Source organism: Streptomyces sp. NPDC001514 (assembly GCF_053597075.1).
The window spans coordinates 55,901-112,508 of the sequence record NZ_JBSFHO010000020.1 but is presented as its reverse complement, the minus strand read 5'-3'; the positions used below and the strand labels follow the sequence as shown (position 1 = coordinate 112,508).

The 56,608-nt window shown below is 70.8% G+C and carries 46 protein-coding genes and 2 pseudogenes (2 of these 48 cut by a window edge); 26 read left to right on the top strand and 22 right to left on the bottom strand.

Annotated features, from left to right (window positions below; genetic code table 11):
• Together ACWCXB_RS21905 and ACWCXB_RS21900 are read right to left on the bottom strand one after the other, a co-directional pair.
• Window positions 1–1,353, bottom strand: partial view of a PepSY-associated TM helix domain-containing protein gene (locus ACWCXB_RS21905; RefSeq protein WP_450725125.1) — the 5' portion only. Its footprint begins 72 nt before the window's first position; only the first 1,353 of its 1,425 coding nucleotides appear in the window; its start codon is at window positions 1,351–1,353; its stop codon lies beyond the left edge, outside the window.
• Window positions 1,354–1,401: 48 nt separating this feature from the next.
• A complete protein-coding gene (locus ACWCXB_RS21900) occupies window positions 1,402–2,058 on the bottom strand; it encodes a hypothetical protein (protein WP_450725124.1) in 657 nt (218 codons plus the stop codon).
• 210 nt (window positions 2,059–2,268) lie between these two features.
• Here ACWCXB_RS21900 and ACWCXB_RS21895 point away from each other — a divergent pair, with 210 nt between their 5' ends.
• A complete protein-coding gene (locus ACWCXB_RS21895) occupies window positions 2,269–3,267 on the top strand; it encodes an NAD-dependent epimerase/dehydratase family protein (RefSeq protein WP_450725123.1) in 999 nt (332 codons plus the stop codon).
• Window positions 3,268–3,457: 190 nt separating this feature from the next.
• The gene (locus ACWCXB_RS21890) at window positions 3,458–4,972 is read left to right on the top strand and encodes a DUF1996 domain-containing protein (protein WP_450725167.1); all 1,515 of its coding nucleotides are present in this window, start codon (window positions 3,458–3,460) and stop codon (window positions 4,970–4,972) included.
• Between the two features lie 135 nt (window positions 4,973–5,107).
• Here ACWCXB_RS21890 and ACWCXB_RS21885 read toward each other — a convergent pair whose 3' ends face one another.
• Window positions 5,108–5,578 carry a hypothetical protein gene (locus ACWCXB_RS21885; protein ID WP_450725122.1) on the bottom strand — a complete coding sequence of 157 codons (471 nt, stop codon included), beginning with the start codon at window positions 5,576–5,578 and terminating at the stop codon, window positions 5,108–5,110.
• A gap of 103 nt (window positions 5,579–5,681) precedes the next feature.
• Between ACWCXB_RS21885 and ACWCXB_RS21880 the strand changes: the two genes are divergently transcribed.
• The 3 genes from ACWCXB_RS21880 to ACWCXB_RS21870 all read left to right on the top strand — a co-directional run bounded on the left by ACWCXB_RS21880 (window position 5,682) and on the right by ACWCXB_RS21870 (window position 11,782).
• Window positions 5,682–8,858, top strand: coding sequence for an alpha-N-acetylglucosaminidase (locus ACWCXB_RS21880; RefSeq protein ID WP_450725121.1), 3,177 nt, complete (start codon window positions 5,682–5,684; stop codon window positions 8,856–8,858).
• Window positions 8,859–8,952: 94 nt separating this feature from the next.
• Complete coding sequence (locus tag ACWCXB_RS21875) at window positions 8,953–9,753, top strand: tyrosine-protein phosphatase (protein WP_450725120.1); 801 nt, start codon at window positions 8,953–8,955, stop codon at window positions 9,751–9,753.
• A 31-nt stretch (window positions 9,754–9,784) separates the two neighbouring features.
• Complete coding sequence (locus ACWCXB_RS21870; RefSeq protein WP_450725166.1) at window positions 9,785–11,782, top strand: hypothetical protein; 1,998 nt, start codon at window positions 9,785–9,787, stop codon at window positions 11,780–11,782.
• Between the two features lie 45 nt (window positions 11,783–11,827).
• Here ACWCXB_RS21870 and ACWCXB_RS21865 read toward each other — a convergent pair whose 3' ends face one another.
• Complete coding sequence (locus ACWCXB_RS21865) at window positions 11,828–12,523, bottom strand: class I SAM-dependent DNA methyltransferase (RefSeq protein ID WP_450725119.1); 696 nt, start codon at window positions 12,521–12,523, stop codon at window positions 11,828–11,830.
• A gap of 135 nt (window positions 12,524–12,658) precedes the next feature.
• Between ACWCXB_RS21865 and ACWCXB_RS21860 the strand changes: the two genes are divergently transcribed.
• Window positions 12,659–13,543 (top strand): metal-dependent hydrolase, encoded by an 885-nt coding sequence (locus tag ACWCXB_RS21860; RefSeq protein ID WP_450725118.1) that lies wholly within the window; start codon window positions 12,659–12,661, stop codon window positions 13,541–13,543.
• Between the two features lies 1 nt (window position 13,544).
• Window positions 13,545–14,579, top strand: a complete 1,035-nt coding sequence (locus ACWCXB_RS21855) for a PDR/VanB family oxidoreductase (RefSeq protein WP_450725117.1) — start codon at window positions 13,545–13,547, stop codon at window positions 14,577–14,579.
• 7 nt (window positions 14,580–14,586) lie between these two features.
• Here ACWCXB_RS21855 and ACWCXB_RS21850 read toward each other — a convergent pair whose 3' ends face one another.
• Window positions 14,587–14,889, bottom strand: coding sequence for a hypothetical protein (locus tag ACWCXB_RS21850; RefSeq protein WP_450725116.1), 303 nt, complete (start codon window positions 14,887–14,889; stop codon window positions 14,587–14,589).
• Window positions 14,890–14,941: 52 nt separating this feature from the next.
• Between ACWCXB_RS21850 and ACWCXB_RS21845 the strand changes: the two genes are divergently transcribed.
• Complete coding sequence (locus ACWCXB_RS21845) at window positions 14,942–15,661, top strand: TetR/AcrR family transcriptional regulator (protein ID WP_450725115.1); 720 nt, start codon at window positions 14,942–14,944, stop codon at window positions 15,659–15,661.
• Between the two features lie 30 nt (window positions 15,662–15,691).
• On the opposite strand, the gene pulA is transcribed toward ACWCXB_RS21845, so the two are convergent.
• Together pulA and ACWCXB_RS21835 are read right to left on the bottom strand one after the other, a co-directional pair.
• Window positions 15,692–21,097: a pullulanase-type alpha-1,6-glucosidase gene (gene pulA / locus ACWCXB_RS21840; RefSeq protein WP_450725114.1), complete on the bottom strand. Its 5,406-nt coding sequence runs from the start codon at window positions 21,095–21,097 to the stop codon at window positions 15,692–15,694.
• Between the two features lie 122 nt (window positions 21,098–21,219).
• Window positions 21,220–22,599, bottom strand: a pseudogene (locus tag ACWCXB_RS21835) (alpha-amylase); the annotation flags it as partial.
• A 243-nt stretch (window positions 22,600–22,842) separates the two neighbouring features.
• Here ACWCXB_RS21835 and ACWCXB_RS21830 point away from each other — a divergent pair.
• Window positions 22,843–23,208, top strand: coding sequence for a hypothetical protein (locus tag ACWCXB_RS21830; RefSeq protein ID WP_450725113.1), 366 nt, complete (start codon window positions 22,843–22,845; stop codon window positions 23,206–23,208).
• A gap of 334 nt (window positions 23,209–23,542) precedes the next feature.
• Here ACWCXB_RS21830 and ACWCXB_RS21825 read toward each other — a convergent pair whose 3' ends face one another.
• Genes ACWCXB_RS21825 through ACWCXB_RS21805 form a run of 5 tightly spaced genes read right to left on the bottom strand, consistent with a single transcriptional unit; the run spans window position 23,543 to window position 29,442 of the window.
• The gene (locus ACWCXB_RS21825; RefSeq protein WP_450725112.1) at window positions 23,543–24,583 is read right to left on the bottom strand and encodes a LacI family DNA-binding transcriptional regulator; all 1,041 of its coding nucleotides are present in this window, start codon (window positions 24,581–24,583) and stop codon (window positions 23,543–23,545) included.
• On the bottom strand, window positions 24,568–26,220 hold the full coding sequence (locus tag ACWCXB_RS21820; RefSeq protein WP_450725111.1) for a glycoside hydrolase family 13 protein: 1,653 nt from the start codon (window positions 26,218–26,220) through the stop codon (window positions 24,568–24,570). Before ACWCXB_RS21820 ends, ACWCXB_RS21825 begins: the two co-directional genes overlap by 16 nt.
• Window positions 26,221–26,280: 60 nt before the next feature.
• Window positions 26,281–27,141 (bottom strand): sugar ABC transporter permease, encoded by an 861-nt coding sequence (locus ACWCXB_RS21815; protein ID WP_450725110.1) that lies wholly within the window; start codon window positions 27,139–27,141, stop codon window positions 26,281–26,283.
• On the bottom strand, window positions 27,138–28,151 hold the full coding sequence (locus ACWCXB_RS21810) for a carbohydrate ABC transporter permease (protein ID WP_450725109.1): 1,014 nt from the start codon (window positions 28,149–28,151) through the stop codon (window positions 27,138–27,140). Before ACWCXB_RS21810 ends, ACWCXB_RS21815 begins: the two co-directional genes overlap by 4 nt.
• A 16-nt stretch (window positions 28,152–28,167) precedes the next feature.
• Complete coding sequence (locus ACWCXB_RS21805) at window positions 28,168–29,442, bottom strand: extracellular solute-binding protein (protein ID WP_450725108.1); 1,275 nt, start codon at window positions 29,440–29,442, stop codon at window positions 28,168–28,170.
• Window positions 29,443–29,852: 410 nt separating this feature from the next.
• Here ACWCXB_RS21805 and ACWCXB_RS21800 point away from each other — a divergent pair, with 410 nt between their 5' ends.
• The 3 genes from ACWCXB_RS21800 (at window position 29,853) to ACWCXB_RS21790 (ending at window position 33,506) form a co-directional block, all read left to right on the top strand.
• Window positions 29,853–31,469 (top strand): glycoside hydrolase family 13 protein, encoded by a 1,617-nt coding sequence (locus ACWCXB_RS21800; protein WP_450725107.1) that lies wholly within the window; start codon window positions 29,853–29,855, stop codon window positions 31,467–31,469.
• Window positions 31,470–31,494: 25 nt separating this feature from the next.
• Window positions 31,495–32,529, top strand: coding sequence for a LacI family DNA-binding transcriptional regulator (locus ACWCXB_RS21795; protein ID WP_450725106.1), 1,035 nt, complete (start codon window positions 31,495–31,497; stop codon window positions 32,527–32,529).
• 86 nt (window positions 32,530–32,615) lie between these two features.
• Complete coding sequence (locus ACWCXB_RS21790) at window positions 32,616–33,506, top strand: phosphatase PAP2 family protein (RefSeq protein WP_450725105.1); 891 nt, start codon at window positions 32,616–32,618, stop codon at window positions 33,504–33,506.
• A 59-nt stretch (window positions 33,507–33,565) separates the two neighbouring features.
• Here the strand turns inward: ACWCXB_RS21790 and ACWCXB_RS21785 are convergent, their stop codons facing one another.
• Window positions 33,566–34,033 carry a MarR family transcriptional regulator gene (locus tag ACWCXB_RS21785; RefSeq protein WP_450725104.1) on the bottom strand — a complete coding sequence of 156 codons (468 nt, stop codon included), beginning with the start codon at window positions 34,031–34,033 and terminating at the stop codon, window positions 33,566–33,568.
• Window positions 34,034–34,162: 129 nt separating this feature from the next.
• On the opposite strand from ACWCXB_RS21785, the gene ACWCXB_RS21780 reads away from it, so the two are divergent.
• On the top strand, window positions 34,163–34,540 hold the full coding sequence (locus tag ACWCXB_RS21780; protein ID WP_450725103.1) for an HGxxPAAW family protein: 378 nt from the start codon (window positions 34,163–34,165) through the stop codon (window positions 34,538–34,540).
• A gap of 106 nt (window positions 34,541–34,646) precedes the next feature.
• A complete protein-coding gene (locus ACWCXB_RS21775; RefSeq protein ID WP_450725102.1) occupies window positions 34,647–35,549 on the top strand; it encodes a DUF2199 domain-containing protein in 903 nt (300 codons plus the stop codon).
• Window positions 35,550–35,638: 89 nt separating this feature from the next.
• Here the strand turns inward: ACWCXB_RS21775 and ACWCXB_RS21770 are convergent, their stop codons facing one another.
• Window positions 35,639–38,653: a bifunctional [glutamine synthetase] adenylyltransferase/[glutamine synthetase]-adenylyl-L-tyrosine phosphorylase gene (locus tag ACWCXB_RS21770; protein WP_450725101.1), complete on the bottom strand. Its 3,015-nt coding sequence runs from the start codon at window positions 38,651–38,653 to the stop codon at window positions 35,639–35,641.
• 143 nt (window positions 38,654–38,796) lie between these two features.
• On the opposite strand from ACWCXB_RS21770, the gene ACWCXB_RS21765 reads away from it, so the two are divergent.
• From ACWCXB_RS21765 to ACWCXB_RS21750, 4 genes are read left to right on the top strand one after another with little or no spacing between them, the layout of a single operon-like run.
• Window positions 38,797–39,354, top strand: a complete 558-nt coding sequence (locus ACWCXB_RS21765; RefSeq protein ID WP_450725165.1) for a pyridoxamine 5'-phosphate oxidase family protein — start codon at window positions 38,797–38,799, stop codon at window positions 39,352–39,354.
• A gap of 35 nt (window positions 39,355–39,389) precedes the next feature.
• Window positions 39,390–39,824, top strand: coding sequence for a VOC family protein (locus ACWCXB_RS21760; RefSeq protein ID WP_450725100.1), 435 nt, complete (start codon window positions 39,390–39,392; stop codon window positions 39,822–39,824).
• Window positions 39,825–39,855: 31 nt separating this feature from the next.
• Window positions 39,856–39,996 carry a hypothetical protein gene (locus tag ACWCXB_RS21755; protein ID WP_450725099.1) on the top strand — a complete coding sequence of 47 codons (141 nt, stop codon included), beginning with the start codon at window positions 39,856–39,858 and terminating at the stop codon, window positions 39,994–39,996.
• Between the two features lie 38 nt (window positions 39,997–40,034).
• On the top strand, window positions 40,035–40,478 hold the full coding sequence (locus tag ACWCXB_RS21750; RefSeq protein WP_450725098.1) for a VOC family protein: 444 nt from the start codon (window positions 40,035–40,037) through the stop codon (window positions 40,476–40,478).
• A gap of 21 nt (window positions 40,479–40,499) precedes the next feature.
• On the opposite strand, the gene ACWCXB_RS21745 is transcribed toward ACWCXB_RS21750, so the two are convergent.
• Window positions 40,500–40,682, bottom strand: a complete 183-nt coding sequence (locus ACWCXB_RS21745; protein ID WP_450725097.1) for a hypothetical protein — start codon at window positions 40,680–40,682, stop codon at window positions 40,500–40,502.
• Window positions 40,683–40,953: 271 nt separating this feature from the next.
• On the opposite strand from ACWCXB_RS21745, the gene ACWCXB_RS21740 reads away from it, so the two are divergent.
• Window positions 40,954–41,712, top strand: a complete 759-nt coding sequence (locus ACWCXB_RS21740; protein WP_450725096.1) for a hypothetical protein — start codon at window positions 40,954–40,956, stop codon at window positions 41,710–41,712.
• A 62-nt stretch (window positions 41,713–41,774) separates the two neighbouring features.
• Here the strand turns inward: ACWCXB_RS21740 and ACWCXB_RS21735 are convergent, their stop codons facing one another.
• On the bottom strand, window positions 41,775–42,179 hold the full coding sequence (locus tag ACWCXB_RS21735; RefSeq protein ID WP_450725095.1) for a hypothetical protein: 405 nt from the start codon (window positions 42,177–42,179) through the stop codon (window positions 41,775–41,777).
• 169 nt (window positions 42,180–42,348) lie between these two features.
• Between ACWCXB_RS21735 and sigJ the strand changes: the two genes are divergently transcribed.
• A complete protein-coding gene (gene sigJ, locus ACWCXB_RS21730; protein WP_450725094.1) occupies window positions 42,349–43,302 on the top strand; it encodes an RNA polymerase sigma factor SigJ in 954 nt (317 codons plus the stop codon).
• Between the two features lie 215 nt (window positions 43,303–43,517).
• Here the strand turns inward: sigJ and glnA are convergent, their stop codons facing one another.
• Window positions 43,518–44,879 (bottom strand): type I glutamate--ammonia ligase, encoded by a 1,362-nt coding sequence (glnA, locus tag ACWCXB_RS21725; RefSeq protein ID WP_450725093.1) that lies wholly within the window; start codon window positions 44,877–44,879, stop codon window positions 43,518–43,520.
• 142 nt (window positions 44,880–45,021) lie between these two features.
• Here glnA and ACWCXB_RS21720 point away from each other — a divergent pair, with 142 nt between their 5' ends.
• The 4 genes from ACWCXB_RS21720 to ACWCXB_RS21705 all read left to right on the top strand — a co-directional run bounded on the left by ACWCXB_RS21720 (window position 45,022) and on the right by ACWCXB_RS21705 (window position 47,639).
• Complete coding sequence (locus ACWCXB_RS21720; protein WP_450725092.1) at window positions 45,022–45,423, top strand: hypothetical protein; 402 nt, start codon at window positions 45,022–45,024, stop codon at window positions 45,421–45,423.
• A 152-nt stretch (window positions 45,424–45,575) separates the two neighbouring features.
• Window positions 45,576–46,217 (top strand): DUF3105 domain-containing protein, encoded by a 642-nt coding sequence (locus ACWCXB_RS21715; RefSeq protein ID WP_450725091.1) that lies wholly within the window; start codon window positions 45,576–45,578, stop codon window positions 46,215–46,217.
• The gene (locus ACWCXB_RS21710; protein WP_450725090.1) at window positions 46,214–46,912 is read left to right on the top strand and encodes a DUF305 domain-containing protein; all 699 of its coding nucleotides are present in this window, start codon (window positions 46,214–46,216) and stop codon (window positions 46,910–46,912) included. The genes ACWCXB_RS21715 and ACWCXB_RS21710 overlap by 4 nt, the downstream gene beginning before the upstream one ends.
• Window positions 46,913–47,219: 307 nt before the next feature.
• Window positions 47,220–47,639, top strand: coding sequence for a CBS domain-containing protein (locus ACWCXB_RS21705; protein ID WP_450725089.1), 420 nt, complete (start codon window positions 47,220–47,222; stop codon window positions 47,637–47,639).
• An 88-nt stretch (window positions 47,640–47,727) separates the two neighbouring features.
• Here the strand turns inward: ACWCXB_RS21705 and ACWCXB_RS21700 are convergent.
• Window positions 47,728–48,561: pseudogene (locus ACWCXB_RS21700) on the bottom strand (alpha/beta fold hydrolase); the annotation flags it as partial.
• Between the two features lie 640 nt (window positions 48,562–49,201).
• Between ACWCXB_RS21700 and ACWCXB_RS21695 the strand changes: the two are divergent.
• Window positions 49,202–50,917 carry a multicopper oxidase family protein gene (locus tag ACWCXB_RS21695; protein ID WP_450725088.1) on the top strand — a complete coding sequence of 572 codons (1,716 nt, stop codon included), beginning with the start codon at window positions 49,202–49,204 and terminating at the stop codon, window positions 50,915–50,917.
• 140 nt (window positions 50,918–51,057) lie between these two features.
• Window positions 51,058–52,818: an NAD+ synthase gene (locus ACWCXB_RS21690; protein WP_450725087.1), complete on the top strand. Its 1,761-nt coding sequence runs from the start codon at window positions 51,058–51,060 to the stop codon at window positions 52,816–52,818.
• Here ACWCXB_RS21690 and ACWCXB_RS21685 read toward each other — a convergent pair.
• The 4 genes from ACWCXB_RS21685 to ACWCXB_RS21670 all read right to left on the bottom strand — a co-directional run.
• Window positions 52,784–54,034, bottom strand: coding sequence for an MFS transporter (locus ACWCXB_RS21685; protein WP_450725086.1), 1,251 nt, complete (start codon window positions 54,032–54,034; stop codon window positions 52,784–52,786). The genes ACWCXB_RS21690 and ACWCXB_RS21685 overlap by 35 nt on opposite strands.
• A 173-nt stretch (window positions 54,035–54,207) precedes the next feature.
• Window positions 54,208–55,155, bottom strand: coding sequence for an endonuclease/exonuclease/phosphatase family protein (locus tag ACWCXB_RS21680; RefSeq protein ID WP_450725164.1), 948 nt, complete (start codon window positions 55,153–55,155; stop codon window positions 54,208–54,210).
• Window positions 55,156–55,462: 307 nt separating this feature from the next.
• On the bottom strand, window positions 55,463–56,068 hold the full coding sequence (locus ACWCXB_RS21675) for a TetR/AcrR family transcriptional regulator C-terminal ligand-binding domain-containing protein (RefSeq protein WP_450725085.1): 606 nt from the start codon (window positions 56,066–56,068) through the stop codon (window positions 55,463–55,465).
• An 11-nt stretch (window positions 56,069–56,079) separates the two neighbouring features.
• A protein-coding gene (locus tag ACWCXB_RS21670) for a DHA2 family efflux MFS transporter permease subunit (protein ID WP_450725084.1) crosses the window boundary here: on the bottom strand, window positions 56,080–56,608 show its final stretch. 1,103 nt of this gene lie beyond the right edge of the window; 529 of the gene's 1,632 nt are visible here — the last part of the coding sequence; the start codon falls outside the window, past its right edge; its stop codon occupies window positions 56,080–56,082.

Below are 56,608 nucleotides of genomic sequence, written 5' to 3'. Positions count from 1 at the left end.
GATGCCCAGCATCGGTACGAACCAGCCCACGACCGCCGTCGCCGCGGCAAGCGGCAGCAGCGCCGGGAGCGGCACCTTGCGCCAGGCGCCGCGCGGCATCGGCCGGCCCACGCTCAGCGTCCGCTCTTTGGTGGGCCTGCGCAGCCACCACATGCGGTAGCCCCAGACGATGAGCAGGATCAGCGCGACGGCGAGGGCCGCGAGGACGAGCTGGTTGGCCAGTCCGAAGAGATAGCCCATGTGGACGTCGATGCCGAAGCGGGTCAGCTTCGCGAGCAGCGGGTAGTCCGCGAAGCGCAGGGTGTCCATGACCCGTCCGTCGGCCGGGTCGACGGCGACGGAGTCGAGGTGTACCGGGAACTGGCGGTCGCGCTCCTTGACCACGTACCCCTGGCCCTCGCTGGGCAGCGTGATCTGGATCTGGTCGTCGACGCCTTCGGCCCTGGCCGCCTCGACGACCTTGTCGAGACCGACGTCCTGGCCGGTGGCGGGCTTGGGGGTGCCGTGTCCGGCCCCGTGGCCCTCGTGGCTGCCGCCGGAGTCTCCGCCCTCGAGGGCGGCGGAGACGGACGGGGTGGCACCGCCGAGCCCGGTCTGGATCTGGTCGATGTTCGCTCCGGCGTACGTCGACCAGGTCAGGCCGGTGGCGGAGAGGACGACGAGACCGATGACGGCCCACATGCCGACGGAGCCGTGCCAGGAGAGGGTCCTGCGGCGGCCGGTGGCGGAGCCGTCGGGCACCAGGAGCGCCTTGCGGCTGTTCCGCTTGCGCCCGATCCAGAGCAGCAGACCGCCCAGGGCGACGACCCACATCCAGCTGGCGGCCGCCTCGCTGTAGATCCGGCCGGTCTCACCGAGCTGCAGGTTCGAATGGAGCCCCGACAGCCAGGTGCGTATCGGCAGTGCGTCGCCGGAGGTCTCCAGCTGTCCGCGCACCTTGCCGGTGTAGGGGTCGACGAAGACGGTGAGGTTCTTGTCCTCGGCGACCTCGGGACTCTCCATCAGGACCCGGGTGGTCGCGCCCTCCTCGGAGGAGGGCCACACGGCGGTCACCGTGCCCTGTGGATGAGCCTCGCGGGCCGCGGCGACCTGGGTGTCGAGCGGGATGGTGCTCTTGCCGGCGTCGGTCGTCAGTTCATGGCTGTAGAGCGCCTTTTCCGCCGGCAAGGACAGCGCGTACAGCAGTCCGGTGGCGGCTGCGACGAACAGCAGCGGGGCGATGAGGACGCCCGCATAGAAGTGGATACGCAGCACGAGCGGGCGCAGTGCGCTCCACGTGGAGGTGGGGCCGGTCGGGCTGGTCGGGGAGCCGGCCGTCGGCTCGTCCGGCTTTACGGGGTCGTCAATGGCCATGATGGTCCTTGGAGTTGGCGTTGACATGGGGGAATCGGCCCCCGGCTGTCAGACGAGTGCTCCAGGGGCCGTGGCGCGGTTGAACGGGCGGCCGGGCGGGCCGCGCCGCGAAAGGGCATGCGCGAGGACGACGCCGTGAAGACGGCGGGTACGGGGGCGCGGGCGTACTGCGTGCGGGAGTTCCGGTACGCGTACGGTCGCGAGCAGGAGCCGGAGGGGCGCGAAGGCGAGCGTGCCGATCGTGCGGGCCAGCCGGAACAACGCGACTTCGCCGTGCGCGAGCCAGAGTGTGCACACGGCCGCAGCGACGAGGTGGGCGGCGAGCATGCCGGCGGAGTCGGCGCCGTACGCGGCGGTGGCACTCGCCATCGCCTCGGCCGCCATGGGGTCCGCGCCGATGGTGTGCGCGGCTCCGCCGGCGTGGGCGGAGTGCGGAAGCGGGGTGGTGTGCGCATCGGAGCCGGCGAACAGCAGATGCACCGCGCCCTGGACGGTCAGCAACCCCGTACCGATGGAGAAGGCTCCCCGGCGCCGTGTACCCGCGAGCCAGGCCACACCCCCGCTCACCGCGAACGCGAGCATCAGCACGGAGGCCGGCAACTCATGCCCGGACAGGGAGGAATGCCCCACCGCGGCCAATACCGTGCACACCGCCGCAAAGAGTGCGGCTCGCAGGGCGCGCATGGGCGACCGGGCATTCGTCATGGCCCGGACATGGTGCCATCCGGTCCGCCGGTAACGGCAGAGGGGTGCACCGGCCGAGGTCCCTGGAGCGGATTCCCGGGGGGCCGGCTCCCCCCGGGGGCCGACTCCCCCCGGGGGCCGACTCCCGTGGCAGACGATTCCCCTGTGAGCGGATTTTCCTCGGAGCGGAATGTGACGACGCGGGAGCCGCGGCACGGCAGAGTCCGGAGCATGAGGCTTCTGATGCTGGGCGGGACGGAGTTCGTGGGGCGGGCGGTCGTGGACGCGGCGCTCGCCCGCGGCTGGCAGGTGACCGTGTTCCACCGGGGGCAGCACGAGGCGCCGGAGGGCGTGTCCGTGCTGCGCGGCGACCGCACCGCGCCCGATGGGCTGAGGGCGCTGGCGGAGGCGAAGGGCGACTGGGACGTCGTCGTCGACACCTGGTCGTCCGCGCCCTCCGCCGTGCTGGAGGCGGCGCGGCTGCTCGCGAACCGCGCGGGGCGGTATACGTACGTGTCCAGCCGCTCGGTCCACGCCTGGCCGATGGCCCCCGGCCTGGACGAGGACGGCCCCCTGGTCGAAGGCTCCGCGGCCGATGCCGGGTCCACCGACTACGCCCACGACAAGCGGGGCGGTGAGCTGGCCGCGGTGTCGGCCTTCGGCGAGGACCGCTCGTTGCTGGCACGGGCGGGTCTGATCCTCGGCCCCTGGGAGAACGTGGGCCGGCTGCCCTGGTGGCTGAAGCGGGTGGCCAGGGGCGGCCCGGTGCCGGCTCCCGGGCCGCGTGACCTGCCGCTGCAGTACATCGACGTACGCGACCTCGCGGAGTGGCTCCTCGACGCGTCGGAGAAGGGACTGTCCGGCGCGTACAACCTCGTCAGCCCGCCCGGGCACACGACGATGGGCGAACTGCTGGCGGAGTGCGTCCGCGTGACCGGCTCGGACGCGGAACTGCGCTGGCTCGACGAGGAGACGATCGCCGCGGCCGGAGTGGAGCCGTGGACGGACCTGCCCATCTGGATCCCCCGGGGCGAGTCGCACGACGCGATGCACCGCGCGGACGTGTCGAAGGCGCTGGCCGCGGGCCTGCACTGCCGGCCGGTCGCGGAGACGGTCGCGGACACCTGGGCCTGGCTCGGGTCGCTCAGCGGCGAGCCCCCGCTACGCGCGGTCCGCAGCGCCGCCGGCCTCTCCCCCGAGCAGGAGTCGGCACTGCTTCCCGAATCCTGACCGTCGCCACGGGCGGGCGACAACAGGGCCGACCGGACCGGTGATCGAGCGGTCCCGCGCGGCCTTGCGCCTTGTCGCTCATTCCGTCCGGTTTGCGAATGGAGATTTCTACGAATTCCAACTCCGGTTGAACGGGCCGCCGACGGGGTCCGTATGGAACGGCGCTACGCCCCCCCGGGATTGGAGTTCCATGGGACGCACATCACGCAAACGCTCTACGCTGGCACACCGGGCGATCGCCGCCTCGGCTGCCCTGATTCTGGGCGGGGGTGGGCTGGTGGCGGTCAATTACTACGCATCCGCGGGTGAGGGCTGGAGCTGGACCGGTCAGCGTCCGACCCAGACCACGAATGCCGGCCAGTCCGTTTCGACCATCGACTGTCCGGACGTCGGCAATGAACTTCCGGAAGTACCCCAAGGAGTACGCGGGTCGGTCGACCGTGAACTGGCCACGCTCGACACCCAGATCACCACCGCCTATCAGCGGTTCGCCCAGAACAAGGAACGGATCGAGAGCGATCCCTCCTTCGGCGAGCAGCAGATTCTGGCACCGCTGAGAAACGAGCGACTGGTCATCATCCAGCGGATCGTCGCCCTCATCGACCAGGAGGCCGACAAACCGCAGAACCTCGAAAAACTGGCTCCCTGCACCCTGCGCGCCGACGACAACGGCGGCGCCGGGAACGACGGCGGTCAGGACCAGGGCCAGGGTCAGGACGCCGGCCAGGACGGCGGCCAGGACCAGGGCGGCGACCAGGGCCAGGGTGACGGCGACCAGGACAACGGCGGTCAGGCCGGCAACGGCCCCGAGGAGGCCGACTTCGTCGACATCCAGGACGTCCAGCCGAATGTCCAGAACCCCCGCAAGCTCCGGGGCGCCTCCCGAGGCACCTTCACCACCGACTGCGGGCGGAACCAGAACGGCAAGTTCAATCCGGACAATGTCATCGTCGCTCCCGGTGTGAGCAATGGTGCACACCATATGCACGACTACGTCGGCAACCAGGCGAACGACGCCTTCGCGAGCGACGACGATCTGGCCAACGGTGCCACCACCTGCCGCAATCAGGGCGACAAGTCGACTTATTACTGGCCGGTGCTGCGCGTGCAGAACGGCCAGGACGAGAACGACGCGAACGCCGACGGTGGCGGCAAGGACCGGAACGTCGGAGAGATCCAGACCCCGGCCCAGGTCACACTGAATTTCGTGGGAAGTCCGGTCGGCAAGGTCACGGCCATGCCGCGTTTGCTCCGGATCATCACCGGTGACGCCAAGGCCTTCGTGAACGGGGACGCCAATGCGAATGCGTCCTGGAGCTGCACGGGATTCGAGGACCGGCAGCTGAAGGACAAGTACCCGATCTGCCCCGAGGGCAGTCAGGTGGTGCGCACATTCAAGTTCCAGAGCTGCTGGGACGGACAGAACACCGACAGTGCCAACCACCGCACCCATGTCGCATTCGCGGATGCCAACGGTCGCTGCCAGAACGGTTTCAAGGCCATTCCGCAGCTGGTCCAGCGGATCGTCTACGACGTTCCGCCGCCCGCCTTCGGCGGGGACAACCCCAGCGTGTTCGCTGTCGACTCCTTCCCGGAGCAGCTGCACAAGCCGATCACGGACCACGGCGACTTCATCAACGTCTTCGACGAGAGCCTGATGAACAAGGTCGTGAAGTGCATCAACGAAGGCCGTAGGTGCCGCTGACCGAGCCGGCGCCGAACCTCCCGCTCCCGGGCTGAGCCCGGAGGTTCGGCGCCTTCCCTCCCCCACGTCCTCCCCCCACGTCCTCCTCCTGCCCGTCCCCCCTCCCCCCACATCCCTCAGACCTGCGCGGCCTGCTCAGTGATGGCCGGAGTGCCCCTCCTCGCTACCCCCATGACCACCGCTACTCCCCTGGTGCTGGTCATGCGAGGAGCCGGTCTCCACGGTCCCGCCGAGCCGGCCGCGCAGCGCTGCGACCACCTTCGCGTCACCGACCGCGACCCACTTCCTGCCGACGAGATACGAGCCGCCGTAGTCATTGGCCTCGTTGATCCACTCGCGCTGGCCGCGGTCGGTGGCGAAGGTGGCCAGCACATACTTGCCGTCGCCCGTCGTGCAGTTGGCCTGCCGCAGCTCCTTGGCGTCCGTCTGGATGTTCGGCTCGCACTTGGCCTGCGCGGCCAGCTGTTCCAGGGTCCCCGTCGCCGTCTTCGGCGCGTCGGGGGCCTTTTCGTCATCCGCGCCGCAGGCGGTGAGGGCCGTGGCGGCCGTCAGGACCAGTGCGGCCAGGGCTATCGGGGTGGTGGTTCGCCGTCGTTCCGTACGCATCTCGCCATCGTGCCCGCTCGGCGCCCTGGTGCGCTGGCGAACGCCGGGTAACGTGCGCTCCCGCACGCACCTGTTGTCTCCTGAGCAACACGGAGGAGCGCCGATGACCGCGCTGTCGAGACGTTCGCTGCTGGGCACCGTGGGAGCCGTCGGAGCGGGTGCGGCGTACGCATCCCCCGCTTCGGGAGCCTCGATGAGCGCGCGTAAGAGTCCGGGTTCAGAACCAGGTACGGGCACAGGTACGGGACCAGGACCAGGACCAGGTACGGGTATGAGTACGGCTCCGGCCCACAGCGCGCTCCGGCGCCTGCTCCCCTGGCACGCGGACCAGTTCCGCCTCACCCTCCTCCCCGCCCTCCCGGGCGCCACCGGTTCCGAGCGCTTCCGCGTGTCCGGCGCCACCGGACGCATCGAGGTCGAGGGCACCAGCCCGGCCGTCCTGCTCACCGGCGTCCACTGGTACCTCAAGTACGTGTGCGGAGCCCATGTCTCCTGGTCCGGCAGCCAACTGGACCTCCCGCACCGGCTCCCGGCCCCCGACCGCACCCTGGAGCGTGAAGCCACCGTCCCGCACCGCTTCGCCTTCAACGACACCCACGACGGCTACACCGCCCCGTACGCCGACTGGCCGCGCTGGGAGCGGCTGATCGACGTCCTCGCCCTCCACGGCTGCAACGAAGTGCTCGTGACGGCGGGCCAGGAGGCCGTCTACCACCGGCTGCTGCTCGACTTCGGCTACTCCGACACCGAGGCGCGCACCTGGCTGCCCGCCCCCTCCCACCAGCCGTGGTGGCTGCTGCAGAACATGAGCGCGTACGGCGGTCCGCCGAGCCCCGAGCTGATCGCCAAGCGCGCCGAGCTCGGCCGGAGGATCGCCCACAGGCTGCGCGAGCTCGGCATGTCGCCCGTCGTGCCCGGCTATTTCGGCACCGTCCCCGACGGCTTCGCCGCCCGCAATCCCGGCGCCCGCACCGTCCCCCAGGGCACCTGGAACGGTCTGCGGCGCCCCGACTGGCTCGACCCTCGCACCGACACCTACCAGCACGTCGCGGCCGCCTTCTACCGTCACCAGCAGGAACTCTTCGGAGAGGTCCGGCACTTCAAGATGGACCTGCTCCACGAGGGTGGCTCGGCGGGCGACGTGCCCGTACCGGAGGCCGCCCGTGCCGTGGAGCGCGCCCTGCGGACCGCCCGCCCCGGCGCGCTGTGGATGATCCTCGGCTGGCAGACCAACCCCCGCCGCGATCTGCTCGAGGCCCTCGACAAGCGCCACCTTCTCGTCGTCGACGGTCTCTCCGACCTCGATGCCGTCACCGACCGCGAGAAGGACTGGGGAGGAGCGCCGTACGCCTTCGGCACCATCCCCAACTTCGGCGGCCGGACCACACTCGGCGCCAGGGCCCACATCTGGACCGAACGGTTCCCGGCATGGCGCGACAAGCCGGGCTCCTCCCTCGCCGGCACCGCCTACATGCCCGAGGCCGCCGAACGGGACCCGGCGGCGCTGGAGCTGTTCTCCGAGCTGGCGTGGCGGACGGAGACGGTCGACCGCGACGAGTGGTTCGCGTCGTACGCCGATCTGCGCTACGGCGGCCGGGACGACGCGGCCCGCCGGGCGTTCGCCGCGCTGCGGGACTCGGTCTACCGGATCAGCAGCCGCGACGGCCGCCCGCACGACTCGATCTTCACGGACCGGCCGTCGCTGACCGCCGCGTCCGGCACCAACTACGCGACCGGGACCCCCGCCTACAACCCCGGCGTCCTCGACCGGGCCTTCGCGGCGCTCCTCGGCGTGCGGCCGGCCCTGCGCGGCTCCGACGCGTACCGCTACGACCTCACCGACCTCGGCCGTCAGGTTCTCGCCAACCGCTCCTGGCAGCTGCTGCCGCATCTCCGGTCCGCCCACGGACGCGGGGACCTGGCGGCCTTCCGGACCCTGGCCCGGCTGTGGCTGAAGCTGATGCGGCTGAGCGAGGAGATGGCCGGCTCGCACCGTGCCTTCCTGCTCGGGCCGTGGCTGGAGGACGCCAGGCGCATGGCCGGTTCGGACGGCGAGCGCGCGCAGTTGGAGAGGACCGCCCGCGTCCTCGTCACGACCTGGGCGGACCGTGCCACGGCGGACGGCGGGAGGCTCGCGAACTACGCCAACCGTGACTGGCAGGGGCTGATCGGGGACTTCCATCTGCCGCAGTGGCAGGCGTTCCTCGACGAGCTCGAGGACGCGCTGGCCCAGGGCCGCCCGCCGAAGGCCTTCGACTGGTACGCGGTCGAGGAGCCGTGGACACGGGAGCGGAAGAGGTATCCGCTGCGCCCGCAGCACGATCCGTACCGGACGGCGCGCCGTGTGTACGAGATGCTGGCCCGCGCGCCGTACCAGGGCAGGGTCACCGTCACAACCGCGCCCGAGGTGCTGGCGCCCGGCGGTACGTCCGAGCTCACGGCCTCCTTCCGCAATGTGAACGGTCTGCGCGCGACCGGCCCCGTCGGCTTCACCGTCACCGTCACCGGGCTCGGCGAGCTGCCGCCCCGCTCCCTGCCGTCCGTCCCGGCGGCCGGCTCCGCGAAGGTGGCCTGGACGGTCCAGGGCCCGCCCGGTCCGCTCACCTCCCCGCTGGAGCCGCTCCCGTACGAGCTGAGCGCCTCCTACGGCCCGGAGGGCGAGGATCCGGTCACCGCCGTGCAGCGGGGGGATCTGTTCCTCGCCGGGCCGCTGTCCGCGGGGTGGCGTACGCATTCGAGCAACTCGGCCGTGTTCGGGCAGCTGGGCGGGCGCTTCGCGATCAACGGCAGCGGCGGGGACCTGTGGCGGACGACCGAACAGTTCGGTGCGGTGTACCGGGAGGGTGTGCTGCGGGACGGCGGCAGCCTCACGGCCCGCGTGGACGCGCAGACGGCGACCGGCCCGTGGGCGCGGGCGGGCATCGCCGTACGCAACCGCCTGGCGGCGTCCGGCTCACCCGGCTTCCTCGACCTCGCGGTCACGCCGGCGAACGGTGTGGTGCTCTCGTACGACACGGACGGCGACGGCAGGCTCGACCGTTATCAGCGCGTCGCGGGCGTGGCGGCGCCTGTGCTGCTGCGTCTGAGCCGCTCGGGCGCCTCCTTCACCGGCGCGTTCTCCGCCGACGCCGGTACCTCGTGGCGCCCGGTCGCCACGGTCACGGTGCCGGGCGCCGCGGCGGCACAGGACGCGGGCCTCTTCATGACGGCCGCGCACGGCGGCAGCGGGGCGCGGGGCACGGTCGAGTTCAGCGGGGTGGAGGGGTGGCCCACGGCCTGACCACCGCAGGCCCCCTCGTCCCGCGAGGCTTCGCATAACCGTCGATTAACGTTTCGGGGGAAACCGGTAGAGAACGACCGCTGGAGTCACCCCCATGACCGCGATCCCCGCCGCCACCGTCGCCAACCTCCGCGATCTCGGCTCCACCCCGCTGTCCGGCGGGCGGGTCGTGCGGTCGGGGCTGCTGCTGAGGTCCGGGCCGCTGGACCGGCTCGATCCGCCGGCGGATCCGGTGGTGGCGGAGCTGGGGATCCGGACCGTCGTCGACTTCCGGACGCAGGGGGAGCGCCGGGCGCGGCCCGATCATGTCCCGCCGGGCGGGCGGCTGCTGGTCGCCGATGTCCTCGCGGACTTCCTCGCATCGGGCGCACTGCCCGCGGCCGCCCGGCTGCGGGAGGTGCTGACCGATCCGGAGGTCGCCGAGCAGGAGCTGAGCGGGGGCCGGGCGCACGCGATGTTCGCGGAGACGTACCGGGCGCTGGTGTCGACGGAGTCGGCCCGCCTCGGGTACGGGGCGTTCCTGAGGGAGCTGGCCGATCCCGAGTCGGGCACCGTCCTGTTCCACTGCACGGCCGGCAAGGACAGGACCGGCTGGGCCACGACGGTCGTGCTGAGCCTGCTCGGGGCGGACGCGGCGACGATCGAGGCTGAGTATCTCTCGGTGAATCCCGCTGTGCGCCACGCCTTCGCGCCGCTCGTCGAGGGCTTCACGGCGCAGGGCGGCGACCCGGAGATCGCGCTGGCGGTCGTCGGGGTGAGGCCGGACTATCTGGCGGCGGCCTTCGACGAGGTGACCCGGCGGCATGGGTCGATGGAGCGGTACGTACGGGAAGGTCTCGGTGTGCCGGACGAGACGGCGGAGCGCATCCGGGAGCGGCTGACGGCGACCGGGTAGCGGCTGGTGACTATCGGACGATTCCCTCGTTCTGCTGAACGTGAGCACCCAGGAACTCGTCCCCGCCACCATCGATGTCGAGCAGGCCGAGGCCGCGCTCGTCGAGCACTATCCGCGTCTGGTACGGATCGCGTATCTCGTGCTGCCGCCGTCGCTCGGCCGCAACCGGCGAGTGCTCACCGCGCACTCCGTCGTCCAGCGCTCGCTGCCGCGGGGACGGGCACGCACGGCTGACGGGGCCGCAGGAGCCGAGGGCGCGCGCGGACACGTGCCCGTGCCCCGCGAGGGCGCCGCGCCTCGCGGCATAGGCGCCGCACCCGGGTATGTGTTCGTGCGCCGGCGCGTGCTGCGGCAGGCCCTGGAGGCGGGCCTTCCGCTCAGGCGCCGGGCCTGGCCGAAGCGGGCGCAGTTCCCGCCGCTGCTGCCCCAGGTGTGGGGGCTGCGGCTGTTCCCGCGCTCCGGCGGTGCGGACGAACTCGCCCTGGACCAGCGGCTGTCCGCGCTCTCAGGACCGGCACGGGCCGCGTTCGTGCTGCGGGGTCTCGAGCGGCTGCCGGACGCGGACGTACGGCACGTCCTCTCCGAGGCCGGTGTCGGTGACCCGCACGCGGCGCTCGCCGAGGCGGACGGTGTCGAGGCGCCGGGAGGGAGGAGCGCCGCCGCCCTGCTGGACTCCCCCGAGTTCGACCCCTGTTCGCTGCAGGCCCGGCCCACGGATCTCATGCGCCGCCGCCAGCACGCCAAGGCGGCGCTCGCTGCGGCCGCGGCGATGCTGGTGTGCGGCACGCTGCTCGGTCTGCCCGGCGAGGGCTGGGGCCCCGACGGCGCTGCCGCCCCTCTGTACGCCCGCAACCCGGCGTCCGAGGAGGCCCTCGACCCGGACCGGTTGGGCCGTGTCGCGCCCGTGGCCTGGCAGAGCTCCGCCCGGACCGACTTCTCGGTGTGGCCGACGCGCGGAACGCTGACCGGCGACCGCGCGCTGCTGCGGCGGGCGCTCGCCGTCTGGGCGCGGCCGGGCACTCGGGTGCAGACGTCGGCCACGCACGGCACCCCGCCGGGGCCGCCGATGGGCGCCCCGCAGCTGCTGTTCGCGGGGGTGGTCGACCAGGCGCGCGTGGTGCTGTTCCACGACGGGCTGAGGGTCGTACGGTACGCCGAGCCGGGCGACGGGACGACGGGCAGCACGGCCCTCGACTTCGCCCGGGTCGACGGGGCGGACGCGGCGTCCTCCGGGGCGCTGGTGGTGGGCCGGTGGCAGGGCAACGTCCGCTATCTGACCGCCCCTTGGGTGACCGGGGTCGCGGTGCGCGATCTGCTGGACCCGGCGCGGGCGGCGCGACCGCTCGGCCGGGACGCACAAGGGGTGACCGATCCGCTGCCGAGCCCCGTCCAGGGCGGGGACTGCCACTCCTGGGAGGCGCTGGAGCTGCAGGACGGCGCCGGGGCCCGGCCCGCCACACGCCTGGTGACCGATCTCGGCGAGCTCGCCCCGGCCCGGCTGACCTGGGGTCCGCCGGCGGCGGCCGCCGATGTGTCGACCGACGCGGCCCGGAAGGCATGGGCGCGCACGGCCTGTCTGCTGCCCGCCGTGCGCTCCCACGGGGTGCGCGCGGTCAACTCCTGGGAGTACGCCCGTCAGCCCCTGCCCGAGGAGAACGGCACCGCCGCCTGGCTGTGCACCCGCGCGGAGACCTGGCGCGGCACGGGCAGCCGCTCCTTTGCCCAGTTCCAGGCCCCGACGTCGCGCAGAGCGGCCGACGCCCCGGCCGCTGTCGCGGCCCGCTCCGAGGGCTCCCCTGCATGCGGACCGCGCGACCCGCGGGTGCTGGCCGGCGTCCTGTGGAAGTCGCGGGCGGGCAGGTGGTACGTCCTCGCCGCGGGCAGCGAGCAGTTCACCTCACTCGCCACCTCCGGCGGCGTGCGGAGCAGCGCCCAGGGCAACCTCCTCGCCGTACGGGCCACGCAGGGCGCCGGCGCGGAGCTGCACGGCACCCTCGCGGACGGCACGAGGGTGGGCGCGCTGCGCTGACCGCGGGGGCGCTTTCCGTTACGGCCTTTCCTCACGGCCTTTCCGTCACGGCCTTTCCATCACGGGCTTTCCATCACGGGCTTTCGTCACGGCCCTTTCCGGCTTGCGGGCCAGGAGGAAGCCCTGCGGGGTCCTCTCGTTCTCGCCCGGCTCGCGCACGAGCCGGGCGACCTCGGTCAGTCCGGCCCGGCCCAGCATCTCGGCGACCCGGTCGACCGGCAGCCGGTAGACGTCGAGATCGACCGCGTGGCCGTACGCGTGCTCCAGTCGCACGGCTCCGTCGCCGGCCTTGAAGGCGATCAGCAGGTGGCTGCCCGGGGCGAGGACCCGGTGGAACTCGGCGAACACCACCGGCAGTTCCTCCAGCGGGGTGTGGACGGTGGAGTACCAGGCGACGACGCCGCCGAGCAGGTCGTCCTTGAGGTCCAGGGCCGTCATCGAACCCACGTCGAACCGTAGCTCCGGGTACCTCCGCCGGGCCACCGCGATCATCCCCGGCGACAGGTCGATGCCGAAGGCGTCCAGCCCGAGCGAGGCCAGGTGGGCCGTCACCCGCCCGGGCCCGCAGCCGATATCGGCGACCGGCCCGGCCCCGTCGGCCCGTACGACCTCGACGAACGCGGCGAGCATCGCGCGGTCCAGCGGTCTCTTCCCCAGTTCGGCGTCGAGCAGTCGGGCGTAGTCGACGGCGACGGTGTCGTAGGACGTCCGTGTGGCCTGCAGGTACGAGGGCTCGGTCATGGTCGAGGACAGTAGGCCGGGGGCGGTGGACCGGCAACGGGGTCCGGCGAACTCGCGCGGAATCCTCGTGCACACCGGCCAACTCCTCGCTGCACGGCTCTGTTCCGACGGCGTACCCGTCAGTACATTGACGCCATGTCTAATACGAAGCCGGCCGCGTCGGCGTCGGAACACACCCCGCTCAAGGCCCGGAAGGTCTCCTTCGCCTGGGATGAGACCCCGCTCCACTGGGTCCCGGGAGACCCGTTCGCCACCCACACCATCAATGTGCTGCACCTGCTGCTCCCCGCCGGCGAGCGCTGGTTCGTCCACGTCTACAAACAGGTCCTGCCACTCATCCGCGACGACCGTCTGCGCGAGGACGTCATCGGCTTCATCGGCCAGGAAGCCGTGCACTCGCAGGCCCACGACGAGGTGCTGCCGCACCTCAGGGAACTGGGGCTCGACCCGACGCCCTACACCGCGCAGGTCGACTGGTTCTTCGAGAAGCTGCTCGGCGACCGGACCCTCCCGCCCGGCAAGCCGCGCGCGTGGTGGCTGAAGGAGCGCGTCGCGCTGATCGCCGCGATCGAGCACTACACGGCGTTCCTCGGCGACTGGGTCCTGGGCGCCGATGAGCTCGACCGGCGCGGCGCGGATCCGATGATGCTGGACCTGCTGCGCTGGCACGGTGCAGAGGAGGTCGAGCACCGGTCGGTCGCCTTCGACCTGTTCATGCATGTCGACGGCAGCTACGGGCGCCGGGTGCGGACCTGGGCGACGGCGTTCTCGGCCCTCGTCTTCCTCTGGCAGCGCGGCGCACGGTTCTTCATGGAGAACGATCCGACCCTCGTCGACGGCAGGGCAAACTTCCGGGACTTCTACCGTGCGGGAAACCGGGGCGTGCTCCCGTCCACTCCCGCCATGCTGCGCTCGATCCCGCGCTATCTGAGCCGTACGTACCACCCCAGCCAGGAGGGCAGCACGGCCCGGGCCGTCGCCTATCTCGCCGGCTCACCGGGCGCGAACGGAGGCCGCTGACATGCCCCGGCTCCGTACCGTCGTCCTCGTCGCCGGGGCCGCGCTGCTCGCCAGGCGGGCGATGCGCCGCCGTATCGAGGCGTCCCCGCTCTGGCCCATGCCCGCCCTGGAGGAGCCGATTTCGGGCCAGGGGCGCCGCCGGGCCTCCTCGCACCGCGCCCTGGTCACCGAACGCACCTCCCCCGCCGATGGCGTCGTCCAGCTGCGTCTCGAAGGCCAGGACCTGCCGTCCTGGGAGCCCGGCGCGCACATCGACCTCGTCCTGCCTTCCGGTCTCGTACGCCAGTACTCGCTCTGCGGCGACCCGGCGGACTCCGGTACCTACACGATCGCGACCCGTCTCGTCGAGGACGGCCGCGGCGGTTCGCGCGAGGTGCACGAACAGCTGCACGAGGGCACGGAAGTCGAGATCCGCGGCCCGCGCAACCGATTCCCGCTGGTCGAGTCCGCCTCGTACCTCTTCGTCGCGGGCGGCATCGGCATCACGCCCGTCCTGCCCATGATCCGCGCGCTGCACGCGGGAGGTGCCGCCGACTGGCGGCTGCTGTACTGCGGGCGCGACCGGGCCACCATGCCGTACGTCGACGAGGCCGAGAAGCTGGGCGCGGAGACCACGTTCGGCCCTTTGGACCTCGCGTTCCTGGCCGGCCTTCCCGCGGAGACGGTGGTCTACTGCTGCGGCCCACAGAGCCTGATGGACGCGGTCGCCGCGGTCCTCCCCGAGGGCCGGGAGCTTCACCTGGAACGGTTCACGGCGTCGGCCACCGCGCCCGGCGGTGCCTTCGAGGTCGAACTGCGCCGCTCCGGCCGGTCGCTCACGATCCCCGCGGACCGGTCGGTCCTCGCCGCCGTACGCGACGAGCTGCCGGACGTCCCGTACTCCTGTGAGCAGGGCTTCTGCGGCACCTGCCAACAGCGGGTCCTGGAGGGCGAGATCGACCACCGGGACGAGCTGCTCACGGACGCGGAACGGGACGACTCGATGCTGATCTGCGTCTCACGGTGCACGAGCGGACGCCTCGTCCTGGATCTCTAGCGTGGCTTCAGGGAAGCAGCAGCCAGTCCGCCGCCAGCGCCGCCACCAGTCCCGCGCCCAGCAGCCAGGTGCCGAGCCGGGTGCGGCCGTGGCGGCTCAGCTCGATGACAACTCCGCACAGGATCATGGCCAGTCCGTACACCCCGACCACGAGCACGGACGTGCGGCTGGCCAAGCGCACCGCCAGGACAGCCGCCAGCCCCACGAGCAGAACGGACGCGGCGGTGATCCGAAGTACCCGGGCCTGGCGCGGGGTCATGCCCACGGGCTCCGACGCCGGTGCGGGGGTCTCCTGGTCAGATGCGGTCATATCCCTGGAGCGTAACGGACGGCCTCCGACGGCCGCCCGTTAGGCTGTCCGCATGACGACCGGGGTTCGCCGCAGGATGGGCGTCGAGGAACGCAGGCAGCAGCTGATCGGAGTGGCGCTGGAGCTGTTCGGCCACCGCTCCCCCGACGAGGTGTCGATCGACGAGATCGCCGCCGCCGCAGGGATCTCGCGCCCGCTCGTCTACCACTACTTCCCGGGTAAGCAGAGCCTGTACGAGGCAGCGCTGCGCCGCGCGGCCGACGAGCTGGCGGGCCGGTTCGTCGAGGAGCCGGAGGGGCCGCTCGGCGGGCGGCTGCTGCGCGTCATGGGGCGGTTCTTCGACTTCGTGGACGAGCACGGACCGGGCTTCTCGGCGCTGATGCGCGGCGGCCCGGCTGTTGGCTCCACGACCACCAATGCCATGATCGACGAGGTCCGGCAGGCGGCGTACGACCAGATCATGGCCCATCTCGGCATCACGGACCCCCCGGCGCGGCTGCGGCTGGTCGTGCGCTCCTGGGTTTCGCTCGCCGAGTCGACGGCGCTGCTCTGGCTGGACGGGCGGGAGATTCCGCGTGCCGAGCTGGAGCGGCAGCTGGTGCACGACTTCGCGGCGCTGGTGGCGGTGCCCGCCGCTTACGACGACGACATGGCCGAGGTGCTGGTGCGGATCCTCGCGGACGAGCCGGCCGACGGTCCTTTCGGTGAACTCGTCGGCCGGCTCGTGGCGCTGGCGCCTCGGTCGGTACGGGTGCCGGAGCAGCGCGCCTGAGCCGCGAGGGCCCGCGCGCGCCGCCGGCGGTCAGCCGCGGGTGAAGACGGCCACCGTGCGGCCCGGCACGCTGAAGGTGCCGGAACCGTCTTCGTACGAAGCGGACTTCACGGCCTCATCGGCGCCCGCCGCCTGCACCGGATGCAGGGCGTAGGGCGTGCCCGCGAGCGCGTCGACCCGCTGCGACTGGCGCTCCGGTGTGGCGTTGAAGACCACGACCAGGTCCCCGAGGCGCATCGTGATCACGCCCGGTGTCTCGTCCTTCCCGGACAGGGGGAAGGAGAGCGCGGACTGGACCTCGTCCGCCGTGCCGAGCCCGAACGCCTTCTCCGTCGTACGGATCCTCAGCAGGTCGCGGTACGCGGCGGAGGCTCCGGAGATGTCCGCGCAGCCCGGCTTCAGCGTGGGAGCGGTCAGCAGGGGCTTGGCGTAGGGCCACTTGGCCTTGTTGTCGGCCGCGGGCGGCAGGCCCCGGCCGAAGCCGTTGCTCTCCGGGCCGCAGGACCAGTGGATCGCGTTGAACCAGTCGCCGCTGTCGTACGAGTTGCGGTCCAGCGACTTCGACCGGAGCAGGTCCGAGCCGGCCTGGGACAGCGCGGGGCCCTGTGAGAGGGCGGCCGTCGCCATCGCGAGCACCTGCATACGGGCGCGGTCGGCCGCCGGTGTGCCGGCGGGCAGCTTGAAGGCGAGCGCGTCGTACAGGCTCTCGTTGTCGTGGGCGTCGGCGTAGGCGAGGGCGTCACCGGGGGCGGCCGCATAGCCGGCCGGGGAGCCGTTGTAGTCCACGTCCGAGCCCTTGACCTTGCGGCCCGAGGTGTCGGTGAAGGTGAAGCCGGCGAGGTTGCCGGACAGCCCGACCTTGATCAGGTCCTGGTAGTGGAGCAGCCTGGCCTTCTGCTCGGCCGGGGTGCCGTTCGCCTTCGACGTGTTGGGCTCGGTGAAGAGGCCGGAGGCGAAGCCCTGGATGCCCGGGTCCTCGTCGAAGGGACCGCCGCCGCGGACCGCGTCCCGTGCCCGGTCGGAGAAGGTCGCGATGCCCGTCCCTGCCATGTTCTTCTGCGTGGCCTGGACGAAGCGGGCGTCGTCGGCGATCTCGCCGAAGTTCCAGCCCTCGCCGTAGAGGACGATGCTCTTCCCGTCGACGCCGTCCTTCTCGACGGTGAGCGCGTCGAGGGCCTTGCGGACGGCGAGCATGTTGGCCTTCGGGTGGTGGCCCATGAGGTCGAAGCGGAAGCCGTCGACCTTGTACTCCCTGGCCCAGGTGACGACCGAGTCGACGACGAGCTTGCCCATCATGGCGTTCTCGGGTGCCGTATTGGCGCAGCAGGTGGAGGTGGCTACGGTGCCGTCGGCGAGGAGCCGCTGGTAGTAGCCGGGCACGATCCGGTCCAGGACCGACTTGTCCGCCTGCCCGCTCGCGACAGTGTGGTTGTAGACGACGTCCATGACCGTGCGCAGCCCGGCGCCGTTCAGGCCCTGGACCATCTGCCGGAACTCGACGGTCCGGCGCGTGCCGTCCGGGTCGGAGGCGTACGAGCCCTCCGGGACGGTGTAGTGCAGCGGGTCGTAGCCCCAGTTGTAGGCGTCCTTCGCGGCGGCCGCGGTGACGCACGCCTGCTGTTCCTCGGAATCCGGGGCGTACGCCTTCAGGTCGCAGGCCGGGGCGGCCTGGTCGGACTTCTTCTCGGGGATGGTGCCGATGTCGAAGGCGGGCAGCAGATGGACGTACGAGGTGCCGGCCGCGGCGAGCTCACGCAGGTGCTGCATACCGGCCGACTCGCGGTCGGTGAAGGCCAGATAGCCGCCGGGGTGCTCGGCCGTGCGGTCCGCGATCGAGAAGTCGCGGATGTGCAGCTCCTGGATCTGGGCGCCCCGCAGCGGCACGGCGGCCGGCTTCTTCAGTCCGGCCCAGCCCTTGGGAGCGAGCTTGGGATCGGCGAGGTCGACGACGAGGCTGCGGGCCGAGTCGGTCGTCAGGGCGATGGAGTACGGGTCGGTGACCTTGTTGGTGACGAGTTTGCCGACGCTGGGCGCCCAGACGGTCACGGCGTACCGGTACGGCTTGCCGCGCCAGCTCGACGGGCCGGTGACCGACCAGACGCCGGAGGCGTCGTCGCGGCGCATCGGGACGTTCTTCCCGTCGAGTTCGAGGGCGACACGCTGTGCGGTCGGGGCCCAGACGGACAGGGTCGGGCGGCCCTTGTGGAAGACCGGGCCGAGAGCCGCGCGCGTGGCCTTCGCGCCGTACAGGTCGTCGAGGACTCCGGCGATCTGCACTCCGGTGGCCGTGAGCACCGCCCCGTTGGCGGCGCGCTGGGTGGCCACCAGCTGGCCTCTGAGCGCCTCGCGTACGCGGTCGCGGTCGCGCGGGTCGACCGTGTAGGCGGTGTAGCTCTTCAGGTGCGGGAACTTCGCCTTCTGCGCGTCGCTCAGCTCCGACCTGGTCAGACGCAGCCAGCTCGCGTTGCCGGTCAGGGCTCCGTCCTTGACGGCGACGGAGCCGTCGCGGGAGGCGAGGAGCTGGCTGGACGCCGCGGCGTCGCTGCCCTTCCAGGCGACGGTGTCCGCGTCGATCCAGACGGCGTGGGACTTGGCGAGGTCGAGGGCCGCGCCGCCGCCCTTGGGCTGTGGGAGCAGGTACTTCTCCTGGCCGCCGAGCAGCCACACCTCGTTGCCGTTGGCCTTGAGGTCGAGGGACTGGTCGGCGGGGAGGTCCTTCTCGTCGCCCTTGTGCACGATGTAGCTGAGCGAGGTGGCTCCGGGGGCGAGCGGTACCTCGAAGACCGCGCCGTACGCGTCGGTGCGTACGGGCTCCAGCGGCCTGCCCCAGTCGGTGGGGTTCGCGGCGCCGGTCCAGGTGTGCAGGCCCCAGCCGGTGTAGACCCCGTCGGCGCGCTTGTAGTGGAGGATCGCCTTGGTGGTGTCCTGGGGCGGGTAGGCGCCCTCGGGTGCGGTGTTCCTGACCTCCGGCTTGCCCTGTTCGATCCACACCTCGCCGGTCTTGGTGAGGTCGACGGAGCGGTCGGCGTCGACGTCCTTCACTCCGTCCTTGTTGACGGCGATGAAGCCGACGGACGAGGCGCCGGGCTTGAGCTTGACCCAGGCGAAGGCGCCGTAGGCGTCGCGGCCGGTGAACGGCTTGCCCGCGGGCCAGGTGGTCCCTTCGCCGTCGGCGATGTCGCCCCAGGTGTACAGGCCCCAGTCGGCGTAGTCGCCGTCGGTGCGCTTGTAGTGGACGACGGCGTAGTCCCGCTGAACGGCGGTCGGGGGCTGCTCCACGGGGTGCGCGCCGCTGGTCGTGGCGGCCATGGCACCGGCTGTGCGTCCCGCACTGTCGATGACGACGGCCTTGTAGCGCAGGGCGGTTCCGGCCGGGATCTTCTCGCTCAGGTGCTGGGTGACCTGGTAGGGGGCGTGGTCGGCCGAGCCGAGGACCTGCCACCTGCCGTCGCCGGTCTGGGCGGCGAAGACGACCCGGTTCAGCTGTCCGCCGTCCACGTCGGCGGTGATCTCGACGGTGCCGGTGGCGCCGGCCGCCGGGGCCTTGAGCGTGATCGTGGGCGCGGCCGCGGAAGCCGGGAGCGGGCCGGCCGCCTTCAGCACCAGGGAGGAGAGGGCGGGGACGGTGACGGTGATCTTCTTGTCGGAGCCGCTGGTGACCGTGCCCGAGCCGCCGTGGAGCGTACGGAAGTCCATGGCGGCGGAGCCGGTCGGGATCTCCACCGTCCTGGGCGCGGTCGCGTTGTTCACCGCAACGACGTACTCCGCCTTGGACTTGGCGTCCGTGCGGGAGTACGCGTACACGCCCTGGCCTTCGGCGGTGTAGCGCTCGGTCTGGATGCCGTCGCGCAGTGCCGGGTGGGCCTTGGTGAGCGCGGAGAGCTCGGCGATGTTCCGGTACAGCGGGTGCTGCGGGTCGTACGCGTCGTCGGCGTGCGTACGGTCCGTGCCGAGCTGGTCGTCGTCCAGGTAGTCGGCGGTCTTCGAGGCGAAGAGGGTCTGGCGGGCGTCCTTGTCGCCGCCGGCGCCCGTGAAGCCCTGCTCGTCGCCGTAGTAGACGACCGGGTTGCCCCGGGAGAGGAACATGAGCTCGTTGGCGAGCCGGTAGCGCTTGATCAGCTCGGCGTCGTCGGCCTTGGGGTTGTCCTGCTTGAGGAAAGTGCCGAAGCGCCCCATGTCGTGGTTGCCGAGGAAGGACACCGACTCGTAGGCGTTGGCCTTGTCGGTGGTGTAGCGGTAGTCCTGGGCGAAGAGCTGCGCGAGCCTGGCCGCGGAGCCGCCCTGCGAGACGAAGCCGCGGGCCGCGTCCTGGAAGGGGAAGTCGAGGGTGGCGTCGAGCCTGCCCCGGGTGACGTACGGCGCGGTGACGGCCGGGTCGGCGGAGTAGACCTCGCCGAACATGAAGAAGTCGTCACGGCCTTGCTCGGCGGCGTACTTGTCCAGGGCGGTGGCCCACTGGGTCCAGAACTCGGTGTTGACGTGCTTGACGGTGTCGATGCGGAAGCCGTCGATGTCGAAGTCGCGCACCCAGCGCTGGTAGATCTTCTCCATGCCCGCGACGACCTCGGGGCGCTCGGTCCACAGGTCGTCGAGGCCGACGAAGTCGCCGTGCCCCGACGACTCACCGGCGAAGGTCGAATCCCCCCGGTTGTGGTACATCGTCGGGTCGTTGAGCCAGGACGGGACCTTGAGGTTCTTCTTGGCCTCGGGCACGACGGGTGTGCGCGGGAAGGAGTCCCGGTCGGTCCGTGGGAAGGGTTTCGAGCCGACGGTGCCGTCCGCGTAGTCGCTGTCGTCGAAGGGCACGCCGTCCTTGGTCAGGTAGGGGAAGGCCCCCTTGGACAGATAGCCGTACGACTTCTCCTTGTAGTCGACGACGTCGGCGGTGTGGTTGGTGATGACGTCGAAGAAGACCTTCATGCCCTTGGCGTGGGCCTTCTCGATGAGGCTCTCCAGGTCGGCGTTGGTGCCGAAGTGCGGGTCGACCTGGGTGAAGTCGGTGATCCAGTAGCCGTGGTAGCCGGCCGAGGCGTCCTTGCCCTCGCCCTGCACCGGCTGGTTCTTGAAGATCGGCGCCAGCCAGATGGCGGTGGTGCCGAGGCCCTTGATGTAGTCGAGGCGCCGGGTGAGGCCCTTGAGGTCGCCGCCCTGGTAGAAGCCCTTGTCGGTCGGGTCGTACCCGGTCTCCAGGCGCGAGCCGGTCAGTCCGCCCCGGTCGTTGCCGCGGTCGCCGTTGGCGAACCGGTCCGGCAGCACGAAGTAGAACTGCTCGCGGGTCAGATCGTGCCGTGCGGGCGCGGCGGCGAGCTTCGCGTCGGAGGGCGGTGCGGGTGGCTTGGCCGCAGCCGCGGGTACGGCGGGCGCGAGCGCCGCGCACAGGGCCGCGGCCAGGGTGGCCGCGACGGCTCTGCGCCGGCCGCGCAGGGGGCGTATCACAAGGGTCTCCTTCACTGGTGCGGATGGTCGGACGGGGTGTGAAGGTGCCGCCGCACCTTCACAGCCCGTCCGGCGTTTGACGACGGACACACCGGTTCACACGGCGTATGGGATCAGGCTGTGCAGTTCCTCGCGCCCACGTGCAGGGCGACCGCCGTGTTCGGGCCGAGCGTCCGCGTGAACTGGCCCGCGCTGTTGACCGTGACGCCCGTGCCCGACTGGACGTCGCAGTAGGTCCCGGCCGGGAGCGACGTCTGGAACGTACGCGTCAGCGAGGACGACTCGTGGTTGATGGCCACGTACGCCTTGTCGCCGCGCCCGAAGGCGATCGCGTCCGCGCCGTTGTCCCACCAGTTGGTGACCGACTGGCCGCGGGCCTGGTTGCGGAAGGCGACCATGGAGGAGATCTCGCGCCAGGCGTGCTGGCACTTCCAGCCGTCGCTGTAGCAGGCGTTCACCGTGCCGCCGTTCGGCGGGCCGGCGTCCTTGTCGGACCACTCGTAGCCGGAGTGGACGTCCGGTGCGCCGTACGGCCAGGCCAGCATGAAGACGTTCGCCAGGGTGTAGTTGGCGCCGTCCTTGTAGTTGAGGGTGTCGCCGCCGCGCTCGGTGTCGTGGTTGTCGACGAAGACGGCGGACTTGCCGCTCTCCATGTAGCCCCAGCCCTCGCCGTAGTTCTTCAGGTAGGCGAGGTTCTCGTTGTTGAAGACGCGCTTGAGGTCGCGGGCGTACCGGAACTCCTGCACGTCGCCGTTGCCGAGGTACTCCGTGGGCTGGACGGCCTCACCGGCTCCGTAGATGGCCTCCTGCTTCCAGTACACGCCGGGGTTGCTGAGCTTCGCCTTGATGGCGGCGAGGTCGGCGGCGGGCATGTGCTTGGCGGCGTCGATCCGGAAGCCGTCGACGCCCAGCGACAGCAGGTCGTTCATATAGCCCGCGATCCTGTTCCGGACGTACTCCTCGCCGGTGTCGAGGTCGGCGAGCCCGACCAGCTCGCAGTACTGAACGTTCACGCGGTCCTGGTAGTTGGTGATGTGCGCGGTGCAGTCGTCCATGTCCCAGGAGGCGTAGGTGCCGGGGTAGTCGTACTTGGTGTACGAGGAGCCGCCGGTGCCCGTACCGGAGCCCGCGGCCATATGGTTGATGACGGTGTCGACGACGACCTTGACGCCGGCCGCGTGGCAGGCACTGACCATGTTCGCGAACGCGGTGCGGTCGCCCAGCCGCCCCGCGATCTTGTAGCTGACGGGCTGGTACGAGGTCCACCACTGTCCGCCCTGGATGTGCTCCTGGGGCGGGGAGACCTGGACGTAGCCGTATCCGGCGGGGCCCAGGGTGTTGGTGCACGCTGTGGCGACGGAGGCGAAGCGCCACTCGAAGAGGACGGCGGTGACGTCCTTGGTGCCGGGCGGGGCCGCCTGCGCGGCTCCCGTCGGCGCGATCACCGCGGCCGCTGCTCCCGCCACGAGGGCGAGCGCGGCGGCCAGAGATCTGCTGGCCATGTGGTTCCTCCTGCGGCTCAGGAAGGGGGACAGAGGGCCGGGTGGGGGATTGAATGTTCTTGCTGCAAAACTGCAAGACCCTCTGCGCAGGTGACCGTAGGGGCAGACCGTCAATCGGTCAACAGTTTCGACATCTGCATGACTCACGGAAGACATCGTTCCGCAAGAAGTTGCAGCCCTTCCGGATCTCTGCCCGGGGAAACTGGAGGAGGCGGGGGCCCCGACCGATCACGTGGAGGAGCCATGACGGCAGCGACACGGCGCGACACCCCGGTCGCGATCGAAGGCGGTGGCGTGGAACTGCGCATGGAGGAAGTGGGTGGAGACCTTACTGTCTCGTTCGTACGGCTGCCCAAGGGCGCGGACATGGCACCTGCCCTGAAGGGCCAGCCCGACGATCTGTGCCAATGCCCCCACTGGGGCTATCTGCTCGCGGGCCGGCTGAAGATGAAGACGAAGGACGGGGACGAGATCTACGAGGCGGGCCAGGCCTTCTACTGGCCGCCGGGCCACGCTCCCGAGGCACTCGAGGACTGTGACTACGTGGACTTCTCCCCGACGCGCGAATTCAACGAGGTGATCCAGCACATCAAGGCGCAGATGAGCTGACCTCCCAGCCGTGTCCCGCCTCACTCCGGCGGCGCGGCCAGTGAAGTTTGCGTCAGGAGTCCGTTGACAGGGCGCCGTCTTCTCCCTGCCGAGGTGCTCGTACACCGTCGAGCGGGGCACCTTGAAAATGCCGTCAGCGACAGCAGGTCGTTCAATACAGGGGGCTCCTATAGGGCCTGGGGGTGGGCGAGGACAGTCACCGTCGGTCAGGGAACGCCTGTTCCAGCTGCGCTCCGCACTTCCCTGCGGTCCCTGATGTGCTCGAGGTCCTGGACGCGGCCGGCGGCGCAACGGCGAGGTGTGTGAAGCGGGGCGAACGGACCACGCGGACGGCTCAGTCCCGCACCCGCGCCGTCGACCCCCGCACCACCAGCTCCGGCTGGAAGACGTACTCCGTGCTCGGCACGGGATTGCCGCGGATCTCCTCCAGCAGCGCGCCCACCGCCGCCGACGCCATGGCCTGTACGGGCTGGCGCACCGTCGTCAGCGGCGGATCGGTGAAGGCGATCAGCGGCGAGTCGTCGTACCCGACCACCGACACGTCGCCCGGCACGTCGAGCCCGCGCTCCCGGGCCGCCCGGATGACGCCGAGCGCCATCATGTCGCTGCCGCAGACGATGCCGGTGCAGCCCGCGTCGATGAGCTCGGCGGCTGCCGCGTGCCCGCCCTCGACGCTGAACAGGGTGTGTCTGACGTACGGCTCGGCGCCCGGCCCCGCCGACTCCAGGAAGCCCTCCGTCTTCCGCCGCGACGGCACGTACCGCACGGGCCCGACCGCGAGCCCGATCCGCTCGTGTCCGAGGTCGGCGAGATGGCGTACGGCCATGCCCGCCGCCATGTGGTCGTCGGGCGAGACGAAGGGCGCGGACACCCGCTCGTTGTAGCCGTTGATGAGGACGAACGGGACATTGCGGGCGGTGAGTTCGGCATAGCGCGCCGGGTCGGCGGAGGTGTCGGCGTGCAGCCCGGAGAGGAAGACGATGCCGTCGACGCCGCTCTCCTCCAGCTGCTCGACGAGCTCGTCCTCCGTCGCCCCGCCCGGCTGCTTGGCGCACAGCAGGGGCGTGTAGCCGTGCCCGGCCAGCGTCTGCTCGACGACCTGCGCGAACGCCGGGAAGATCGGGTTGGTGAGCTCCGGCACCACCAGCCCGATCAGCCCGGCGCTGCGCCGCCGCAGCCGTACGGGACGCTCGTAGCCGAGGACGTCGAGGGCGGCGAGCACCCGGGTGCGGGTCGCCGCGGAGACGCCGGGCTTGGCGTTGAGGACGCGGCTCACCGTGGCTTCGCTGACGCCCGACTGGGCTGCGATGTCGGCGAGCCGAGGGGCGGTGCCGGCGCCGCCCCTCGGCCTCGGGATCGTCACACCGTCCACCACACCGTGGTGTCGGCGGGCAGGACAACGGTGTCGTCGTCCGTGACCGCGACGGGCGTGCTGGCCAGCAGGAGCGTGCCGGGGACGGGGAGGCGTACCGGCGCGCCCGTGGTGTTGGTGGTGCAGACGAACCCGTCGCGGGCGAGGGCGAGTACGCCCTCGGGTGCGTCCAGCCAGGTCACCGTGTCCCCAGCGCCCAGGCCCGGGTGCTCACGGCGTACGGCGAGAGCGGCCCGGTACAGCTCCAGCGTCGAGCCCGGAGCCCCGGTCTGAGCCTCCACGCTCAGCTCGGCCCACGCCTCGGGCTGAGGAAGCCAGCTCCCGCCGGATCCGAACCCGTACGAGGAACCCTCCCGCGTCCACGGGATCGGCACCCGGCACCCGTCCCGGAACCCGTCCTGCCCCTCCGCACGGAAGAACGACGGATCCTGACGCACCTCGTCCGGAAGATCCGTCACATCCGGCAGACCCAGCTCCTCGCCCTGATACACATACGCCGAACCCGGCAACGCCAGCATCAGCAACGACGCCGCACGCGCCCGCCGCAGACCGAGCTCACGGTCGCCCTGCTCGCGCAGCTGCGTGCCGAGCCCGGCGGGGTTGGCGAAGCGCGTGGCGTGCCGGGTGACGTCGTGGTTGGACAGCACCCAGGTGGTGGGGGCGCCGACGGGGCGCATCGCGGCCAGCGAGCCGTCGATGACCTCGCGCAGCTCCTTCGCCTCCCAGTTGGTCGTCAGGTACTGGAAGTTGAAGGCCTGGTGCATCTCGTCGGGGCGTACGTACATGGCGGTGCGCTCGACGGTCGGGGTCCATGCCTCGGCGACGAGGACGCGCTCGCCCTCGTACTCGTCGAGGATCCGCCGCCAGGAGCGGTAGATGTCGTGCACACCGTCCTGGTCGAAGAACGGCATGACGTCGTTCCCGAGCAGCTTGAGCTGGTCGCCGGAGCCGATGTCGGGCAGGCCCGCCGCCTTGACCAGGCCGTGCGCGACGTCGACGCGGAAGCCGTCGGCGCCGAGGTCCAGCCAGAAGCGCAGGATCGAGCGGAACTCGTCCTGGACGGCGGGGTGCTCCCAGTTGAAGTCGGGCTGCTCGGGCGCGAAGAGGTGCAGGTACCACTCGCCGTCCTCGACGCGGGTCCAGGCGGGGCCGCCGAAGATGGACTCCCAGTCGTTGGGCGGCAGTTCGCCGTGCTCGCCCTTGCCGGGGCGGAAGTGGAAGCGCTCGCGCAGCCGGGAGCCGGGGCCCTCGCGCAGTGCCTGCCGGAACCAGTCGTGGCGGTCGGAGCAGTGGTTGGGCACGAGGTCGACGATGACCCGCAGGCCGAGGCCGTGCGCGCTGCGGATCAGCGCGTCGGCGTCGTGGAGGGTGCCGAACATCGGGTCGATGGCCCGGTAGTCGGCGACGTCGTAGCCGCCGTCGGCCTGCGGGGACGCGTAGAACGGGCTGAGCCAGACCGCGTCGACGCCGAGCTCCTTGAGGTACGGGAGCCGGCTGCGTATGCCCGCGAGATCGCCCATGCCGTCGCCGTTGCCGTCGGCGAAGCTGCGCGGATAGACCTGGTAGATCACCGCGTCCCGCCACCAGCCGGTGTGCGTGCCACTGGTCGGGTGGGTGGGGGCGGCGAGGTGCTGGGTCATTTCATCCCTGGGTGTCGTCGGATGCGGAAGGAACGTACGCATGTGAGCCGTGGGGGAGGCTCAGCCCTTGACGGCGCCGGCCGATACGCCGGTCACCAGATGCCGCTGCGCGAAGAGGAAGACGATCGCGGCCGGGATCGCGATGAGCACGGAGGCCGCGGTCATCGGGCCCCACTGGGCGCCGTACTGGTTGACGAACTTCTGCAGTCCGCCCGCCAGCGTGAGGTTCTCGTCGCCGACCATGAAGGCGGACGCGTAGGCGACCTCGCCCCAGGCGGTGATGAAGGAGTAGAACGCGGTCACCGCGATGCCCGGCTTGGCGAGCGGCAGGATGAGCCGCCAGAAGGTGCCGAACGGGGTGAGGCCGTCGACCTGCCCGGACTCGTCGATCTCCCGGGGGATGGTGTCGAAGAAGCCCTTCATCATCCAGGCGCAGAACGGCACGGCGATGGTGAGGTACGTGATGACCAGACCGGCCGGCTCGTTGAGCAGGCCCATGCCCGCCATGATGTTGTAGATCGGCACGATCAGGACCGCGACCGGGAACATCTGGGTGATGAGCAGGGTCCACATCAGCCCGCGCTTTCCGGGGAAGCGGAAGCGGCTGACGGCGTAGCCGGTGGTGGCGGCGACGAAGACTCCGAGGACCGTGGTGAGGCCCGCGACGAGCAGCGAGTTGCCGAACCAGGTGAGGAACGGGGTGTCGCCCAGCAGGTTGGTGTAGTTCTCGAACGTCGTCTCTTTGAAGAAGTCGGTCGTGGTCGCGTACGACGCCGGCTTGATCGAGGTCAGGAAGACCCACAGCACCGGGAAGACGGCGATCACGGACGCGACGAGCAGCGTGAGATGCAGTGCGGCCGAGGCGAGCGGCGAGCGGCGGCCGCGCAGCGGGGCGTTCGCCGGGACGTTGGTCGTGGTCACCAGGTTTCTCCCTGCTTGCGGAGGACGCGCTGGTAGACAGCGGCGAAGACCATCAGGAGGACGAGGATCAGCACGCCCCAGGTGGAGGACTGCGCGAAGTCGCGCGGGCTGATCTCGAACGAGAACTTGTACGCCTGGGTCACCAGGATCTGGGTGGCCTCGCCGGGACCGCCCCGGGTGAGCAGGAAGATCACCGGGAACATGTTGAAGGTCCAGATGGTGCTCAGCAGGATGACGGTGGTGGACACCGACCGCAGCCCGGGCATGGTGATGTGGCGGAACCGCTGCCAGGCGCTCGCGCCGTCCATCTCGGCGGCCTCGTACAGCTCGCCGGGGATGGACTGCAGACCGCCGAGCAGGGCGACCATCATGAACGGGACGCCGAGCCAGACGTTGACGGCGATCACCGAGAACTTGGCCCAGGTGGGGTCGTTGAGCCACGGCACGGCGTCGATGCCGCCGCCCCCGAGGATCTTGTTGAGCAGGCCGTTGTCCTCGTTGTAGAGGAAGCGCCAGGCGAAGACGGAGACGAAGCCGGGCACGGCCCAGGGCAGGACCAGCATCATCCGGTAGACCGACCGGCCGGCGATCCTGCGGTTGAGGATGTTGGCGAGGGCGAGGCCCAGGCCGAAGGTGACGGCCACACAGGAGACCGTCCACACCAGCGTCCACCCGAGGGTGTCGAGGAACTGGCTGCCGGTGAGCGCGTCGGCGTAGTTGTCGAGGCCGACGAATTCGTACGTCGCCGGGAGGTGGTTGACCCCGATCGATCTCTCGACGTTCCGCTCGTCGGCGTTCGTCAGCGACAGATAGATGCCGCGGACGAGCGGATAGCCGATGATCACCCCGATCACGATCACCACAGGGGCGACCATGGTCCAGGCGTACCAGTGAGTGGAGAGCGCGCGGCGCAGCGGGCCGGGCTTCCGTGCGGAGTCGCGGCGATGGCCGCGGGCCCTGGTGGGCTCCGCGGCCTTCGCCACCGACCGGCCGCTGGTGTGGACAGCCATCAGTCGGTCTCTTCCCTTACTTCCAGTCCTTGAGGAGCTTGCGGTAGGCGTCGCCCGTCGCCTTGCTCCCCTTCTCCGGGGTGGTCTGGCCGGTGAGGACCTTGGTGTACTCGGTCACGAGCGGAGCGAAGAGGCTGCCGCCCTCGGGGATCCAGGGGCGCTCGACGGCCTTGTCGACGGCCGGCTTGAAGAAGCCGACGATCTCGTTCGCCGCGACCTGCGGGTTGGAGTAGACGGAGGAGCGGGTCGGGAGCAGGTTGAGCTCCTTGGCGACCTGGGTCTGGGCCTCGACGGAGCTCATGTACTCGACGAAGGCGTAGGAGGCCGCGAGGTTCTTGGAGCCCGCGTAGACGGCGAGGTTGTGGCCGCCCTGCGGGGCACCCTGGCTCGCGGAACCGGCGGGCACGGGGGCGACGCCGAGGTTGGACTTGTCCTTGAACTCCTTGCCGGCGTAGGTGTCGGCGACGGCCCACGGGCCGTTGATCATCATGGCGACCTTGCCGTCCTTGAAGGCCGACTGCATGTTGTTCCAGCCGTCGGTGGCGTCGGTCTTGGCGGCACCGGAGTCGACCAGGTCCTTGACGACCTTCATGGCCTTGACGCCGGCCGGGTTGTCGACGGTGATCTGCTTCTTCTCGGCGTCGACGAGGTCGCCGCCCTCGCCGTAGAGGAAGGACAGGAACCAGTAGGCGTCGTCGCCGCGGAGGTACATACCGGTCTTGCCGGTCTTGTCCTTGATGGTCTTGGCGACGGTCTTCAGCTCGGCGATGGTGCTGGGGACCTCGACACCGGCGTCCTTGAAGATCTTCTTGTTGTAGAAGATGCCCATGGTGTCGATGACCTGCGGGACGGCGTAGGTCTTGCCGTTGTACTTCGTGGAGGCGGCGGCCTGGCCCAGGAAGTCCTTCTCGTTCTTGAGGGCGGCGGTGCCGTCGAGGGGGGCGAGGTAGCCGAGGTCGGCGAACTCGGGGGTCCAGGCGACCTCGGAGCGGATGACGTCGGGGGCGCCGGAGCCGGACTGGGCGGCGTTCTTGAACTTGTTCTGCGCCTCACCGAAGGGGACGTTCACGTACTTGATCTTGACGTCCGGGTGCTTCTTGGTGAAACCCTCGGCGAGCTTCTTGAAGACCTTGTCCTCGCTGCCGACGGTCGACGTGTCCCACCAGGTGACCGTGCCCGACAGCTTCCCGTCCGCGCTGCTCTTCGCGCCCTCGGTGTCGTTGCCGCCGCACGCGGTCGCCGTGAGCGCCAGGCTCGCGACCAGAGCGGTGGCCGCTATGCCACGTCGCATGTGAACTCCTTCGATGGGGCCGCTCCATCACGGCGCCGATTCGTCGAGGAACGTAACAAGGTTGAAAGAAGTCCGAAAGACCTTGCGAGAGATTTCCGCAAGAGACGGCGATCGTTACATCCGCGTGTCCTCACGGTTGCCGACACGAACCTTGTCAACCAAGGATTCATGCGCTCCAGCCCGCCTCGGAGCCCTGCTCAGGGGGCTGCTCAGGCGGCGTAGGCCCGCTACGGGCGGCCCACCGGTCCGTCGACTGCGACCCGCGCAACTGCTTCCGCAAGAGATTGCAGCGCTGTTACCTTCGACATAGGTCGGCGTTGAACCGGTAGATCCGGATCATCCCGAATCAGGCATCCGCAGGCATTCGCCGGCACCGCCGCCGGCAGCGAAGGATCCGAAGGGGACCCTCCATGACGCAGGAGCTCAGCACGACCACCGCGCCCCACCTCGCCCGGCAGGCGTCGGAACAGGCGCGGGACTGGTGGCGTGACGCCGTCATCTACCAGGTGTACGTCCGCTCCTTCGCCGACAGCGACGGCGACGGCATCGGTGATCTGCGCGGCATCCGCGACCGGCTCCCGTATCTCGCCGCGCTCGGGGTGGATGCGGTCTGGCTGACGCCCTTCTATGCGTCCCCGCAGGCCGACGGCGGCTACGACGTCTCGGACTACCGGGCCGTCGACCCTCTCTTCGGCGAGCTGTCCGACGCCGACGACCTCGTCCGTGAGGCCCACCGCCTGGGCCTGCGGGTGATCGTCGACATCGTCCCGAACCACACCTCCGACCGGCACGCCTGGTTCCGCGCGGCGCTCGCCGGCGGCCCCGAGCGCGCGTACTACCACTTCCGTCCGGGCAAGGGCGAGCACGGCGAACTGCCGCCGAACGACTGGGAGTCCGTCTTCGGCGGGCCGGCGTGGACCCGTGTCGAGGACGGCGAGTGGTATCTGCATCTCTTCGCGCCCGAGCAGCCGGACCTCAACTGGGACCAGCCCGCCGTGCGCGAGGAGTTCGCCTCCGTCCTGCGCTTCTGGCTGGACCTCGGCGTCGACGGCTTCCGTATCGACGTGGCACACGGCATGGTCAAGGCGGACGGCCTGCCCGACATCGGGCTGCGCGAGCAGGCCAAGATGATCGGCGCCCAGGTGCTGCCGTTCTTCGACCAGGACGGGGTCCACGAGATCCACCGCGGCTGGCGCCGGCTGCTGGACTCGTACGACGGTGAGCGCGTAGGAGTCGCGGAGGCCTGGGCGCCGACGCCGGAGCGGCTCGCCCTGTACGTACGCCCGGACGAGATGCACCAGGCCTTCAACTTCCAGTTCCTGCGTTGCCCCTGGGACCCGGCTCGCATGCGGGAGGTCGTCGACGCGTCGCTGGCGGCGACGGCGTCGGTGGGTGCGGCCACGACCTGGGTGCTGTCCAACCACGATGTCGTACGTCACACGACCCGCTACGGCGACGGCCCCGTCGGTCTGCGGCGGGCGCGTGCGGCGTCGTTGCTGATGCTGGCGTTGCCGGGTTCGGCGTATGTGTATCAGGGCGAGGAGCTGGGTCTGCCGGATGTGACGGATCTTCCGGACGAGGTGCGTCAGGATCCGTCGTTCTTCCGTGCGGAGGGGCAGGACGGGTTCCGGGACGGGTGCCGGGTGCCGATCCCGTGGACGCGGGAGGGTTCCTCGTACGGGTTCGGATCCGGCGGGAGCTGGCTTCCGCAGCCCGAGGCGTGGGCCGAGCTGAGCGTGGAGGCTCAGACCGGGGCTCCGGGCTCGACGCTGGAGCTGTACCGGGCCGCTCTCGCCGTACGCCGTGAGCACCCGGGCCTGGGCGCCGGGGACACGGTGACCTGGCTGGACGCACCCGAGGGCGTACTCGCCCTCGCCCGCGACGGGTTCCTGTGCACGACAAACACGCGCGGCACCGAAGTGGAACTGCCCGTACCGGGCAGCGTGCTCCTTTCGTCGGCGACACCCGAGTTCACCGGCGGGACGGTACGCCTTCCCGCCGACTCCAGCACCTGGTGGGCAATCTGACATGCGACCGGTACAGTCCAATCCCATGACCGCACGGCTTGCCGACATCGCAGCCCAGGCGGGGGTCAGCGAAGCCACGGTCAGCCGAGTGCTCAACGGCAAGCCAGGCGTGGCCGCGACCACCCGCGAATCGGTGCTCGCCGCACTCGACGTCCTGGGCTATGAGCGCCCCGTCCGGCTGCGCAGGCGCAGTGCCGGACTTGTCGGACTCATCACGCCCGAACTGGAAAATCCCATATTCCCCGCCCTGGCCCAGGTCATCGGACAGGCGCTGACCCGCCAGGGCTACACCCCCGTGCTGGCCACCCAGACCCCCGGCGGCTCCACCGAGGACGAGCTCACCGAAATGCTCGTGGACCGGGGCGTGTCCGGCATCATCTTCGTCTCCGGACTGCATGCCGATACGAGCGCCGATATGCAGCGCTACGAGAAGCTGCGCGCCCAGGGCGTGCCCTTCGTGCTCGTCGACGGCTTCTCGCCGCAGGTGCAGGCCCCGTTCATCTCGCCCGACGACCGGGCGGCGATGCGGCTCGCGGTGACACATCTCGTCTCCCTCGGCCACACCCGGATCGGTCTGGCGCTCGGCCCGAAGCGATTCGTCCCGGTTCTCCGGAAAATAGAGGGTTTCGTCAAGGCGGTCCATGAACAGCTGGGCCTGACGGACCAGGAGATCGAGGCGGAGCTCATCCAGCACTCCCTCTACACCCTGGAGGGCGGGCAGGCCGCGGCAACCGCGCTGATGGACCGCGGATGCACGGCGGTCGTGTGTGCGAGCGACATGATGGCGCTCGGCGCGATCCGGGCGGCGCGGCAGCGCGGACTCGAAGTTCCGCACGACATCTCGGTCGTCGGCTTCGACGACTCCCCGCTCATCGCCTTCACCGACCCGCCCCTGACGACGATCCGCAAGCCGGTACCGGCGATGGGCCAGGCGGCGGTACGGACGCTGCTGGAGGAGATCGGCGGGACGCCCGCGCCCCACAGCGAGTTCGTCTTCATGCCGGAATTGGTCGTACGCGGTTCAACGGCTTCCGGGCCCGGGGTTGCACCTAATTCTTAGGTAGTACTCAAGAGGTACCGCGTGCGGCCGGAACCAGCCCAGGGGATGATCGGACGAGAGTTGTGTATCTGGCAGACTCTCTCCCTATGGGTGAATCGACCGTGAAGACTTTGGAAGGCCGGACGGCCGCCCCGTCACCCATGGTGAGCGAGGAGCGTCCGGCCCCGGAGCACGGAGGGCTGCGCGGGCTGCGGACACCGCGGCGGCCCCGGATCTGGTTCGAGATCCTGCTCATCGCGGTCAGTTACTGGACCTACTCCCTCATCCGCAACGCGGTGCCGGAGCAGAAGGCACAGGCCCTGCGCAACGCCGACTGGATCTGGGACGCCGAGAAGGCGCTCGGCATCGCGGTCGAGCAGACGGTCAACCACGCCGTGAACTCGGTGACATGGCTCGTCGTGACGATGAACTACTACTACGCCACGCTGCACTTCCTGGTGACCATCGGCGTGCTGGTCTGGCTCTACCGCCGGCACCCGGGCCGCTACGCCGCGGCGCGATCCGTCATCTTCGCGACGACGGGTGTCGCGCTCGTCGGGTACTACCTGTACCCGCTGGCTCCGCCGCGCCTGATGAACGGCCAGAACTTCGTCGACACCGTGCTGGTGCACCACACCTGGGGCTCGATGGCCTCGGGCAATCTGAAGAACATGTCGAACCAGTACGCGGCGATGCCGTCGATGCACATCGGCTGGTCGCTGTGGTGCGGGCTCATCATCGTCGCGCTGGCGTCGGCGCCCTGGGCGAAGATCCTCGGCGTGCTGTACCCGACCCTCACCCTCATAGTCATCGTCGCCACGGCCAACCACTTCTGGCTCGACGCGGTGGGCGGCCTGATGTGCCTCGCGTTCGGGTACGGCGTCTCGTACGTGCTGTACGGGGCGATGCCGCACCGCTTGCCGCGGCATGTCGCGGTGCCCTCCATCGCCGCCGCCGCCGACACCGCCCGGCCGGAGCTGAACGTGGCACAGCGGTGACATGGCGCTGAGGCAGCGACGGAGGGTTCACCGCAACACTCCGTAACCGTTGGGCCGGTCTAGCACGACTCCTCCAGGTAGGCGCGCGCCAGCGCACCGGCCCGCGTGAACCAGTCGGCGAGTACGGCGATCTCGTCCGGCGTGTAGTCCGCGAAGAGCTCCGCGAGGCGCTCGTAGTAGGGCCCGTAAATGGCCCGCACACGCTCGGCAGCTGCCGGGACGGCGGCGACCCGCACCCGGCGCCGGTCGGCGGGGTCCGGCCGCCGGGTCACAAACCCTCCGCGCTCCAGGCGGTTGAGGATGCCGGTCACCGCCCCCGTCGTGACATGCGCGCGCCCGGCCAGATCGCCGGCGGTGACCGGGGAGTCCCCGGCCTCCAGGACGTAAGCGAAGCAGATGAGGTCCGTGACGCTCAGACCCAGGTTCCGGGCGAACTCCTGCTGGCCGACCATGCTCGTCGCGATGAGATCGTCCATCGCGCCGATCGCGTCCGAGGCGGAGGCGGCGGGGCGGAGCTTGCCCTCCATTGAAATTCCCTTAGTGCGTAAGATAAATTCCTCACTTGCTAAGACATCCTAAGTCCGGCGCCGGTGGTGTAGCCGCGGCATGCCGTGGCATGCAGTGGCACGGCCCGGCGGGCGCGAGGAGGCAGGCACGTGAGCGGACATCAGCACGACGAGGGCCACACCGTCGCCGGATGGGCCGGTTGCGCCGTCGCCACGGCCGGGGCCGCGGTCACCGGCGTGGGAATCTGCGGCTGGCACCCGGGGATCTGGCCGGGGCTCGGCGTCATGGCCTCGGCGGTGCTGGTCACATGGGGCCTGCACCTCGCGGGCTGGGGCAAACCGCCCGGCCCGCGGCCTGCCGACCAGTGGGGCCTCCTGGTCCGGGACCGCGCCGCGCGCGAGGGGCACGCGGGCTGCCTCGGATGCCGGCTGGCCGGACGGCACGGCGTTGCGGTCCGCACGGGCGCGGCGCCCGAGCCCGCCGTCACCACCTCTCGCACGGCTGCTCCGGCTGACCTGTCGTCCTGATGGATGCCGCGTCGAGCACCGGGCGTGCCCGGTCGCAGCCCGGTGACGCGCAGGAGCGGTACCTCAGCGTTCGGGCCTTCGCACGGCCAGGGCTAGGCTGCACGGCGTGAACACCCCACCCACCTGCTGTTCCTGCTGCGGGGAACCCCTCGCGGACGAGCGGCGCATCGATTTCCGCTTCAATCTGCCGGACGCGGCGCTCACCGCACCGGACGAGGCCCGGCACAGCCCGGGGCCCTCCGCCCTGCTCCGCGTGGACGGCGTCGGCTCCTTCGTACGCTGTCTGCTCCCCGTCCGGCTGACCGGCGACACCGAACTGGTCCTGGGCACCTGGCTGGAGGTCGACGACGACGCTCTCCAGCACGCCCAGGCCGTATGGGAGGAGCCCGCCTACGCGCAGTTGTCCTTCCGGGGGACGCTCGCCAACGCGATCCGCCCGTGGGGCGACGACCTGCTGGGCGCCCCGGTCACCGCCCGGGTCGGCGACCCGGAGGAACTGCCGTACCTCGTCGCCGGCCACCACCCGGCGATCTCCCGCCTCCTGGCGGACACCTGGGACCGCGACCACGTCCTCAGCCGCTTCCCGCACCCGCTGCCCGTCGCTGTACGCACCGACCTGGGCGACCAGTGGTCCGTCGAGCGCACCGCCGGTATGTCGGCCCGCTTCGCCGACGGTGTGGACCAGTTCGCCGGGCCGGGCCGCGGCGTGGCCGTCACCGTGTTCGAGGACGACATCCCGGGCCGCGCCCCCGACGACTTCCTGGCCGCGCTGCTCGACGGCTCCCCCGACGCCCTGCCCGCACAGCGGCTCACCGAACGCCTGCCGCACGGGGTGCGGCACGCCTTCTGGCTCACCCCGAGCGACCACGGCCGGGAGCGGCACGAGTTCTACGGGTACACGGTGCCCACCAGCGGGACTGCCGCCGGGTTGTTCTGCAGCCACGAGGCGGCGGAGGACCTCCCCTGGGCCCAGCACGTCTGGCGGTCCCTGCGGTGGAGCAACGCATGAACCCTGAAAGGATCCTGCGGGCCCTCTGAAGGCCCGGGCCACCGGCGCCCGGGCCGGCCGGGCCACCCCGGCCGAACGGCGGCCCGGACCTACGCCCCGTAGAACAGCTCCTCCACCACCGCCCGCGCCCTGCGCGTCGTGCGCCGGTAGTCGTCGACCATCTCCCCGCTGTACCCCATATGCGGCTGCTGCCGCGTGGGCCCCGGCCCGTACCCCAAGTACCGCCCGACCGCCCCCAGTTCACGGGCGTCCGACGGGAAGGTGTCGCCCGGGCGCCCGCGCACCAGCATGACGCCGTTGCGGACGCGGGTCGCGAGGACCCAGGCGTCGTCGAGGATCTGGGCGTCCTCCGTGGACAGCAGCCCCGCGGCGTGGGCGGCGGCGAGGGCCTCGCGGGTGCGGGTGGTGCGCAGGCCCGGTTCGACCCAGCCGTGACGCATCTGGAGGAGCTGGATGGTCCATTCGACGTCGCTGAGGCCGCCGCGGCCCAGCTTGGTGTGGAGGGTGGGGTCCGCACCGCGCGGGAGGCGTTCCGTTTCCATGCGGGCCTTGAGGCGGCGGATCTCGCGGACCGCGTCCTCGCCGAGGCCCTCGGCGGGATAGCGCAGGGGGTCGATCAGCTCGATGAAGCGGGCGCCCAGGTCGGCGTCGCCCGCCATCGGTTCGGCGCGCAGGAGGGCCTGGCTCTCCCAGACGAGCGACCAGCGCCGGTAGTACGCGGCGTACGAGGCGAGCGTGCGCACGAGCGGGCCGCTCTTGCCCTCGGGGCGCAGGTCCGCGTCGATCAGCAACGGCGGGTCGGCGGTGGGGAGCTGGAGCAGCCGGCGCATCTCGGCGACGACGGTGTTCGCGGCCTGCGCGGCCTCCTGTTCGTCGACGCCTTCGCGCGGCTCGTGCACGAAGAGGACGTCCGCGTCGGAGCCGTACGAGAGCTCGTGCCCGCCGAAGCGGCCCATGCCGATGACGGCGAAGCGGGTCGGGAGGGTGTCGCCCCACCGCTCGCGGACGACGGCACGCAGCGCGCCCGCGATCGTCGCCGCGTTGAGGTCGGTGACCGCGTTGCCGACACTGTCGACGAGCGCGCCCGGGTCCTGTTCGGCCGGGTTCTCCTCGGTGCCGTACGAACCGATCAGATCCGCCGCGGCGGTACGGAACAGCTCGCGCCGCCGCACTCCGCGCGCCGCCGCGACCGCCGCCTCGGCGCCGTCCGCGCGGCCGACCGCGGCCAGTACCTCCTGCTCCAGGTGGTCCCGGCCGCGCGTCTTCAGCCCCTCCGGGTCGCCGAGGAGCGCCACCGCCTCCGGTGCGCGCAGCAGCAGGTCGGGGGCGAGGCGGCCGGCGGACAGGACACGCGCGAGGTTCTCCGCAGCCGCCCCCTCGTCGCGGAGGAGCCGCAGGTACCAGGGCGTCTTGCCGAGCGCGTCGGACACCTTGCGGAAGCCGAGCAGCCCCGCGTCCGGGTCCGCCGAGTCCGCGAACCAGCCCAGCAGCACCGGCAGCAGCGTCCGCTGGATCGCCGCCTTGCGCGTGACCCCGGACGACAGGGCCTCGAGATGGCGCAGCGCGGCGGCCGGGTCGGCGTAGCCGAGCGCTTCGAGACGCTGCCGGGCGGCCTTCGCGCTGAGCCGGATCTCGCCGGGCGCGAGCTGCGCGACCGCGTCCAGCAGCGGCCGGTAGAAGAGCTTCTCGTGCAGCCGCCGTACGACCGTCGCGTGCCGCCGCCACTCCTTGTTGAGCTCGGCGACCGGGTCGGTGCGCAGGCCGAGCGAGCGTCCGAGGCGGCGGAGGTCATCCTCGCTCTCCGGTACGAGGTGGGTGCGGCGCAGCCGGAACAGCTGGATGCGGTGCTCCATCGCCCGCAGGAAGCGGTACGCCTCGTCGAGCTGGGACGCGTCCACGCGCCCCACGTATCCGCCGGCCGCGAGTGCCTTCAGCGCGTCGAGCGTGGTCCCGCTGCGCAGCGTCGCGTCACTGCGGCCGTGCACCAGCTGCAGGAGCTGGACGGCGAATTCGACGTCGCGCAGCCCGCCGGGGCCCAGTTTCAGCTCGCGGTCGATCTGGGCGACGGGGATGTTGTCGACGACCCTGCGGCGCATCTTCTGTACGTCGGGGACGAAGTTCTCGCGCTCCGAGGCCTGCCACACGAGGGGGGAGACGGCCTCGATGTACTCGGCGCCCAGCTCGGGGTCCCCCGCCACCGCCCGGGCCTTCAGCAGCGCCTGGAACTCCCAGGTCTTCGCCCACCGCTCGTAGTACGCGAGATGGCTGGAGAGCGTACGCACGAGTGGGCCGTTGCGGCCCTCCGGGCGCAGATTGGCGTCGACGGGCCAGATCGTGCCCTCGACGGTGGTCTCCGAGCAGATCCGCATGAGGTGGGACGCGAGCCGGGTCGCGGCCTTGAGGGCCTTGGACTCGTCGGCCCCGTCCGCCGGCTCCGCGACGAAGATCACGTCGACGTCCGAAACGTAGTTGAGCTCATGGCCACCGCACTTGCCCATCGCGATCACCGCGAGCCGGCAGGTGGCGGCGTCCTCGGGCGCGGCGGTACGGGCGATGGCGAGCGCCGCGCGCAGCGTCGCCGTCGCCAGGTCGGCGAGCTCGGCCGCGGTCTGGGCGACGTCCGTGGTCCCGCACACGTCGCGCGCCGCTATGGACAGCAGACAGCGGCGGTAGGCGACGCGCAGCGACACCGGGTCGATGGCCTCGGCGAGCCCGCGCTCGAACTCCTCCACACCGGGGTGCAGATCGGCTGCCTCGTACGTCACCAGCGCATACCAGTCGCGCGGGTGCCGCGCCAGATGGTCACCGAGCGCCTCGGACGCGCCGAGCACGCCGAGCAGCCGGTCCCGCAGCGGTTTCGCGGAGATCAGGGTGTCGAGGAGGCCCTGCCGCTCGCCGGGCTTCTGCGCCTCCACCAGGCGTACGAGCCCACGCAGCGCCAGGTCGGGGTCGGCGGTGGCGCCCAGCGCGTCGAGGAGTACGGAGTCGGCCCGTACGGGCGCCATCTCGGGCAGGCCGAGGAACCGCTCGGCGACCGCCGGGTGGGTGAAGCCGTGCCGCAGCAAACGTGTGAACGTACTGCTTCTGCGCCCCGGCACCGTCATCCCGCCGCCTCCGATCACGCACCCGATCAAGGTCCCGGTCCGAGCCTAGCCCGAGGCGGCGGATTGCGATGAGCCCGGTCGGCGGGCGGAGTCGGCACTTCGAAGGGACCATGTGAGGGATGCAGGACCGAGAGGACGCCGACATGCCGGCACAGTCACAGGCACAGGAACAGGAACAGCCACAGGGAGCACAGGAACCGCAGACCGAGCTGGACCCCCGCTACAGCTCCCCCGACGCCACCGCGACCCCGTGGTCCGACGCCGTCGCGCTGCTCGAGAAGGCCGAGGTCTTCTGGCTGTCGACCGTACGGCCCGACGGCCGCCCCCACGTCACACCGCTGCTCTGCCCCTGGCTGGACGGGGCGCTGTACTTCACCACGGGTGAGGACGAGCGCAAGGCCCGCAACCTCGCCGCCAACCCGCACGTCGTGCTCACGACCGGCACCAACGCGTCCGGCGGCGGCTGCGACCTGGTCGTCGAGGGCGAGGCGGTCCGGATCAGCGATGAGAAGCGGCTGGCCCGGCTGGCCGAGGCGTGGGCGGCCAAGTACGGGCCGGACTGGCGCTTCGAGGTACGGGACGAGGCCTTCCACTCCCAGGCCGGGGGCCGCGCCCTGGTCTTCGAGGTCACGCCGCGCACGGCCTTCGGCTTCGGCAAGGGCGAGACCTTCAGCCAGACCCGCTGGCGCTTCACCGGCTGAGCCCCGCCCCAGGACCCCGTGTTCGGAGAGCCACCATGGAATGGACCCTCGAGGTGATCACCGTGCCGGTCACCGACGTCGACCGGGCCAAGGAGTTCTACGTGGACAGATGCGGTTTCACGGCCGACGTCGACGTGTCCCCGTTCGAGGGCGCCCGCTTCGTGCAGCTCACCCCGCCCGGTTCCCGTTGCTCCATCGTCCTCGAGGCCGGTCTGCCGGACTCGCCGGGCCAGCCGCGGATGGCCCCGGGCTCGCTCCAGGGCCTGCAGCTCTGTGTCACGGACATCGACGAGGCCAGGGACGAGCTCGTGGGCCGCGGGGTCGAGGTCGGTCCGGTCCAGCGCGTGGGACCGTCCGGATGGGAGGAGGGCAAAGGCAGGGAAACCTGGAATTCCTTCCTCTTCTTCAAGGACCCTGATGGCAACGGCTGGGTCGTCCAGGAAGCCCCGGCCCCGCTCGCCGAACGCTGAGGCCGGCGGCCGAGACACGGGAGACCCGTTCATGTACTTCAGCGACCGGGACGGCAACGGCTGGGCCCAGGAATGGACCCGGCGCGCCACCCAGCCCCTGCAGAAGCTCCTCGCCGAGCAGACGCGGAAGCGCCGGAGCGGCGAGGACGCGAACGGCGGCGACGCGGACTAGGGGTGTCCGGTCCGCACGAACCACATCCGGGCGGCGCCATGGAATGGACCCTCGAAGTGATCGTCATCCCGGTCACCGACGTCGACCGGGCCAGGACCTTCTACGCCGACCAGTGCGGCTTCACGGTCGACCACGACACCCGCATCGGCAAAGGCGTCCGCATCATCCAGCTGACGCCGCCCGGCTCGCCCTGCTCGATCGTCATCGGCTCCGGCCTGCCCCCCGCCCCCGGCCAGACGACGATGAACCCGGGCGCGATCCAGGGTCTCCAACTCTGCGTCCCGGACATCGCATCCGCCCACGACGAGTTGCTCGCCCGTGGCGTCGGGGTCAGCGCCGTCCAGCACGTCGGCCCGACGGGCTGGGCTCCGGGCAAGGGCGAGCCCTGGAACTCGTTCATGTTCTTCCAGGACCCCGACGGCAACGGATGGGTGGTCCAGGAGGCGCCGACGCCCCTCTCGGAGCGCCGCCACCTCCCGTGACGGCCACGTCGGTGGTCCGGACTACGACGCGTCGACGAGAATGATCAGGACGTTGCCGGCCCTCTTGTGGTGGAAGAAGTCGAAGAAGTCGTCGTCATCGTCGTCGTCGCAGTGGTGGTGGCGGTCGTGGTGGCGACCGTCGTATCCGTTCCTCCAGTCGGAGCAGCCGCGATCGCTCCCCATGTCGCTCGAGGCGAATGCCACGGTTGCCGGCATCACGCCAAGTGCGAGTCCTGCGGCCGCTGCCGAGATACCAGCAACGATCCTTCGGCGCATTCTCATGCACCTCCCAGCGTTTGTCGCCAATCAGACATTCAGCCCTAATTCACCCTCCTCCTTTCTCGGGTCAGCTGTCAAAACACGTCCGGGCCGACGGTCGAAGACGCGATCCGCTCCCGCACCCCGCGGCCCCCGCTCGGAGGGCCATGCCTCCCGCTCGCCTTTCGGATCATGCCGGCCTGGCCATACTGTCCGGATGGATGCACAGGCCAGGGAGGATGCCCGACGGTGGCTGGAGGAGGACGGCGTAACGCAGGTTGGCGACGACGAGTGGATCGACAACGAAATTCCGGAGAGACTGCTCACCGCCCACGACGTCGCGCAGTCCTGGGCAGGACTGGCCTTCACCGACGAGCGCCTGGACACCGCCGGGCAGCTGCGGTTGGCCTTCGCGCTGCTGGATCTACTCGACGAGTACTGGGTGACCTGCGAGATCCGCTTCGCCGACCGGGGCCCGGACGGCCCCCTACCGCCTGAGGTCCTCTGGGACGGCTATCGACGGCGTCTGGAAGCGCCCCAGGTGGCCGACGCCGTGACCTATTCACTGTGGGTCGACTGGTTCGAGGACCGGAATACTTCTGCGACCGCCTTTGCCGAAGTGCTCGGGCACGACGTCCACCACCTGCTGACCGGGACCCCGGATGCGCTGCTTCGCCGAGCTCGCCGGGTCCTGGAGTGCTCGGGTCCGGTCCCCTGGTCGGCGAAGGAGACTGCGTATGGCATCGCCGCTCGCATCCCCGCGCTGCACCCGGCGCTCTTCAAGGGCCTGCTGAGCAGTTACCACGACTTCTACGGTGACCTCGAACCGTCCGCCGCGTTGGACCTCCTTGCCGAACTGGACCTCCCGGCAGACACCGTGCACCTCGCGGAACTGCGCACCGTACTCACCGCGGGACACAAGAACCACTGTCAAAGCCCCCATGCGTGGGACGAAGCTCTGCGGACCGGTCCATAGGTCGTCCTCTCTGTGGATGGTTGACTGCGGTGGCCGTGGAACGACCGTGGTTCGTGCGGCGGCTACGACCGGGTGCCGGAGCGCCCCGACAAGCGGGTGGACAGCACCTGACCCAGCGCCAGCACGCTCAGGCCGAACATCAGGATGCCCAGGGGGACATGGAGCGACGGCATGTGCGCGATGCCCAGCACCACCTGCACCGAAGCGAGTACGAGGAAGCCGGACGCGTACAGGATGGGGCGGGGCGCGCCGCCGCCCGGCCGCCACGCCAGGATCGCGGCGAGCACGTACAACATCGATGCGCCGTACATCACGCGCGCTCCGGCGCTGTGCAGTACCCCGCCGTAGGACGAGGACAGCAGCAGTCCGGCGGTGACCGCCTGGAAGAAGATGGCCAAGGTCTGCAGGGCGATCGCAACCTGCAGGAACGTGAGGCTGCTCTGTTCTGCCGTCGTCCGTGTGGCCATGACGCGGTCCCCTCTTCTGCCTCGCGGCGGTGGATCCGTAGTGTCTCGGCAGTCCGACGACGTGGGCCCGCGAAATGTGAGGCGAAGCGCCGACCTCACAGTCCGGTGCGGTGTTTCGTCGAAGTGTCGAGAGCGGAAGCGGACGAGGAACCAGGGAGCGGTCGCAACCATGAGCACCCCATCCGAGCCAGGGCATGACCGGACCGAGCCCGGACTGAGCGCGATCGTCGGCGAGCGGCGCCAGCTGATCAATCTCGCCTACCGGCTGCTCGGTTCGCTGGCCGAGGCCGAGGACGCCGTGCAGGAGACCTACGCCCGCTGGTACGCGATGTCGCGGCCACAGCAGGAGGCCATCGAGTCGCCCGGCGCCTGGCTGACGACGGTGGCCGGCCGCATCTGCCTGGACATGCTCGGCTCGGCGCGGGTCCGGCGCGAGCGCTACGTCGGCGAATGGATACCCGAACCGCTGCCCGACCGTACGGAGTGGTTCAGCGGGCGGGCGGGCGGCGGCAGGGCCGAGCCGGCCGACCCCGCCGACCGGGTCACCCTGGACGAGTCGGTGAACATGGCCTTCCTCGTCGTACTGGAGTCGATGACGCCGGCCGAACGCGTGGCGTTCATCCTGCACGACGTCTTCCGGTACCCCTTCGCCGAGGTCGCCGAGATCGTCGGCCGGACGCCCGCGGCCTGCCGGCAGCTCGCGTCCTCGGCCCGTCGACGTATTCGCGCCGCGCAGGCTCCGGCGGTTCCGACGGCCGGGCAGGCCGGTCTGGTGCGGCATTTCAAGGAGGCGTGGGAGGCCAGGGACATCGAGGCCCTCGTCGACCTCCTCGACCCCGACGCCACGATGATCGCCGACGGCGGCGGCCTGGTCGGCACCGTCCTCCGCCCGGTCGAGGGCAGCGAGCGCATCGCCCGGTACCTGATCCACATCGCGGGCAAAGCCCCTGGGCTGACGCTCCTGGAGCGGACGGTCAACGGCCGGCCCGGCCTGGTCGCCCAGCACGCCGGCGTCACCGTGACCGTGGCAGCGTTCAGCCTCACCGGCGGCCGCATCGCTCGCATCTGGGCGGTCCGCAACCCGGAGAAACTCCGTCCGTGGACCGAGAACGGACAGAGCTGACCCGGCGCCATGAATAACTGATGCGGCGAGATGAAGCGCGAGGACGGCACGGACAGGGCCCGACCCGGAGGGCCGTGGACAGCATGTACGACGCCATCGATTCGGCGCCGGACGGCCCACGGACGGCCCAGGGCCGGTGAGAAGCCGTAGGGCCGACGGTTCGCGACCGTCGGCCCTACGGGTCGTCTCGGCGGGACACCCGCCCTGACCTGTGCTTACAGCACCGGCAGGTTCTTCCGCAGCTCGAAGGCCGTGACCTCGCTGCGGTACTCCTCCCACTCCTGCTTCTTGTTGCGCAGGAAGAAGTCGAAGACATGCTCCCCGAGCGTCTCGGCGACCAGCTCGCTCCGCTCCATCAGCGCGATCGCCTCGCCCAGGTTCTGCGGCAGCGGCTCGATGCCCATCGCGCGCCGCTCGGCGTCCGACAGGGCCCAGACGTCGTCGTCGGCGCCGGCGGGGAGTTCGTAACCCTCCTCGATGCCCTTGAGGCCCGCGGCGAGCAGCACCGCATACGTGAGGTAGGGGTTCGCGCCGGAGTCGATGGAGCGGACCTCGACACGCGAGGAGCCCGTCTTGCCCGGCTTGTACATCGGGACGCGGATCAGCGCCGAGCGGTTGTTGTGGCCCCAGCAGATGTACGAGGGGGCCTCGCCGCCCGAGCCGGCGGTGCGGGCCGAGCCGCCCCAGATGCGCTTGTAGGAGTTGACCCACTGGTTGGTGACGGCCGAGATCTCCGCGGCGTGCTTGAGGAGACCGGCGATGAAGGAACGCCCCACCTTGGAGAGCTGGTACTCCGCGCCCGACTCGTAGAACGCGTTCCGGTCGCCCTCGAACAGGGACAGGTGCGTGTGCATCCCGGAGCCGGGGTGCTCGGAGAAGGGCTTCGGCATGAAGGTCGCCTGGACGCCCTGCTCCAGCGCGACCTGCTTCATGACCAGGCGGAACGTCATGATGTTGTCGGCGGTCGACAGCGCGTCCGCGTACCGCAGATCGATCTCCTGCTGGCCGGGCGCGCCCTCGTGGTGGCTGAACTCGACCGAGATGCCCATGGATTCGAGCATCGTGATGGCCTGGCGGCGGAAGTCCATCCCGACGTTCTGCGGAGTGTGGTCGAAGTAGCCGGAGTTGTCCGCGGGCGTGGGGCGGGTGCCGTCCAGCGGCCGGTCCTTCAGCAGGAAGAACTCGATCTCGGGGTGGGTGTAGAAGGTGAAGCCCAGGTCCGAGGTCCTGGCCAGGATGCGCTTGAGCACGAAGCGCGGGTCCGCGAAGGACGGGGAGCCGTCGGGCATGAGGATGTCGCAGAACATCCGGGCGGTGCCGGGGGCCTCCGCACGCCAGGGCAGGATCTGGAAGGTGCCCGGGTCCGGCTTGGCGATCATGTCGGACTCGTAGACCCGCGCGAAGCCCTCGATCGCGGAACCGTCGAAGCCGATGCCCTCGTCAAACGCCTGCTCGAGCTCGGCCGGGGCCACCGCCACCGACTTGAGGAAGCCGAGCACGTCGGTGAACCACAGGCGCACGAACCGGATGTCGCGCTCCTCGAGCGTGCGGAGCACAAATTCCTGCTGCTTGTCCATAAGCCACATCCTTGCAGTTCAGACGGCCTGTGCACCACCGCCAGGGCGTAGGGAGGATCTTCAGTATCACGACCCGGGGTTTCGCCCAGATTACGCACCCCGTATGACATGCGGCACGCCCCCGCCACTACCATCAGCGCCCATGGGGGGCCCGCGGCACAAGCGCATCGTGCGCATCGCGCGTCCCACGGCGCTGGTGAGTGCCGTGGCGACGCTCCTCACCGCGCTCTTCATCTGTCTTGACGGCCGGGCGGACGCCCGTACGGATGGGGACCAGGGCCATGCCGGCGCCCGTCCGGGTATCACGGTCGCTGCCTCCGCCCCGGCCCGGGCCGAGTACATCTGTCCGCACGACCGTGGCGACTGCGGCCTCTTCCCGCATCTCGGTCCGGCCGTGCTCACCGCGCCGCCGGTGGACGGACCCGTGGACAGCGCCGCGCCGCCGCCCTCCCCCGCTCAGGCACACCGAGCCGCTCCGGCGCCCCGCACCGGAGCGCATCCCCGCGCCCCGGATCTCCACGTCCTTCAGGTGCTGCGGACGTAGCAGGACCGCACCGCACCCGCACCGCACGCACCGCACGCACGCACCACGTCGCACCGCGTCGCACCTCGCACCTCGCACCTCGCACCTCGCACCGCGAGCGACGCAACGACGTATCGACGTATCGACACCGCGCAGAAGAAGGACGAAGACCCATGGCCACCAAGACCAGCAGCAACGACCGCCGGGCCCGCATAGAGGAGATGCGCCGCGCCGACCAGGCCCGCGAGCGCCGCAACCGCATCATCACCATCGCGATCAGTGCCGTCGTGGTCGCCGGGCTCGTCACCTTCGGTACGTACGTACTGAACAAGCAGTCCGAGAAGAAGGAGCAGACGGAGGCCGCCGCCAAGGCGCCCGTCAAGGACGAGAAGTCCTGGGACGCGAAGAAGCTCGGCCGCAAGCACGTCCCCCCGGCGTCGTACCCGATGAAGCCGCCGGTCGGCGGTGACCACCACCAGGTGTGGATGAACTGCGAGGGCGATGTCTACGAGAAGGCGATCCCCGACGTGAACGCCGTGCACTCGCTCGAGCACGGCGCGGTGTGGGTCACCTACAACGACAAGGCCCCGGCCGGCGATGTGCAGAAGCTGAAGGACAAGGTCGGCAAGACCCCGTACTCGCTGATGAGCCCGGTGAAGGACCAGGCCGGGGCGATCATGCTCAGCGCCTGGGGCAAGCAGGTCACCGTGGACGGCGCCGACGACCCGCGGGTGGACCAGTTCTTCACCAAGTACGTCCAGGGTCCGCAGACGCCGGAGCCGGGTGCCGCGTGCACGGGCGGGCTGAGCTCGTGACCCTCAGGCTGACCCGTACGCACTGGGCCTCGATCACGGCGGTCGTGCTGGCCCTGCTGTTCGCGGGCGCGGCCACGGTCGCGTCCGCGGGCGCCGACGGAGGTACGACGACGGCGGCGACGGTACCGACGGCGGACTCCGCGGAGGCGGGCTTCGCCCGCGACATGGCGGTCCATCACCAGCAGGCGGTGGAGATGTCCTTCATCGTCCGCGACCGTACGCAGGACGAGGAGGTACGCCGGCTCGCGTACGACATCGCCAACACGCAGGCCAACCAGCGGGGCATGCTGCTGGGCTGGCTGGATCTGTGGGGGCTGCCGAAGGTGGAGTCGGGGACCGAGCCGATGGCCTGGATGTCGTCAGCCCACGCAGGTCACGGCGGTCACAGCGGGCACGACGGGCAGAGTGGCCACGGCGGGCACGAGGCGCGTGACGGTTCGCTGATGCCCGGCATGGCCACGAGGGCCGAACTGGACCAGCTCGCCGGGGCGAGCGGCAAGCAGGCCGAGATCCTCTATCTGCAGCTGATGACCGACCACCACAAGGGCGGCGTCACGATGGCGCAGGGCTGTGCCGACCTCTGCACGGTGGAGACGGAGAGGTCCCTCGCCCAGGGCATGGTCGACGCCCAGCAGTCCGAGCTGGCCCTGATGTCCGACCTGCTGAAGAAGCGGGGCGCTGCGCCCCGCGGCTGACAGGCCCCAGGTCTCCGCCCGCCCCGGGCCGCCGCACCGTCCGGGGCGGGCGGACCGTCCGGGGTGGGCGGACCGTCCGGGGCGGGCGGAGCGCCGCGTACGGCGGCCGCCCGTCGCGGTCGGTCGTCCCGTCGGGCGCCTCGTCGACGTCGGCGGTAACGTCGAAGACGGCCTTCTGTCGGGGGCCACGGCGAGCCGGGCCATCGGCAGGCTCTTCTCCGCCCGTTCGGGCAACCTTCGGGCTACCACGGGTGACGTCGGGGGACAACGGTCGTCGCGTGGGCCGCACTCAGGAGGTACGAACTCCATGACCACCGCCAAGGACATCATGCATGCCGGGGCCCAGTGGATCCCCGCGCACGAGACGCTCGACCGCGCCGCGCAGCTGATGCGCGAACTGAATGTGGGCGCATTGCCCATCGCCGACGCCGACGAACGGCTCTGCGGCATTCTCACGGACCGTGACATCGTCGTCGGCTGTGTGGCGATGGGCCATGATCCGTCGCGGATCACGGCCGGAGACATGGCCAAGGGCACTCCGCGCTGGATCGACGCGAACGCGGATGTGGAGGAGGTGCTGCACGAGATGCAGGACCACCAGATCCGCCGGCTGCCCGTGATCGAGAACAAACGGCTGGTCGGGATGATCAGCGAGGCCGATCTGGCCCAGCATCTGCCGGAGGACCAGATCGCGTCGTTCGTCGAGCAGGTGTACGCACGGGGCTGACCTGCGCCCGGTCATCCTTCATCCGCCCCTGATCCCGGTCCCGGTCCCAGTCCTGATCCTGGTCCCGGTCCCGGTCCTGATCCAGATCCAGCACCGCCCGGGCCACCGCGTCCGGGCGGTCCAGCATCATCAGATGGCCCGACGGTTCGACGGACTCGAAACGGGCGTCGCCGAGCCGCCGGGCCAGCGCGCGCTGCCGCTCCAGCCAACCCGGGGCGAACCGCCCGCGGCGCCCGTCGTACGCCGCGAGGACGGTCACCGGCGCCCCGTCCGGGAGCGGGAACCGCTCGCGCAGGGCGAGCAGTTCGGCGGCGACCGCGCGGTAGTGGGTGTTCTCCAGCAGGGCTCCCTGCAGCACCCGCGCGGTGCCGTAGCAGCGGCGTACGAGCGCGGCGGGAGCCGGGTCACCGCCGCTCGCGCGGGAGAGCCGGACCGTGGCGCGCCGGGTGAGGGGGCCGAGTGCGGCGGGCGCACCCACGGCGGTCAGTGCCGTACCGACGCCGCGCGCGACGGCCGTACGGACGGCGGGGGCGGCGGGTACTCGCGCGTGCTCCTCGATGCTGGAGTCGACGAGGACGATGCCGGACGTACGGGCCGGGTGGAGGCGGGCGAAGGCTTCGGCGTGGAATCCGGCGATGGAGTGGCCGACGACGGTGGCGGGCCGGCCGCCGAGTCCGAGCGCGTCGAGGAGCGCGGCGATGCGGTGGGCCTCGCCGGTGGCGGACGGGGGCACAAGGGCCGGTCCGCTCAGTCCGTGGCCGGGGCGGTCGAAGCGGACGACGGTGCGGTGCGGTGCGAGCAGGGGGACGACGGGGTCCCAGTCGAACCAGCTCATGGCCAGGCCGGCGCTCAGGACGCAGACGGGGCCGCTGCCTTCGACGACGACGTGGTGCGGGACGCCGCCGATCCGTACGAAGCTCACCTTGCGTGTCTCCCCTCCCGCGCCACGGACAGCGCGAGTACTGCCGGCCACCCTGCCACGAGCAGCACCTGGACGCGCTGACCGGCGCGGAGCGCCCAGCTGCCGCGGCCCGCCTCGCCAGGAGGAGTTCGAGCACCCAGGCGGCGTACGCGGCGGCGCCCAGCGCGATCAGCAGGGCGACAATGCTGGACTTTCCGAATGATTCAGAAATGATTCGGACATGATGGCCCCGCATGCGCACTGATGCGCATTCGTTGAATGTCGCAGGTGTCGTTAGATGCCGTTACGTGTCGATACGATCCATCTACCCGGACTGTATACCCGGTAGGGGTAAGGTGCCTCGTATGACGAACGACCCGAGGGCCCCGTACGGACGGCACCTACTGCCGTCCGCGGCCCTGCTGTTCGGGATATCCGCGCGGCCGCTCTGAGCGGCGGCCACGGCACCGGCAGGGGAGCGAGGGGCCGCCCGCCGCTGTCTGTACGGCCGATTCCGCCACCCCGCCGGACGATGCTCGTCGCCTCGTCGGTGCTGCGCCAGGAGGAGCGCGTCCGGCCGTCCCGTCCTGCCCGGACGCGGTGGCAGACGCACGCCTTCACCTGCCTTCACCCCACAACGAGGTGCACACAAGCCATGCGCATGGATCACACCAGTCAGACCTCCCGCACGCGTCGCTCCGTGCTCGGCGTCGGGATCGCCGCAGTCGGCTCCGGGCTGCTCGCCGCCTGTTCGAGCGGCGGAAGGGTGCACCACGGCAGCCCTGGCGCGCCCGCGGCGAACACCCCCGACGGCTTCGTCGCACCGAGCGACAGTGAGGTCGACGCGGCGCATCCGGAGCCGGTGGGACCGCTCCGCAAGCACACGTTCACCGCCACCCCCACCGCGGTCGAGCTGGGCGCAGGACGCACCTTCAGATCCTGGACGTACCAGGGCCTGCTGCCCGGCCGGGAGGTACGGATCACCGCGGGTGACACCCTGTCGCTCACCCTCGCCAACCATCTGCCGGTGGCGACCACGGTGCACTGGCACGGCATCGCCATCCGCAACGACATGGACGGCGTGCCGGGGGTGACACAGCGGCCGGTCAAGCCGGGCGAGACGTTCGACTACCGCTTCGCCGTGCCGCATGCGGGCACGTACTGGTTCCATCCCCACATGGGCGTGCAGCTCGACCGCGGGATGTATGCGCCGCTGATCGTGGACGACCCGCGGGAGCCGCTCGAGTACGACCACGAGTGGATCGTCGTCCTGGACGACTGGATCGACGGGGTGGACGGCTCGACCCCGGACGACGTCCTCGCCCAGCTCCGCAACGGCAAGCCCGCCATGGGCCACGGCGGGGGGCACGACGGCCAAGAGGACGACGGCCACGAACATGACAGGCCCGACGGGCCGCTGGGCGCCGGCGGCGGGGCACTGGCGTCGGCGTCGGCACAGGACGGGAAAGCCGGCAGGGAAACGGGCGGAAGCACCGACGGGAAGGCCCCGTCACCGTCGCCGTACCGCGGGAAGGGCCCGCGGCGGCTGATGACGGGCGCCCACAGCGAGCTGCTCGGCGGCCACGCGGGCGACGTGGCCTACCCGTACTACCTGATCAACGGGCGCACCGCGGACGACCCCACCCAGTTCAAGGCCAAGCCCGGCGACCGGATCCGGCTGCGGATCATCAACGCCGGCGGCGAATCGGCCTTCCGGGTGGCGCTCGGCGGCCACGAGCTCACGGTCACCCACACCGACGGCTATCCCGTCCGGCACCACCGGACCGACGCGCTCGTCATCGGCATGGCCGAGCGTTACGACGTGATGGTCACCGCGAAGTCCGGGGTCTTTCCGCTCGTCGCGCTCGCCGAGGGCAAGAAGGGCCGGGCGATGGCGGTCCTGCGCACGGGCAGCGGGGCGGTCCCCCCGCCGTCCGCGCACCCCGCGGAGCTGGACCGCGAGGTGCTGGTCTCCGCCCGCCGACTCGTGCCGGACGAGTCGGTCGCGATGTCCCACCGCAGGTACGACCGCCTGATCAAGATCACGCTGACCGGCAGCATGAAGAAGTACGACTGGGGCATCGACCACAGGCCCTACGACCCGGACGTGCTCCACACGGTCGAACACGGCGAGCGGGTGCGGCTCGTGGTCATCAACGCCACCGACATGTGGCACCCCGTACATCTGCACGGCCACACCTACACCCTGGCCGGCATCGACTCGCACGGCGCGCGCAAGGACACGTCGATCCTGCTGCCGCACCACAAAATGGTCGCTGACTTCGACGCGGACAATCCGGGCCTGTGGATGCTGCACTGCCACAACATCTACCACTCGGAGTCCGGGATGATGACGACCATCGGCTACCGCAGGTAGCTCTCCGGAGTCAGCACTCCGGGCAGCACGCCCGATGGGCCCGGATTCCGCCCCGCTCCCGCACCGCCGGAGCGCAGGAGTGGGGCGGCCCACACTTCCGCACCGGGACATTGCGTCAGAGAGACGATTACACTGGGCGCGTGCCTCAACTTCGCCTCGCTCTGAATCAGATCGACTCGACCGTCGGCGATCTCGCCGGCAACGCCGAGTCGATCGTGCACTGGACCCGGCACGCCGCCGAGCAGGGGGCGCACCTCGTCGCGTTCCCCGAGATGGTGCTGACCGGCTACCCCGTGGAGGACCTGGCCCTGCGGTCGTCCTTCGTGGATGCGTCCCGGGCCGCCCTGCGGGCACTCGCCGCGCGCCTCGCCGACGAGGGTTTCGGGGAGATCCCCGTGATCGTCGGCTATCTGGACCGTTCCGAGAAGGCCCAGCCGCGGTACGGCCAGCCCGCGGGCTCCCCGCAGAACGCCGGGGCCGTGCTGCACCGCGGACGCGTCGTGCTGAGCTTCGCCAAGCACCACCTGCCCAACTACGGCGTCTTCGACGAGTTCCGCTACTTCGTGCCGGGCGACAACATGCCGGTCGTCCGTGTCCACGGCATCGACGTCGCACTCGCCATCTGCGAGGACCTCTGGCAGGACGGCGGCCGCGTCCCGGCCGCCCGGTCCGCCGAGGCCGGGCTGCTGATCTCGATCAACGCCTCCCCGTACGAGCAGGACAAGGACGACACCCGTCTGGAGCTGGTCCGCAAGCGTGCCCAGGAGGCAGGCTGCACGACCGCCTATCTGGCGATGATCGGGGGTCAGGACGAGCTCGTCTTCGACGGCGACTCGATCGTCGTCGACAAGGACGGCGAAGTCATCGCCCGCGCCCCGCAGTTCTCCGAAGGCAGCGTGATCCTCGACCTCGACCTGCCGGCCGCGTCCCCCGTGCCACCGATGGGCGTCGTGGACGACGGCCTCGCCATCGAGCGGGTCGTCATCTCCGAGGAGCCGCTCCCTGCGTACGAGCCGGAGCTGACGGGCGGTTACGCCGGGCGCCTCGACGACGACGAGGAGGTGTACTCCGCGCTGGTCGTGGGCCTGCGCGCGTACGCCGCCAAGAACGGCTTCCGGTCCGTCCTGATCGGCCTCTCCGGCGGCATCGACTCCGCGCTCGTCGCCGCGATCGCCTGCGACGCGCTCGGTGCGGAGAACGTGTACGGCATCTCCATGCCGTCCAAGTACTCCTCGGACCACTCCAGGGGCGACGCGGCCGAGCTCGCCCGCCGCACCGGTCTGAACTTCCGCACCGTGTCGATCGAGCCGATGTTCGACGCGTACATGTCGTCGCTCGGCCTCACGGGGCTCGCGGAGGAGAACCTCCAGTCGCGGCTGCGCGGCACGATGCTCATGGCGGTCTCCAACCAGGAGGGCCACATCGTGCTCGCGCCGGGCAACAAGTCCGAGCTGGCGGTGGGCTATTCGACGCTGTACGGCGACTCGGTCGGCGCGTACGGCCCGATCAAGGACGTCTACAAGACCTCGATCTTCCGGCTGGCGAAGTGGCGCAACCGGGCGGCCGAGGAGCGCGGCCAGACCCCGCCGATCCCGGAGAACTCGATCGTCAAGCCGCCGAGCGCCGAACTGCGCCCGGACCAGGTCGACACCGACTCCCTCCCGGACTACGACGTCCTCGACCGGATCCTGGGGCTGTACGTCGACCGCGACCAGGGCAAGGACGCGATCGTGGCGGCCGGTTACGACGAGGAGCTGGTCGCGAGGATCCTGCGGCTCGTCGACACGGCCGAGTACAAGCGCCGCCAGTACCCGCCGGGCACCAAGATCTCGACGAAGGTCTTCGGCAAGGACCGGCGCCTGCCGATCACGAACCGCTGGCGCGAGACGACGACGCACTGACCTGCTGGTCCACCACCGTGAGGGGGCTTCCCGCGACGACGCGGGAGGTCCCCTTCGCCGTGCGGTCCAGCAGGCCTGCGGTCGCCGCGACGGCCAGGCCGACGACGGCGAGGGCCGCGCCGACGAGGGCCGGCGACGTCCAGCCCCAGCCGGCGGCGATCGCGACGCCGCCGAGCCAGGCCCCGCCCGCGTTGGCGAGGTTGAAGGCGGAGTGGTTGGAGGCGGACGCCAGGGTGGGCGCGTCCTGGGCCTTGCGCATGACCAGCATCTGGAGCGGTGTGGTCGTCATGAAGCCGACCGCGCCCAGGACGACCACGGTCACGAGGGCCGCCCACGGGATGTGCACGGTGAACGGGATGTGCACGGTGAAGCGGAAGGCGACCAGGACCAGGGCGAGGGCGGCGAGCGAGCCGTACAGGGTGGGGCGCAGCGCCCGGTCGGTCAGGGGTCCGGCGGCGAGCGCGCCGAGCGTCATGCCGATGCCGAACAGGGCGAGGACGAGCGTGACGGAGGACTCGCCGAGGCCCATCACCTCGGTGGTCATCGACGCCAGGTAGGAGTAGACGGCGAAGACGCCCGCGAAGCCGAACACGGCGGTGAGCAGTCCGAGGAGGACCTGCCGGTTGCCGAGGGCGCGCAGCTCCCGGCCGAGGCTCTGGTGGGCCTCGACGGGTACGTACGGGACGAGCCGCGCGAGTGCGGCCATGGCGACCAGACCGATCGCCGTCACGACGAGGAACGTGGCGCGCCAGCCGAGGTGCTGGCCCAGAAGGGTGGCGGCGGGTACGCCGACGATGTTCGCTACGGTGAGGCCGAGGAACATCGTGGCCACCGCCCGCGCCTGCCGCCCCTCGGCGACGAGCCGGGCGGCGACGACCGCACCGACCCCGAAGAACGCGCCGTGCGGCAGCCCCGCGAGGACGCGGCCCGCGAGGAGCGTGCCGAAGCCGGGTGCGAGCGCGGAGGCGAGGTTGCCGACCGTGAACAGCGCCATCAGCAGCACGAGCATCCGTTTGCGGGGCACGCGCGAGCCGAAGGCGGTGAGCAGCGGGGCACCGATGACTACCCCGATCGCGTACGCGGAGACGAGGTACCCGGCGGTGGGGACGGAGGTGCCGAGATCGCCGGCGACGTTGGGGAGCAGGCCCATCATCACGAATTCGGTGGTGCCGATGCCGAAGGCGGAGACGGCGAGTGCGAGCAGCGCCAGGGGCATGGAGAGAGCCTTTCCGATTAGTTCTCCTACGGAACAAAGACTCTCAGATGGATTGTTCCTGCACGTGAACGGGTGGTTGCGAAGGGATTTTCCCACCCGCCCCTCCCTGCTGACCTTCCCACTGCTCTTCCCGCTGCCCTTCCCACTGCGTCGATCGGCGGGGTGGGGAAAGGTCAGAGCCTGACGCGCGCCGCGATCGGGAGATGGTCGCTGGCCGTACGCGGAAGGGTCCAGGAGGAGACCGGCTCGACGCCCTTGACCATGATCTGGTCGATCCGCGCCATCGGGAACGACGCCGGCCAGCTGAAGCCGAAGCCGTCCCCCGCCGCACCCTGCGTCGAGCGCATCTGGGAGGTCACAGCGTTCAGGGAGCGGTCGTTCATCGTGCCGTTGAGGTCGCCGAGCAGGATCACCCTGCGCACCGCATCATGCGCGATCGCCTCCCCCAGCGCGTCCGCGCTGTCGTCCCGCTGGTTCGCGGTGAACCCCGCGTTCAGCTTCACCCGCACCGAGGGCAGGTGGGCCACGTACACCGCCACCTCGCCCGTCGGCGTCGTCACCGTCGAACGCATCGCACGGATCCAGCCGAGCCGGATGTCGACGTCCCGGGTGTCGCTCATCGGGTACTTGCTCCACAGCCCGACCGTGCCCTGCACGGAGTGGTAGCGGTAGACCGACGCGAGCGCCTTCTCGTACGCCGGGACCGCGTCCGCCTTGAGCTCCTCCAGCGCGACGACGTCCGCCCCGGACTCCGCCACCTGGCGCGCGGTGCCCTCCGGGTCGGTGTTGTCGGCGTTCACATTGTGCGTGGCGACCGTGAGGTCTCCCCCGCTGCCCGACTTGTCCGTCAGCAGTCCGCCGAAGAGATTCAGCCACACCACCGTCGGCACCAGCACCGCGATCAGCGCCGTCGCGGACCGCCGCATCAGCGCGCACACCAGCAGCACCGGAACGAAGACGCCCAGCCAGGGGAGAAACGTCTCCGTCAGGCTGCCCAGGTTGCCCACCCTGTTCGGGATCTGCGCATGGAAGATCATCAGCAGTGCGAGGAGCACGGCGCAGATCGCCAGCAGGATGCCGCGCCGCCAGATCCCCGTGTCGCCGCGCCAGCGGTCGAGCATCGCCCGGACCCGGGATCCGGGACGGGGGTCCTCCCCGCCGTCGTTCCCCGTCTCCGTCATGTATGCCTGGCGCATCCCGTTGTCCTCACTGCCTTGCTGACTTGCTGCCTTGCTGACGTACCGCTCGGCCCGCACGTCGGTGCCCGCCCCGACCCTAGGGGATGACCGACGGCTTGCGGCCGTACGGTCACGAGGACGACCTGGCGGCGCGGCGGGTTCCGATCAAGGACGGCAGCACGCCGCCTGTGACAGAACGCGCATATTGCACGTCACGGGGGACGTCACGGGGGACGTCACGGGCCGCACGTCAGGAGACCGCCGGTGGCGGCGGACGCAGCCCCTCCAGCGTCACCGAGACGATGCGCTCCGCCAGATCGTCGGCGAGCGGGGCGTCGGGCCGCATCACGGCGCGTACGAGCATGGGGCCGACGACGAGGTCGTTGATCAGGTCGATGTCGACGTCGCCGCGGATCTCCCCGTGCGCGATCCCGCGCCGCAGAATCTCCAGCACGGTCACGCGCCGGGGATCGATCACGGTCGCAACGTACGCCGCCCACAGCTTGGGGTGGCTCTTCATCTGTGCCACGACGTTGTGCAGAAGCGCGGAGGAGCGCTGCGCGAGACCGCGCACGCGCACGGACTCCAGCATCACGACGAGGTCGTCGCGGGCGGATGTGCCGGGCAGTTCGGGGTCCGGGGGCTCGATGTCGCGGAGGACCTCGACGAAGAGCTCCTCCTTGTCGCTCCAGCGCCGGTAGATGGTGGCCTTGCCGACCCCCGCCGTGCGGGCGATGCGCTCGATGGAGATCTCGCCGAGCGGTACGCCCTCCTCGAGGAGGGTCACCACGGCGGCGCGGATCGCCCGTTCGGCCGCCTCGCTGCGGGGGCGGCCACGCCGTGCCGCTCCACCCACGGTTGCAGCCCTCACCCCCGGCCCGCCCCCGCCTCCGACCGTTCCGCCGCCTCCCCCGGCGCATGCGGCGGCACCTCCAACTCCGGACGGACGCGCCCCGGAAGGTACCGGGCCACGACCAGGGCCCCCACGACTGTCACTGTCGCCGCCGCCAGCGACGCGAGGTGCATGGCGACGATGAAGGCGTGGTACGCGGGCCCGATCAGGACATCTCCGGACGGCCCGAGCTTCTCCACGACACTCAGCGTGGCCTCGAGAGACTCCCCCGCCGCGCCCTTGGCCTCGGCCGGCACGGCCGCCGTCGCGTCGAGGGTCGGCTCGATGCCGGTCCGGTACGTCGCGGACAGGATCGAGCCGAGCACCGCCACTCCCAGCGCACCGCCGATCTGCCGGAACGTGTTGTTGATCGCGGAGGCCACGCCCGCCTTCTCCCGTGGCAGCGCCTGCATCACCGTGGTCGTGACCGGTGACATCACATGTCCCATGCCGGCGCCCTGGACGAAGAAGGCGATCTCGATCGCCCACAGCGGTGTCGAGGTG

Bases quoted from the DNA above. Each gene is read 5' to 3' on its own strand.
- ACWCXB_RS21900 (WP_450725124.1), bottom strand. From the start codon at position 2,058: ATGACGAATGCCCGGTCGCCCATGCGCGCCCTGCGAGCCGCACTCTTT.
- ACWCXB_RS21895 (WP_450725123.1), top strand. From the start codon at position 2,269: ATGAGGCTTCTGATGCTGGGCGGGACGGAGTTCGTGGGGCGGGCGGTC.
- ACWCXB_RS21890 (WP_450725167.1), top strand. From the start codon at position 3,458: ATGGGACGCACATCACGCAAACGCTCTACGCTGGCACACCGGGCGATC.
- ACWCXB_RS21885 (WP_450725122.1), bottom strand. From the start codon at position 5,578: ATGCGTACGGAACGACGGCGAACCACCACCCCGATAGCCCTGGCCGCA.
- ACWCXB_RS21880 (WP_450725121.1), top strand. From the start codon at position 5,682: ATGACCGCGCTGTCGAGACGTTCGCTGCTGGGCACCGTGGGAGCCGTC.
- ACWCXB_RS21875 (WP_450725120.1), top strand. From the start codon at position 8,953: ATGACCGCGATCCCCGCCGCCACCGTCGCCAACCTCCGCGATCTCGGC.
- ACWCXB_RS21865 (WP_450725119.1), bottom strand. From the start codon at position 12,523: ATGACCGAGCCCTCGTACCTGCAGGCCACACGGACGTCCTACGACACC.
- ACWCXB_RS21860 (WP_450725118.1), top strand. From the start codon at position 12,659: ATGTCTAATACGAAGCCGGCCGCGTCGGCGTCGGAACACACCCCGCTC.
- ACWCXB_RS21855 (WP_450725117.1), top strand. From the start codon at position 13,545: ATGCCCCGGCTCCGTACCGTCGTCCTCGTCGCCGGGGCCGCGCTGCTC.
- ACWCXB_RS21850 (WP_450725116.1), bottom strand. From the start codon at position 14,889: ATGACCGCATCTGACCAGGAGACCCCCGCACCGGCGTCGGAGCCCGTG.
- ACWCXB_RS21845 (WP_450725115.1), top strand. From the start codon at position 14,942: ATGACGACCGGGGTTCGCCGCAGGATGGGCGTCGAGGAACGCAGGCAG.
- ACWCXB_RS21830 (WP_450725113.1), top strand. From the start codon at position 22,843: ATGACGGCAGCGACACGGCGCGACACCCCGGTCGCGATCGAAGGCGGT.
- ACWCXB_RS21820 (WP_450725111.1), bottom strand. From the start codon at position 26,220: ATGACCCAGCACCTCGCCGCCCCCACCCACCCGACCAGTGGCACGCAC.
- ACWCXB_RS21810 (WP_450725109.1), bottom strand. From the start codon at position 28,151: ATGGCTGTCCACACCAGCGGCCGGTCGGTGGCGAAGGCCGCGGAGCCC.
- ACWCXB_RS21805 (WP_450725108.1), bottom strand. From the start codon at position 29,442: ATGCGACGTGGCATAGCGGCCACCGCTCTGGTCGCGAGCCTGGCGCTC.
- ACWCXB_RS21800 (WP_450725107.1), top strand. From the start codon at position 29,853: ATGACGCAGGAGCTCAGCACGACCACCGCGCCCCACCTCGCCCGGCAG.
- ACWCXB_RS21795 (WP_450725106.1), top strand. From the start codon at position 31,495: ATGACCGCACGGCTTGCCGACATCGCAGCCCAGGCGGGGGTCAGCGAA.
- ACWCXB_RS21790 (WP_450725105.1), top strand. From the start codon at position 32,616: ATGGGTGAATCGACCGTGAAGACTTTGGAAGGCCGGACGGCCGCCCCG.
- ACWCXB_RS21785 (WP_450725104.1), bottom strand. From the start codon at position 34,033: ATGGAGGGCAAGCTCCGCCCCGCCGCCTCCGCCTCGGACGCGATCGGC.
- ACWCXB_RS21770 (WP_450725101.1), bottom strand. From the start codon at position 38,653: ATGACGGTGCCGGGGCGCAGAAGCAGTACGTTCACACGTTTGCTGCGG.
- ACWCXB_RS21765 (WP_450725165.1), top strand. From the start codon at position 38,797: ATGCCGGCACAGTCACAGGCACAGGAACAGGAACAGCCACAGGGAGCA.
- ACWCXB_RS21760 (WP_450725100.1), top strand. From the start codon at position 39,390: ATGGAATGGACCCTCGAGGTGATCACCGTGCCGGTCACCGACGTCGAC.
- ACWCXB_RS21755 (WP_450725099.1), top strand. From the start codon at position 39,856: ATGTACTTCAGCGACCGGGACGGCAACGGCTGGGCCCAGGAATGGACC.
- ACWCXB_RS21750 (WP_450725098.1), top strand. From the start codon at position 40,035: ATGGAATGGACCCTCGAAGTGATCGTCATCCCGGTCACCGACGTCGAC.
- ACWCXB_RS21740 (WP_450725096.1), top strand. From the start codon at position 40,954: ATGGATGCACAGGCCAGGGAGGATGCCCGACGGTGGCTGGAGGAGGAC.
- ACWCXB_RS21735 (WP_450725095.1), bottom strand. From the start codon at position 42,179: ATGGCCACACGGACGACGGCAGAACAGAGCAGCCTCACGTTCCTGCAG.
- sigJ (WP_450725094.1), top strand. From the start codon at position 42,349: ATGAGCACCCCATCCGAGCCAGGGCATGACCGGACCGAGCCCGGACTG.
- glnA (WP_450725093.1), bottom strand. From the start codon at position 44,879: ATGGACAAGCAGCAGGAATTTGTGCTCCGCACGCTCGAGGAGCGCGAC.
- ACWCXB_RS21720 (WP_450725092.1), top strand. From the start codon at position 45,022: ATGGGGGGCCCGCGGCACAAGCGCATCGTGCGCATCGCGCGTCCCACG.
- ACWCXB_RS21715 (WP_450725091.1), top strand. From the start codon at position 45,576: ATGGCCACCAAGACCAGCAGCAACGACCGCCGGGCCCGCATAGAGGAG.
- ACWCXB_RS21705 (WP_450725089.1), top strand. From the start codon at position 47,220: ATGACCACCGCCAAGGACATCATGCATGCCGGGGCCCAGTGGATCCCC.
- ACWCXB_RS21695 (WP_450725088.1), top strand. From the start codon at position 49,202: ATGGATCACACCAGTCAGACCTCCCGCACGCGTCGCTCCGTGCTCGGC.
- ACWCXB_RS21685 (WP_450725086.1), bottom strand. From the start codon at position 54,034: ATGCCCCTGGCGCTGCTCGCACTCGCCGTCTCCGCCTTCGGCATCGGC.
- ACWCXB_RS21680 (WP_450725164.1), bottom strand. From the start codon at position 55,155: ATGCTCGACCGCTGGCGCGGCGACACGGGGATCTGGCGGCGCGGCATC.